The organism is Pseudomonas fluorescens (assembly GCF_902497745.1).
Classification (GTDB): domain Bacteria; phylum Pseudomonadota; class Gammaproteobacteria; order Pseudomonadales; family Pseudomonadaceae; genus Aquipseudomonas; species Aquipseudomonas fluorescens_BM.
This window is the reverse complement of sequence record NZ_CABVHJ010000001.1, coordinates 521854-578612: the sequence shown is the minus strand read 5'-3', so window position 1 is coordinate 578612 and position 56759 is coordinate 521854. Positions and strand designations below refer to the sequence as shown.

Here is a 56759-nt window from a genome sequence, read left to right as displayed (position 1 = left end):
AACTCCTGCGGATCGTGAATCAACACGTCCTGCCCGGCAAACTGCTCCGCCGCGATCAACCGCGACAGCCAGAACCGTACACAGGCCACGCGCAGCATGGTCGGCCACAATTCAGCCTCCGCCGCCGTGAACGGTCGCAACGCCGCATAGGCGCCGAGAAACGCGCGGGCACGCGGCCCGTCGATCAAACCGTCCTCGTCCGAACACCAGTCGTTCAAGGCAATCGCCACGTCATAGAGCATCGGCCCCGAGCAGGCGTTGTAGAAGTCGATCAGCCCGGTCAGGTGCGTGCCTTCGAACATCGCGTTGTCGCGAAACAGGTCGGCATGAATGTTCGCCCGCGGCAGCGCGAGAATCTTGTCTTTGCGCTCGGTGATTTCATCCAGCGCCTTTTGCAACAAGGCACGCGGTTCATCGCTCAGGTGCGAAAGAAACTCCTCGCCCTCCTCCAGCATCCAATCCAAACCACGATCGGTCTTGCGCTTGATCATGCGCTCGCCCTGGGTCGCCAGGTGCAGGTGCGCCTGCAACTCGCCGACCTGCGCGCAATGCTGGGCATTGGCGACCTTGATGTGCTTGCCGGACAGCCGCGGTTGCAGCAGCGCCGGTTTGCCTTTCAGCTCACGCAACGCCACGCCGTCGGTGGTGCGCAGTGCGTAAGGAACCGGCAGATCGGCTTCGTGGAGCACGTCGAGCAAGTCGATGAAGAACGGCATCTCCTGCACCGGGCCGCGCTCAACCAGGGTCAGGACAAACTCGCCCTGCTCCAGGCTGATAAAGAAGTTGGTGTTTTCGCTGCCGGCGGCGATCCCCTGGAAATCAAGCAGACGGCCAAGCCCGTAAGGGGCGAGAAAGGTTTCCAGCTCGGGCCGAGCCAGGGGAGTGAACACAGACATGTTTTAACTGCCAGTACGGGCGCCGCTAATTGCGGCGCCGGGTGAATTAAAAATCTACTTCCATTCGAAAATCTTCCACGACGGAATCAGCATATCCGGCTGGTCCGAGCGGATGAAGTTTGCATCCGTCCCGTCTGCACGCACCAGAAAGTACGGTGGCGCGCCCTTCGGCGTGACTTTGATCGCGTACAGGAACCCGTTTTGACGGTACTCCTGAATCGTCTTGTCGCCTTCCGTGCGAATGGTGACTTCAGGATCTCCCGACGGTGCATCATCCGCCGCCATCGCGGCCAACGGTGAGGCAGCAATCAGACCGACCAGCAGCAAGCGATTTAACGTACGCATGATAACCTTGTCCCTTTGTCGTCAACGGTCCCGCTATTCTAGCGCCGGACCCGCCGAAAAGGTTGATCCTGCTCATGAGCCAAGCCCCCCTCGTCCTGGTGGACGGTTCGTCTTACCTGTACCGCGCCTTTCACGCACTGCCACCACTGACCACTTCCAAAGGCCTGCCGACCGGTGCGGTCAAAGGCGTGCTGAACATGCTCAAGAGTCTGCGCAAGCAGTACCCGGACAGCCCGTTCGCCGTGGTGTTCGACGCCAAGGGCGGGACATTTCGCGATGAGATGTACGCCGAATACAAAGCCAATCGCCCGAGCATGCCCGACGACATGCGCGTGCAGATCGAGCCGCTGCATCAGAGCGTGATCGCCCTCGGTTTCCCGCTGCTGTGCGTGGAAGGCGTCGAGGCCGACGACGTCATCGGCACCCTTGCCCGCAGCAGCGCGGCGGCGGATCGCCCGGTGGTGATCTCCACCGGCGATAAAGACATGGCGCAATTGGTCGATGGCCACATTACCTTGGTCAACACCATGTCCGGTAGTTCGATGGACGTGGAAGGCGTGAAGGAGAAATTCGGCGTCGCACCGGAGCAGATCATCGATTATCTGGCGCTGATGGGCGATTCGTCCGACAACATTCCAGGCGTTCCGGGCATCGGCCCGAAAACTGCGTCCGGGCTGCTGGTCGGGGTCAACGGTGGCCTCACCGAGCTGTACGCCAATCTCGACATCGTCCCGACCCTGCCGATTCGCGGCGCAAAAACCCTGCCGGCCAAGCTTGAAGAGCACAAGGAGATGGCGTTCCTCTCCTATCAACTGGCGACCATCAAGGTCGACGTGCCGCTGGACATCGAACTCGATGACTTGCAGATGGGCGCGGAAGACCCGGCCAAACTCTACGAGCTGTACTCGCTGCTGGAATTCAAAAGCTGGATCAATGATCTGGATCGCGACGCCAAGCGTCTGGAACTGAGCGCGGCCAGCGAACCTGCGCCGGCCGGCGATCTGTTCAGCGCGCCTGATATCGAAACTCCGGCTGCTCCGACCGAAGCCGCGTATGAGACGATCCTCGATCAGGCGCGTTTTGATGTCTGGCTGGAAAAGTTGAACAACGCCAAGCTGTTCGCCTTCGACACCGAAACCACCGGCATTGACGCGCAGCAGGCGCAACTGGTCGGTCTGTCGTTCGCCGTGCAGGCCAACGAAGCCGCGTACATCCCGCTGACCCACTCTTACATCGGCGTACCGGAGCAACTGGATCGCGACACCGTTCTGCGCGCGCTGAAACCGATTCTCGAAGACCCGAGCAAGCTCAAGGTCGGCCAGCACGCCAAGTTCGACATGAATATTCTGGCCAACTGCGCCATCGGTGGCGATCAGAGTCAAGGCATCACCGTGCGCGGCATCGCCTTCGACACGATGCTTGAGTCCTACGTGCTCAACTCCACCGCCACCCGCCACGACATGGACAGCCTCGCGCAGAAGTACCTGGATCACACCACCGTGAGCTTCCAGGACATCGCCGGCAAAGGCGCCAAGCAGCTGACTTTCGACCAGATCGCTTTGGAGCAGGCCGGGCCGTATGCCGCCGAAGACGCCGACATTACCCTGCGTCTGCACCAGACCTTGTTCGAAAAACTCAGCGCCATCCCGAGCCTCGCCAGCGTACTGACCGACATCGAGATTCCGCTGGTGCCCGTCCTCGCCCGCATCGAACGCCAAGGCGCGTTCGTCGACGCAGAGCTGCTCGGCATCCAGAGCATCGAGCTGGGTAACAAAATGGTCGCGCTGGAGCGCGAAGCCTTCGAGATTGCCGGGGAAGAGTTCAACCTTGGCTCGCCGAAGCAACTGGGCGTGATTCTCTACGAGAAGCTCGGCCTGCCAGTGCTGAAGAAGACAGCCAAGGGTCAGCCGTCCACCGCCGAAGAAGTGTTGGCGAAACTCGCCGAAGACGATCACCGCTTGCCGAAGGTGCTGATGGAGCACCGTTCGATGAGCAAGCTGAAAAGCACCTACACCGATCGCCTGCCAGAGCAGATCAACCCGCGCACCGGGCGTATCCACACCTCGTATCATCAGGCTGTGGCGTCGACCGGTCGCTTGTCCTCCAGCGATCCAAACCTGCAGAACATCCCGGTGCGTACCGCTGAAGGCCGGCGCATCCGTCAGGCCTTCGTCGCGCCGAAAGGCTACAAACTGCTGGCGGCGGACTATTCGCAGATTGAGTTGCGGATCATGGCGCACCTGTCCAAGGACGAAGGACTGATGAACGCCTTCCGCAACAATCTCGACGTGCACACCGCGACCGCTGCCGAAGTGTTCAAGGTTGAGCTCAACGAAGTGACCTCTGACCAGCGCCGTGGCGCCAAGGCGATCAACTTCGGTCTGATCTACGGCATGGGCGCGCAGAAGCTCGGCAAGGACATCGGCGTCGATACCAAGACCGCCAAGGCTTACATCGACACTTACTTCGCCCGTTACCCAGGCGTTCGCGAGTACATGGATCGCACCCGCGCACAGGCGGCGGATCAGGGTTATGTCGAGACCTTCTTCGGTCGTCGCCTGTACCTGCCGGAGATCAACTCGAACAAGCCGCAGGAACGCGCCGCCGCCGAACGCACGGCAATCAACGCGCCGATGCAAGGCACGGCTGCCGACATCATCAAGAAAGCCATGGTCGCGGTGGATAACTGGCTGGCGACGTCCGGGCTGGACGCCAGAGTCATTCTGCAGGTGCACGATGAACTGGTGCTGGAGGTTCGTGAGGATCTGGTCGAGCAGGTCAGCGCCGAGATCCGCGTGCACATGAGCGAAGCGGCGAAGCTGGATGTGCCGCTGCTGGTCGAAGTGGGTGTGGGCAGCAATTGGGATGAGGCTCACTGAGCCTTTTGAACACGGTTTGCCGCGACCTGTTGTCGCGGCAAGCCGGGTAAAACCTGCTTATTTCGAAAAGCGCTTGAGATTATTCCAAAGCTTTTTGAAAAAAATCTGAACTAATCTGGAAGGACACTACTCAGAGATACTGAATGGCTGGTGAAGCCCTTCGATGCTCCTATGTTGTGTTAAGTGTTGGCAGATATCTGAACCCCGCCCTAGCGGTTCGGAACTTAAACCCCGGAACTTCTCCCTCCCCAATGAAGTCCGGGGCTTTTTTTGCCCCAAAACTGGCTGTGATGCCGTCATGCTGCGTTAAAAGCACCGCTAAAAATGCTCATTTAGGTACCCTAAACTCCGCTTTTTAGCGGTGCTTTCGCCTTGCCTGACAGCACCACAGACAGTTTTGAAATTGTCTTACTCGGCTGCCGCCTCGGCGCCTTTGTCTGCGAGTTCCATCCAGCCGGCCAGTACAGTGTAGGCCTCTTCCAGGCCCATGCGTTTTGGTGCCGAGAACAACTGGATGGTGACCAGATCGCCCCAGCCCTTGCGTATTTCCGACTGCACTTTGAGCAGGGTGTTCTTGGCTGCGCCGTAGGTGAGCTTGTCGGCCTTGGTCAGCAGGATGTGCATCGGCATGCCGGCGGCAACGGCCCAGTCGAGCATCAGCAGGTCGAAGTCGGTCATTGGATGACGGATGTCCATCATCAGAATCAAACCCTTCAAACTCTCGCGGCCACCGAGGTAAGCCTCAAGGTGACGCTGCCAGTGCATCTTCAGCGGGATCGGTACTTTTGCGTAACCGTAGCCCGGCAGGTCGACCAGACGGCGATCTTCGTCTAGCTTGAAGAAGTTCAACAGCTGTGTGCGACCCGGGGTTTTCGAGGTGCGCGCCAGGCTGGCGTGAGTCAAAGTGTTCAGTGCGCTGGATTTGCCGGCGTTGGAACGACCGGCGAACGCCACTTCGAAGCCTTCGTCGTCAGGGCATTGATCGACTTTGGCGGCACTGAGCATGAACGTGGACTGTTGGCACAGGCCGAGGATGGGATTCTTGAGTTGCATGGGATTTCCGATGTGGGCGGCGCCGGGATTGGGCGCGGAACGCGGTGTCGCTTCCGTTTCAGTGACGCCAGTATATAATGCCGCAGATTTTGTGTGTGCTTTGTCCCAGCGTAGGATGAAGTTCACGAGAGCGACAGACCTTGATTGCGCATTAGAACGCAGAACGCTCTCAACCCTGAAAAGGTCGTTTTATGACGAAATGGCTGCTGGCTGCCGGAGTCTTGATGCCGCTTTACAGCGCACAGGCTACACAGGATCCGGAAGCTGTGTACAACCGTGTTTGTGGTGCCTGTCATTCCGGCCAACTACCCATGGCGCCCGAAAGAGGCGATCAGGAAGCTTGGACGCCGAGGTTGGCGAAAGGTATGGGGACGCTGGTGCAACACGTGACCCAGGGTTTCAAGGCGATGCCGCCGCGTGGTTTGTGCATGGACTGCAGTGCCGAGGATTACCAAGCCATCATCCTTTGGATGAGCGAGTAAACCCGGTCCATAACTTAACCCTTAGCCGTAGTTGGATTAGCTGATGAACAAATTGATCGTGAGTCTGCTGTTGACCGTGGGAATCTCAGGCTTCGCCCATGCTGCCGGTGATGCCGCAGCGGGCCAGGCAAAAGCAGCCGTTTGCGGAGCCTGCCATGGCCCGGACGGCAACAGCATGGCGCCAAACTTTCCGAAACTGGCCGGTCAAGGTGAACGCTACCTGACCAAGCAGCTGCACGACATCAAGTCGGGCAAGCGCACCGTTCTGGAAATGACTGGCTTGCTGACCAACCTGAGCGATCAGGACCTGGCCGACATCGCCGCCTACTTCGCCAGCCAGAAAGGCAGCGTCGGCGCCGCCGATCCGAAGATCGTCGCTCGCGGTGAAGCGCTGTTCCGTGGCGGCAACCTGGCCAAGGGCTTGCCAGCCTGCACCGGCTGCCACTCGCCGAACGGTGCCGGCAACGCCGCTGCCGGTTTCCCGCATCTGGGTGGCCAACACGCTCAATACATCGCCAAGCAGCTGACTGATTTCCGCAAGGAAGAAGGCGGCCGTAACAACGACGGCGACACCATGACCATGCAAACCATCGCCAAACGCCTGAGCGACGAAGACATCGCTGCGGTCTCCAGCTACATTCAAGGTCTGCACTAAGGCTTACGGATCGAGCGCTGCAGGCGATGGACATCTCCTGCAACGTTAACGCTCGATTAATCCGCCGCAGCAAGTATAAAAAGGGTGGCTTTGGCCGCCCTTTTTTGTGGCCGCTGCCGTTACACTACAGAACTCATGCCCGCCAGGATCTGTCTGAAAACAGGTCGCGCGAGGCGACCCAAATTGTCCAGGAGTAAAGCATGCGTAATCTGATCATCAGCGCCGCTCTCGTCGCTGCCAGCCTGTTCGGCGTGACCGCTCAAGCCGCCGAAGCACCTGCCGCCCCTTACGTCGAGCTGGCCAACCCGGTTCCGGTTGCAGTGCCTGGCAAGATCGAAGTGGTCGAGCTGTTCTGGTACGGCTGCCCGCACTGCTACGCTTTTGAGCCCGTGATCAACCCTTGGGTCGAGAAACTGCCGTCCGACGTCAACTTCGTGCGTATCCCGGCCATGTTTGGCGGCCCATGGGACGCTCACGGCCAGATGTTCCTGACCCTGGAAGCGATGGGTGTCGAGCAAAAGGTTCACGCCGCGGTATTCAACGCGATCCAGAAAGAACACAAGAAGCTGACCGACAAGAACGACATGGCTGACTTCCTCGCCACCCAAGGCGTGGACAAGGACAAGTTCCTCGCCACCTTCGACTCCTTCGCCATCAAAGGTCAGATCGTAAAAGCTCGCGAACTGGCCAAGAAGTATGAAATCACTGGCGTGCCAACCATGATCGTCAACGGCAAGTACCGCTTCGACATCGGCTCTGCCGGTGGTGCCGAGCAGGCGCTTAAACTGGCAGACCAACTGGTCGCCAAAGAGCGAGCGGCAACCAAGGCTGCTGCCAATTAAGCGCGGCAACCGCCATGCGCCGCTGGAAGTCTGAACGCATCGTTGGCCTGCATGATCCGCAGGTCAACGAGCATCACCTGGAGTCCACGGGCCTGCCCGCAGACCAGCGTCTGCGCTTGCTCAGTTTCAATATCCAGGTCGGCATCAGCACCGAGCGCTATCGGCATTACCTGACCCGCAGCTGGCAGCATCTGCTGCCGCACAACGGGCGTTCAGGCAACCTGCAAAAGATCGGCGACCTGCTGGGCGACTTCGATCTGGTCGCCCTGCAGGAAGCCGATGGCGGCAGCCTGCGTTCGGGCTACGTCAATCAGGTGGAACATCTGGCGCAGCTCGGCGCCTTTCCCTACTGGTATCAACAACTCAATCGCAACCTCGGCCGACTCGCTCAGCACAGCAACGGCGTGCTCAGTCGTCTGAAACCGTCGGCGATCGAAGATCACCCGCTGCCCGGGCCGAAAGGTCGCGGGGCGATTCTGCTGCGTTTCGGCGAAGGCCCGGAAGCGCTGGTGGTGGTAATGATGCACCTGGCCCTTGGCGCGCGAACCCGCAGCCTGCAACTGGCCTATATTCGTGAGTTGATTGATGGCTATAAACACCAAGTGTTGATGGGTGACATGAACACCCATGCCAGCGATCTGCTACAACATTCTCCGTTACGCGATCTCGGCCTGCTGGCCCCGCAGGTGGAAGCGACATTCCCCAGCTGGCGTCCACAGCGTTGCCTTGATCATATTTTGCTCAGCCCGACCCTGACCCTGGAAAAGGTCGAAGTGCTGGCACAACCTATTTCCGATCACCTGCCGGTCGCGGTAGAGATTCGTCTGCCAGGTTCGCTCACGGCCGATGCATTGCCCGCGTTGAGTCCTGCCCCTCGCGGAACCCCTGAATGAGCGATGACGCCCAGCGCTGGAAAGAGAAGTACCTCAAAAGCATCGAACAACAGGACAAACTTGAACGCCGCTGGGCCGCCAGGCTCGATTTGCTGCGTCGCGGCCTGGTGCGCAGCACGCTGGCGGCCGAAGGCACCGATAAAGTCGTTGATCAGTGCATGAAAGAGATGCGCGACGTGGTGCGCACCGATGACATGGACGCCGGCCTCGCCGCCCTCCTGCCGCGTCTGGAAAAAGCCGTGCTCGATTCCGAGCAGCGCCGCGAAACCCGCATCGATCAGGTCAGCACCGCGCTGACATCACTGGTTACCCAGTTGCAGGCGTTGCCGCTGCCGCGTGAAGTCGCCCAGCCCTTGAAGAAGTTCGCCAAACAACTGGATAGCCGCGTCGGGTCGGCGCGGGAAATGCCACTGTTGCTGAGTGAACTCAGCGGCTTGCAGGGCAAGGCTTTGAGTCAGCTGGAAACGCCAGCCGAACCGGGACGCCCAGGATTGTTGCAGCGTTTGTTTGGTAGCCGTGACAGCGAAGAAGCGCCTGCGCCGGCTCCGGCACCACGTGATGCGCAAGCGCCTGCCGCATCAGAAGCCGAGCCAGAACCAGCGCCCTTGCAGACTGCCGCTGTGGCAGAGCCGGTCATCACCACTCCCGTGATCAAACAACCCGAGCCCGCGACTGAGATACCCTCACCGCTCTCGAAACCTCAGCCGGAACCTGACGTGGTTGCGTTTGAACAACCCCTCGCCAGCGAAGCGGCGCCCATTGCCGCTGAAGCAGCACAGGCCGAAGCTGAAGTTGCCATGGCGCCCAGTGTCACGCTGACACCAGTCACGGTCTCCAGCTTCAACCCCGACGAATTGATCCACCCCGGCGACCCGGCACCGCTGATCCTCGACAGCCTGCCACTGCCCGAACCGATCGCTCAGGCGCTAGCCGCCATCGACCCGGAACAGCCCGAGCACGACATCCTGTTCGCCCTGCCGGACACCCCGGAGCCGTCCTACAGTTCCGTGGCCAAGCACATCGAAGACACCCTGATCGGCCTCCTCGACGATCTGACCCTGCCGGAGCGCCACCGCCCGCAAGCCGAAGCCATGCGTGAAAGGCTGAAACATGGCTTGAACTGGTACGAACTGATCCCGATCCTCGACGATCTGGCGACGTTAATGCTGGCGATCACCGACAGCGGCCAGCACGAATTCGAAGCCTACCTGCAACAGCTCAACGAACGTCTCGAAGCGTTCCAGAGCAATCTGCAAGCCGCCAGCGAAGGGCATGCCGACAACAGCTCGGCGGCGCGGGCAATGGACACGCAGATCCGCGAGCAAGTCGACGGTTTGCAGACCAGCGTGCAGGAAGCGGCGGATCTGGAAGACCTCAAACACGTGCTTGAGAACCATCTCGAGGGCCTGCTCGGCACCATGGACCAGCACCAGAAGCAGCGCGATGCCCGCGAGCAAGAAGTCGCAACGCGGCTGAAAAGCCTGTCCGAGCGCGTGGCGCATATGGAGCAGGAAGCCCAGGGTTTCCGCGAACATCTTGAAGTACAAAGACAGAAAGCCCTGATCGATCCGCTCACCGGTCTGCCCAATCGCGCTGCGTGGAGCGAACGCCTCGAGCATGAAATCAAGCAGTGGCAACAGCACGGCAACACCCTGAGCCTGGCGATGCTCGATCTGGATCACTTCAAACGCATCAACGACAACTACGGCCATCTGGCCGGTGACAAGGTGCTGAAGATCATTGCCACGGTGCTGCGCAAACGCCTGCGCGGCTCCGACTTCATTGCGCGTTTTGGTGGTGAGGAATTCGTTCTGCTGCTACCAGCCACTCCGCCTGCAATCGGTGCGAGATTGCTGGAAACGTTGCGAGCGGCAATCGAAGCCTGCCCGTTTCACTTCAAGGGTGAGCGAGTGACGATCACCATCTCCATGGGACTGGCAACATTCCGCGCTGGAGAACACAGCGATCTGGTACTGAAAAGAGCCGATCAGGCGCTGTACCGCGCAAAAAATGCAGGACGCAATCGGGTCGAGCTGGGCTGAGCAAATTGTTCCATTTTGTTTAAATCCGCCCGCTGACCGTCGAGATGCAAGGCAGTACGTTACACTGTTGCATTACTGTCTTGCGTGTACTGCCTTCTGCCATGAAATTCTTTGCCCTCCTCGCTTCTTTGCTCGTTCTGGCCGGTTGTGCCAGCGGCCCGCGCTACAACACCAGCCATCCTTCGGCCAATTACGACAGCCGCATTCAGTTTGTGGTCGTGCATTACACGTCGGCCTCGCTGGAGCGCTCGCTGCAATTGCTGACCCACGGCGAAGTCAGCAGCCATTACCTGATCGGCGACGACAAGAGCGGCACCATCTACAAGCTGATGGACGAAAACCAGCGCGCTTGGCACGCCGGCGAAAGCCAATGGCAGGGCCGCACCTGGCTGAACTCCAGCTCCATCGGCATTGAAATCGTCAACCCGGGCTTCAAGGACACGCCGACCGGACGCCTGTGGTATCCGTACAGCGAAGCGCAGATTCAATCGTTGATCGTCCTGCTCAAGGACATCAGCAAACGCAACGGCATCAGCCCGCGTCACATCATTGGCCATAGCGACATCGCGCCGCTGCGCAAGCTTGATCCAGGACCGTTATTCCCGTGGAAACGCCTCGCCGCCGAGGGCTTGGGCCTGTGGCCAAACGAACAAGCCGTAGCGCGCCAGCAAGCGCTGTTCAACAACAATGAACTGCCAAGCATCAGCTGGTTCCAGGCACAACTGGCGCACCTGGGTTATGACACGCCGCAGACTGGCGAACTGGACGTTGCCACCCGCCACGTCCTGGCAGCCTTCCAGATGCACTTCCGCCCGACACGCTTCGACGGCACGCCGGACGCGCAAACGGCAGCACTCTTGCTCGTGCTCAATCAGACAAAATAATGACGCCCGCCCGACGGTCAGGGCGAAATCGCAATCAGCAGCTATAACTCATTGGTAATTCTTCGGATATTCCATGATGGTTGCTACCCGAGAGACGCTGCGTAGCTGGTTTTATCGCCCCTGGTTTTTGGCGATGATCGCGGCTGTCCTCAGTGCCAGCCTGCTGATCGCCGGCGGTATGTTCGTGGCGATGCGTCAGGTCGAGCAAAGCGAAAGCCAGGAAATGAACGCGCAAGGCGAGCGTTTCCTCGCCCGCCTCGAACAATTGTTCGGCCAGTTGCGCGAAAGTCTCGACGATCTCGAAGCGCAGCCGTTGCGCAGTTGTGACGATGAAATGATCGCCACCTTGCAGCAAGTCACCTTCAACTATCGCTTCGTCTACGAAGCGGCTTATATGGACGCCTCGCGGATCTGCTCCAACCGTCCGCGTCAGGAAGGCCTGTCGGTTGTCCGCGCGCCGGACATCAAAGGCCCGACTTACAGCTATTGGCTGAACACCACCACTGAACCGGATGAAAACCGCGCAGCCCTGATGCTCGGGCGCGGCAACTTCCGCGTGGCCACCTCGCGCGGGCACCTGACCGACATGGTTGATCTCTCTCCCGGGAGCAGCCTGCTGGTGGTACTCGATCACGGCACCCGCGCCATCCCGGTGCTCGGCATGGCGCAAGCCTGGCCGCCCACGGAACACTGGCCACCGAAAAGCCGCGATGCCTTGCAAGTCACGCAAACCCGGCTGATCTACCGCATGCCCACCGACAACCCGGAATATCAGCTGGTACTGATAACACCCAGAACCGGTATGCATATTCCTGCTATCTGGTGGTGGATGATCCCGGCGTGTGTGCTGCTCGGCGCATTTCTGGGGTTCTTCGTTTTCCTGCTGGTGCGCCAGCGCCAGTCGCTGGACGCGGAACTTCACGGCGCGATTCGTCGAGGCGAGTTGCAAGTGCTCTATCAGCCGATCTTCGATCTCGACAGTCGCAACTGCGTCGGCGCCGAAGCATTGCTGCGCTGGCGCCGCCCGGATGGCACGCTGACCAGCCCCGATCTGTTTATCCCCATGGCAGAAAACACTGGGCAAATCCGCCAGATGACCGACTTCGTTCTGCAGCGCCTGCTGGAGCAACTGGGCCAGTTACTGCGCGCCAATCCGCAGTTGTACATCTCGGTCAACCTTGCGGCCTGCGACGTGATGGTGCCGCGCATCGGCCAAGTCATGGCGCGGCTGCTTACACTGCACCGGGTGGCCGCACGGCAGATTGCCTTCGAAGTCACCGAGCGTGGCTTGATTGATGTGGTGGTGGCGCGGGAAAACCTGCAAGCGCTGCGCGATGTTGGCCATCAAGTGTTGATCGACGATTTCGGCACTGGCTATTGCAGCCTCGCCTACCTGCAAACTCTGCCGGTCGACTGCCTGAAAATCGACAAGGCCTTTATCGACGCCCTCGGCCATGACGCAGCGAGCAGCGGCGTCGCCCCGCACATCATTCACATGGCCCAGGCACTGGATCTGAAGGTGATTGCCGAAGGCATCGAACTGGAATCACAGGCCCAGTTGCTCAGCAGCGAAGGCGTCAAGTTCGGCCAGGGCTGGTTGTTCGCCCATGCCCTGAGCGCAGTGCAGTTCATTGAGCTGATTACGCGCGGGCGACGCCTTGCCGGGCGCCGTATGGATGATGAAGCCTAGACGGCGAGCGCCATATAGAACTGCGTGCCCTGCCCCGGCCTCGAATAGACTCCCATCCGCCCGCCATGCAGCTGGACGATTTCCTTGCACAGCGCCAGACCCAGTCCGGCGCCGCCCTTCTTGCGCCCGACCTGTACGAATGGCTCGAAGATCCGCCCCTGCTGGCCGTAAGCAATACCTTCGCCATTGTCTTCAACACTGATGATCACCCGCTCACCATGCCGACGCGCCTGCAAGCGGATCTGACCGTCACGGGCGGTATGGCGCAGGGCGTTGTCGATGAGGTTGTCGAGTACGCGATCGAGCTGCGCCTGATCGGCCTGCAAACGTGGCAGCGGCGCCTGTACTTCGACATTCAGGGCGATGCCCTTGGCTGCCGCCGAATCGGCAAAACGCAATTGCGCCTGCTCCAGCAAATCTTCGATGGAGCACGGCGCCAGCGTGAGTTTCTGCAGACCGTTCTGATAACGCGAAAAGTTAAGCAAGTCGTTGATCAACTGCATCAGGCGCTGCATTTCCTCGTTCACCGTGTCGAGCAGATCCGCCTCGCGCGACTCCGCCGGAAACTTCGCCCGCTCACGGAATAAACCGAACGCCATGTGCATGCCGGTGACCGGCGTGCGCAGCTCATGGGAGGCGCGCAAGACGAATTCACTGCGCACCCGCTCAAAGGCGCGCTGCTCGGTGACATCGTGCAAGACCATCACAGCGCCGAGGATATGACCTTGCGTGTGGCTGACGGGCGTCAGGCTGTAGGTCAGCAGGCGTGATTCGCCATCGACCTCGATGCTCAAGTCTTCCGGCGCCCGCTCCAGCGTGCCGCCGCGCAAGACCAGTTGCAGTTGCGCATCCAGCTCGGGCCGCCCAAGCGCCGTACCCAATCCCTGGCCGAGACGATCATCGTCCCAACCCAACTGCCGCTGGGCGACGGGATTGAGGTGCTCCAGATTCCCCTGACGATCGATCATCAGCAAGCCGTCATCGATGCTGTCGAGCACCGCCTGCAAGCGTTGCTGGCCCGCGAGCAATTCATCGACGTTGGTCGCCTGATGCTCACGCAGCGCTTCAGCCATCAGGCCGAAGCGCTTGGTCAGCAGATTCATCTCCATCGCCGAGGAAATCGGCAGGGTTACTTCAAAATTGCCTTGGCCGATATTGTCCGCCGCTTTCGCCAGAGCCTCGATCGGCGCGCCAAAACGCCGGGCAATGCCGTGGGCCGTGATGAAACCGATGATCAGCACCGCCAATCCGACAAATCCCAGCAGACCCGCGATCAACAAGGCACGGTCACGCGCCTCACGCTGTACCGCGTTGATGTTGTCCAGCGCATGCTTGTGTTCGGTGATCAGCCCGTTACGCAGCGTGTTGAAGCGCTCTCGAAAGTCGGCGCTGCTGCTCATCGAACTGGCCGGGTCACGGGACAAATCGAAAGCTTCCAGGAAGCTCAGATAATCCGCTCTTGCCCGACTGAAGCCGTATGGCCGGCCATCGCCCTCTCGCTCTTGGGCAATGCCTTGATCCAGCAACTCGAAGTAATGCTGTTTCGACGCTTCGAACGCCACGGGATCAGGCTTTTCCGCGAGCATGATGATCAGCTGATCACCCAGCGTCTGCCGCAACTTGAGCCCCAGATCCAGAGTGACGAAGTTGCTGCGCACCAAAGCTTCTTGAGTACCGGCCATCTGCATCACGCTGACCAGCCCGAGCAGCAGCCCGAGCAAGGCCACTGTGATCAGCGCGGAAATGCTCAGGAACAAGCGGGTCCGCAACTTCATCGCCAGTTTCATCGCCCGGCACTCACAGGTTGTACTGCTTGCGCTTGCGGTACAGGGTCGAAGCGTCGATGCCGAGGGTTTTCGCCGCCTGATCCAGCGTGCCGGCGGTGGCGAGAACCGCGCCGATGTGGGCTTTTTCCAACTCGTCGAGACTCAGCGCCGCGCCGACGCGAGGGGCGTTGTTGGCGGGTTGCTCGGCCATGCCGAGGTGGCTGATTTCCACGCGGTCCTGCGGGCAGATGATGCTCGCCCGCTCGACCACATTGCGCAGCTCGCGAATGTTGCCCGGCCAGCGGTAGCCGAGCAGTGCTTCACGTGCCTCGTCGCTGAAGCCCCTTGCCGGGCGTGCGTACTCTTTGACGAAGCGCGCGAGAAAACGGTCGGCCAGAGTCAGGATGTCCTCGGCACGTTCACGCAGTGGTGGCAGGTGCAGGGTGATAACGTTCAGACGATAGAGCAGATCTTCACGGAAACGACCGTCACGAACCATGTCTTCGAGATTGAGGTTGGTGGCCGCCAAAATGCGTACGTCGGCGCGACGGGTGACCGGATCGCCTACCCGCTCGTATTCCTTGTCCTGAATGAAACGCAGCAACTTGGGTTGCAAGGTCAGGGGAAAATCGCCGATCTCGTCGAGAAACAGCGTGCCGCCATCTGCTTGATTGACCCGACCCAACGTGCTTTCGCTGGCCCCGGTAAAGGCGCCACGGCTGTGACCGAACAGCTCGCTTTCCATCAATTCCGCCGTCAGCGACGGGCAGTTGATGGTTACGCAGGATTTCTTCTCGCGTTTGCTCCAGCCGTGAATCGCCCGCGCCAGCTCGCCTTTACCGGTGCCGGACTCGCCAAGGATAAGGATGTTGGCGTCGGTGCTGGCAACCTGGCGAGCCGTTTCCAGTACCACTTTCATCGCCGGGCTGTGGGAATCGAGGCCGTCCTTCGGTTTGCGGATCTCGCCTTCAAGCGCTTCGAGGCGCGCCGACAGTTGGCGCACTTCCAGTTGCTTGGCGGTGGCCAGACGCAACTGATCCGGGCTGCATGGCTTGACCAGATAATCAGCAGCGCCGGCCTGGATCGCATCCACGGCAGTATCGACGGCCGAATGCGCGGTCACAATCACCACGCGCATCCATGGCGCCTGAATACGCATTTGCGCCAGCACGTCGAGCCCGTTGTCTTCGCCCAGACGCAAATCAAGGAAGCACAGATCGAAAACCTGACGTTGCAACAGCGCCTCAGCCTGGGCCGCGCTGTTGGCGGTGGCCACCGTATAGCCCTCGTCTTCAAGGCAATAACGGAAAGTACGCAGGATGGCGGATTCGTCGTCCACCAGCAGAATGCGGCCTTGATGCTCAGTGGCAGATTCCATTTTTCCTACGCTCCATAGTGATTGGTCTTGGGTTAGTCCCGGAAAAATCGGGCAAGTTGCATGGTTGATTCTGAACGATGCCAGCCATAGGAGGGTAGCTCTTCCCTGCCTTTACGGCCAATACGTTGATTTTGTTGGTTTTTTAAACAAATTCCGATTTGCAGGGCATTCCCTGCGTACTTTTCTGACATCTGCGCCCTGCTCTCAATTCCATAAGAATGAAATCTCCTACGAAAAAATCGTGCATTGCGCACGATCCCAGATGACCCATCGTGCAGGATGCGTCGCTATCTCTTTTCGCCACTCTTATAACACGTTGATTTTATTGAATATTTTCCATTGAAAAAACTGGCATGCAGGCTGCAATACCTCATTCAGCCCGGGCAGATAAGAACTGCCCCAACCGAATAAGAGTGAGGAACCCAGGATGACTCGCCAACGTGCCGCCCAAGTGCGTATCTCGCCACTGCATATCCAGCAAGGCCTGTTTGGCGTACTTGCGCTGTTGATCACCCTGATCGTCTGCCAGCAATACCTGCGCTGGGAAAACAGCCAGCAGGTTGAGCCGCTGATCTCGATCCAGCACAGCACACAAACGCACTTCAGCGCCGTCAGCAGCAGCCAGGCCGAAAGCGCCTCGATGCGCATGATGGATGTCGATCAGGCACAGCCGCTCGATCAACTGCCACGTGAAGAGCGTTGGGTTTTCTGACTGATTGAATGAATTCGGGCGCGCAGCGCCGGGACACGCAACACCCCTAAATAGAGAAGTAAGGAGAATCACCATGTTGAGCTGGGCAATTACATTCTTGATCATTGCCATCATCGCTGCAGTACTGGGCTTCGGTGGTATCGCGGGCACCGCCACGGGTATCGCCAAGATTCTCTTTGTCGTGTTCCTGGTGATGTTCATCGCTTCCTTCTTCTTTGGCCGTCGCGGCCGAGGTTAACGATGAGTGCTTTGAAGACACTGGCAGCCGCCCTGCTTCTGGGCGGTAGTGCCATGGCGATGGCGGCCAATGACGGCCAGACGCGGGTCAACGAACTGTTGAGTTCCGACCCGCAATACCGGGAAACCTGGGAAGGCGTGGTGAAGAAGGAAGAGCGCCTGCCGGAATGGGTGATGAACCTGTCCGGCACGCCTGACCAACAAATGAATGCCGTGACTGAAGATGGCGACCAGTATCTGGTCGGCCCGCTCTGCGAATCCGCAGACAAGTGCCTTAACCACCGCTTGATCGTCGCGTTCAGTTTCGACAAGAAAGATGCTTACGCCATGCTCGTTGATGTGCCCGAGGGACTGCCAGCTGACAAGTCGCCAACGCGCCATGCCACCTACCGTTTCCTCGGCAAACCCGACCAGGGCATGCAGGATCTTTTGATGGAAACCCTGAAGAAAGATCCGAAGTGGTACTGATCTGAACATGAAGGCAGCAGCCCTGCTGCTTTCCATTGCGCCAACCTGAGGAAGGCCGGCGCATGACCAGGGGGCCGGGACGTTCTGACTGTTGCAGGGTCGGAGTGACCTACGGGTACAGGGAGTGCCTGCGCAAGGGCCGGGTCAGGGTAAAAGCTGCGCCGCAGGTTCGCCGACCCACAGCGGTTCGACGGACTTGCGCTGAGCTTTCAATCAGACAAAACATTGATCCAGAGCGTCCAGCTCGCTGTTTTTATCGCTGACACTGCGCGCGAAAACATTACGCGGTGTTTCCTGGCGACCGTATATCGACAAAAAAACCGCTTGAACAGTAGGACTTCTAGTCTTGCCACGTAGGCATTTTCCCAAAATTTTTGTCGATTTTTCTCGTTCAAAAAATAATCAACCTGCTCTGTGATGGCCGGTTCACGGCACTTATGCCGGCCGAAATGTCACAATCGAACCGGTTGGGACGCCAGTTTCAATAAAAAAAGCTCATGCCGATTCGGCATAGGGTAGGCGTTTACGGCATTAGACGGCGCAACCTTGCATCGGAATAGTTGCGCCTTTTTTCGCCTGCCGAAGAGCCGTAATCACGCGCTTCGGGGCACCTTATACGGAGGCAGATGCACAGACTTTTCCGCTAAAGAGCGTTCCAGTTCCTGCATGTGCCTGAGTCAAACGCAAGTAAGGGTAAAGATAATGAAGAAGGCAAAAATTAGCCTCGCCTGGCAGATCCTCATCGGTCTGGTTTTGGGTATTGCAATTGGTGCGTTGCTCAACCACTTCAGTGCCGAGAAAGCCTGGTGGATCAGCAACGTCCTGCAACCGGCAGGCGATATCTTTATCCGTCTGATCAAGATGATCGTGATCCCGATCGTCATTTCTTCCCTGATCGTCGGCATCGCCGGCGTGGGCGACGCCAAGAAGCTCGGCCGGATTGGCCTGAAGACGATCATCTATTTCGAGATCGTCACTACCATCGCCATCGTAGTCGGCCTCGTGCTAGCCAACGTGTTCCACCCCGGCACCGGCATCGACATGAGCACCCTGGGTACGGTCGACATCTCGAAGTACCAGGCAACCGCTGCCGAAGTACAACATGAACACGCGTTCATCGAGACCATCCTCAACCTGATCCCGTCGAATATCTTCGCGGCCATGGCCCGCGGCGAAATGCTGCCGATCATCTTCTTCTCCGTGCTGTTCGGTCTCGGTCTGTCGAGCCTGCAGTCGGACCTGCGCGAGCCGCTGGTGAAGATGTTCCAGGGCGTCTCGGAAAGCATGTTCAAAGTCACCCACATGATCATGAACTACGCGCCTATCGGCGTGTTCGCCCTGATCGCGGTGACCGTGGCCAACTTCGGCTTCGCCTCGCTGCTGCCGCTGGCCAAACTGGTAATCCTGGTTTATTTCGCCATCGCCTTCTTCGCCTTTGTGGTGCTGGGCCTGATCGCCAAGATGTTCGGTTTCTCGGTGTTCAAGCTGATGCGCATCTTCAAGGATGAGCTGGTACTGGCCTACTCCACTGCCTCGTCGGAAACCGTGCTGCCACGCGTGATCGAAAAGATGGAAGCCTACGGCGCGCCGAAAGCCATCTGCAGCTTCGTGGTGCCGACCGGTTACTCGTTCAACCTCGACGGTTCGACCCTGTACCAGTCCATCGCCGCGATCTTCATCGCTCAGCTGTACGGCATCGACCTGTCGATCAGCCAGCAGCTGCTGCTGGTCCTGACCCTGATGGTTACCTCCAAAGGCATCGCCGGTGTACCGGGCGTGTCCTTCGTGGTGCTGCTGGCGACCCTGGGCAGCGTCGGTATCCCGCTGGAAGGTCTGGCGTTCATCGCTGGTGTCGACCGCATTATGGACATGGCCCGTACTGCGCTGAACGTGATTGGTAATGCCTTGGCGGTATTGGTTATCGCACGTTGGGAAGGCATGTACGACGATGCCAAGGGCGAGCGCTACTGGAACTCCCTGCCGCACTGGCGCAGCAAGGAAAAACTGCCAGCAGGCGAAATTTCCAAGAACTGATTGCTGAACCCTGTGGAGATTGGCTTTTTTGTGGGAGCGAGCCTGCTCGCGAAGGCGGAGTGTCATTAAGCATTGAAGTGACTGGCAGGACGCTTTCGCGAGCAGGCTCGCTCCCACAGGGGATGTGAGCCAAGCCACAAATGAGGCACACACAAACCCCGGAGAAATCCGGGGTTTGTCGTTTCTGGCGACCCCGCTATCATTCGCCGCATTCTTCGGGGGATTTGACTGATGCTTAATGGCCTGTGGCTTGGCTTCTTCATCGTGGCAGCCGTATCGGCGCTGGCGCAGTGGCTGATCGGCGGCAACGCCGGGATCTTCGCGGCGATGGTGGAAAGCATTTTCGCCATGGCCAAGCTGTCGGTCGAGGTCATGGTGCTGCTGTTCGGCACTCTCACCTTGTGGCTGGGCTTCCTGCGCATTGCCGAAAAGGCCGGGATCGTCGAATGGCTGGCCAAGGTGCTCGGCCCGCTGTTTCTGCGGCTGATGCCGGAAGTCCCGGCCGGTCACCCTGCCCTCGGCCTGATCACGTTGAACTTCGCCGCCAACGGTCTGGGCCTCGACAACGCAGCCACGCCGATCGGCCTGAAAGCCATGAAGGCGCTGCAGGAGCTCAATCCCAGTGCCACCATCGCCAGTAACGCGCAAATCCTCTTCCTGGTGCTCAACGCCTCTTCCCTGACCCTGCTGCCGGTAACGATCTTCATGTACCGCGCCCAGCAAGGCGCGCCGGACCCAACACTGGTGTTTCTGCCGATCCTGCTGGCGACCAGTTGCTCGACAATTGTCGGCTTCCTTTCGGTGGCGTTCATGCAGCGTCTGCGGATCTGGGATCCGGTGGTGTTGGCCTATCTGATTCCCGGCGCGCTGATTCTCGGTGGCTTCATGGCGCTGCTGGGCACCCTGTCAGCAACCGCTTTGGCGGGATTGTCGTCGATCCTCGGCAATCTCACGCTGTTCGGATTGATCATGCTGTTTTTGCTGATCGGCGCGTTGAAAAAGGTCAAGGTTTACGAGGCGTTTGTTGAGGGCGCCAAAGAAGGCTTCGACGTCGCGAAGAATCTGCTGCCGTATCTGGTGGCGATGCTCTGCGCGGTGGGCGTGCTGCGTGCGTCCGGGGCGCTGGACTTTGGGCTGGACGGCATTCGCCATCTGGTCGAATGGGCTGGGTGGGACACGCGGTTTGTCGATGCACTGCCGACAGCGATGGTCAAACCGTTCTCCGGCAGCGCGGCGCGGGCGATGCTGATCGAAACGATGAAGACTTCAGGCGTCGACAGCTTCCCGGCGCTGGTCGCGGCGACGATTCAGGGCAGTACCGAGACGACGTTCTATGTGCTGGCGGTGTATTTCGGTGCGGTGGGGATTCAGCGGGCGCGGCATGCGGTGGGGTGTGCGTTGCTGGCGGAGTTTGCTGGTGTCGTGGGTGCGATCTTCGTCTGCTACTGGTTCTTCGGCTAACCACAGATCCACTGTGGGAGCGAGCTTGCTCGCGAATTCGGTTCGTCAGTCTGCATTGAGTCGACTGACCCGCCGCATTCGCGAGCAAGCTCGCTCCCACAGGGTCTTGTATGGGGTTCAGGTTTTTGGGGGGGCGAGCTTCTGGCCCTGGTCCACGGCCCAGGCGACGACTTTCGCGGTAAGGCGATCACTGGCCTGGCCAAACCCGGCGACCACCGCCGGCACCTGAACATCACTCAACGGCTGGCGCTCTTCAAAGCGGCGACTGGCCAGAATCCGCTGGTCATAGCCACGCACCAGCAACGCATCGACCCGCACCACAACGCTGGCCTGCGAGCCCTGATACTCGGTCTGAAACGCCTGCAAGCTCCCGCCCAATTCCAGATCTGCAGCAAAGTTGCTGTCATCGGTACTGAGCAACGTCACCCGACCATCACGCGCAAACCCGTCGAGCAAACGATTACGCACCAGCACCGGCGCCGGATCGCTCCAGCGCGAGCCCTTGTAGCTGCTGATCACATCGCCCTGCGGAATCACCGCAATCGTCGGCCGGTTCAATGCCTCACTGGCCTGCAACTTGTTCAGCCGCAGCGACCACGACTGAGCCGATGCCGAACTGGCCGAGGCGGGTGCCTGGGCGCTCGGTAGGCGATAGACATCCGACGGCTCGGACTGGGGCAGAATCGAACAGGCGCTGATCAAGGCAAAACCGGCAGCGAAGAGGGCAAGTCGAGTCAGCTTCATGGCGTGAATTCCTTGTTCTTGTCACGGCCCAGCAGGTAACCGCTGGGATTGGCCTCAAGGCGTTGCGAGATGGCGCGCAACGAGGTCAGCGTCTCACGCAGTTCGCGGATCGCCGGGGCCAGGCCATTGAGGCCCTGCATGCCGTTGTCGAGGGAGTTTTCGTTTTTGCTCAGCAAGGTGCTGATGGTGGTCGTGCTTTGTTCCAGCGACTTCATCGCTTGCTCGGCGCTGCCCAGTGCCTGTTTGCCCTGGTCGTTGATCAAACCGTTGGCGTTGCGCATCAGCAGCGACGTCTGTTCGAGCATGCTGCCGGCCTGTTTGCCGACGGTCGCCAGTTGCTGCATGGCCTGTTTGATGTCACCGCGCTGATCGTTGATCGTCCCGGTGGTCTGCTCCAGATGGGCGAGGGTTTTGCTCACGCGCTCGACGTTTTCGGCAGAGAACATCTGATTGGCGTTCTGCAGCAGCGCGGTGATGCCGGTCATCAAGTCGTTGGAGTCATTGAGCAGTCGCGAGATAGGCGAGGGCGAGGCGACGATGGTTGGCAGATTGCCGTCGTGGCCACGAAGCTGCGGACTCTCGGGCGTGCCACCGCTGAGCTGGATGAGCGATGTGCCAGTGATCCCGGCCAGTGCCAGTTTGGCCTGCGTGTCTTCTTTGACTGGCGTGTCACCGGCCAAACGAATCCGCGCCAGCACGCGCCGTGGATCTTTCGGATCAAGGCGCAGGTTGATCACGTCGCCGACCTTGATCCCGCTGTACTGCACCGGGCTGCCCTTGGACAAACCGCTGACCGCCTCGCTGAAGACAATTTCGTAATCCTTGAACTCAGTGTCGACGCTCGACTTGGCCAGCCACAGGCCGAAGAGCAGGGCGCCTGTCACGACAATCACTGAGAACAGGCCGATCAACACATGATGGGCTCGGGTTTCCATGTCAGACCTCGTTGAGCAATTTGGCGGCGTCCAGCGCCGAGCGGCCGCGCGGGCCGTGGAAGTATTCGTGAATCCATGCGTCGTTGGTTTCCGAGACGACGTCGATGGGACCTGCGACCAGCACTTTTTTCTGCGCCAGCACCGCCACGCGGTCGGTGATGGTGTAGAGCGTGTCGAGGTCGTGAGTCACCAGAAATACGCTGAGGCCGAGTGCATCGCGCAGGGTCAGAATCAGTTGGTCGAACTGCGCAGCGCCTATCGGATCTAGGCCGGCAGTCGGTTCGTCGAGAAACAGAATATCCGGATCCAGCGCCAAGGCCCGCGCCAGCGCTGCACGCTTGATCATGCCGCCGGACAGCGATGCCGGGTATTTGTCCGCCGCCGACAGCGGCAACCCGGCCAGCGCCAGTTTCACCGCCGCCAGGTGCTCGGCGTCGTTGCGGCTGAGGCCAGCATGCTCGATGAGGGGCAGGGCGACGTTCTCGGTGACCGTCAGCGAGGAGAACAGCGCGCCTTTCTGGAACAGCACGCCGAAGCGTCGCTCGACCAGCGAACGCTCATGCTCGGACAGGCTCGGCAGGTTCTTGCCGAACACTTTGACCATGCCTTCGCTGGGCCGGCGCAAGCCGACGATGCTGCGCAACAGCACCGATTTGCCGCTGCCGGAACCGCCAACCACGGCGAGAATCTCGCCTTTGTACAAATCCAGATCGAGATTCTCGTGCACGCTCTGGCTGCCGAAGCGATTGCACAGACCACGGACTTCGATCACCGCCTCCGAGGGCGCGCGGGGTAGACGACTCACCAGCCCATCTCCATGAAGAACAGCGCGGCCACCGCGTCGAGCACGATCACCACGAAAATCGATTGCACCACGGCAGACGTGGTGTGTGCGCCGACCGACTCGGCACTGCCGCTGACCTTGAAGCCTTCCAGGCAGCCAATCGCAGCGATCAGGAAAGCGAAGATCGGCGCTTTCACCAACCCCACCAGAAAATGCTGGATGCCGATGTCCGATTGCAACAGTGTCAGGAACATCGCTGGCGAAATATCCAGCGACACCGCGCAGACCACACCGCCGCCAATAATCCCGCAGAGCATCGCAAGAAACGTCAGCATCGGCAGCGCCACCAGCATCGCCAGCACACGCGGCACCACCAGCAGCTCCATCGGGTCGAGGCCGAGGGTGCGGATCGCGTCGATTTCTTCGTTGGCCTTCATCGAGCCGATTTGCGCGGTGAAGGCACTGGCGGTGCGCCCGGCCATGAGGATCGCCGTGAGCAGCACGCCGAATTCACGCAAAAAGGAGAAGCCCACCAGGTCCACGGTAAAAATCGTCGCGCCAAAACTGGCCAGCACCGTAGCCCCGAGAAACGCCACCACCGCACCCACCAGAAAGGTCAGCAACGCCACGATCGGCGCGGCGTCGAGGCCGGTCTGTTCGATGTGCGCGATCATCGGCGTGATGCGCCAGCGTTTGGGCCGGAACAGGCCACGGGCGATGGTTTCCAGGATCAGGCCGATGAAACCCAGCACCTGCAGGGTGTCTTGCCAGACCGTTTCCACGGCGCGACCGATCCGGGTCAGCAGTTGCACGCTGACGCTGACTTCCGCCTCCTTGATCGGCACGCAGAAATCAGTCATCGATTGATAAACGGTTTGCAGCAGCGCGCGGTCGGCGGAGGAGAGCGTGCAATCGGGGTGTTCGGCGGATTTGCCGAGACGCTCGGAGCCGAGCAGTTCGACCAGCAACGAAGCGCCAGCCGTGTCGAGGGCGCCGAGGCTATTCAGATCAATCGGCGTGTTGGCGTCGTACTGGCCGTGGAGCTTTTCGCTCAGGTGCTTGAGCTCGGCGTAATGGACAAGCGTCCAGTCCCCCGTGACCCGCAGGCGGGCAGGGCTGATCGACGTGTCCAGATGGGCATTGCCGCTGATCGAGCTGCTGGTCATAAGCTCCGTGCTTGTTCGGCTATTAGGCGAACTAACGTAATAGCACGAACCGGGTTACTTTTCTTTGATCGCTGTGCTGTCCGTGACTTCGAAGCGCAGCACGCCGATCACCTGGCCATCCTCGGTCAGCACCCGCACCTGCCACTTGCCCGCCGGGTTACCGGGGAAGTTCTGCTTGTGCGTCCACGCCCGGTAGCCTTCCTTGCGCCCGCCATGGATGTCGAGGGCAATGCGGTCGACCTCTTTGCCGTTGAATTGCCAGACGTGATAAATCCGCTCATCGAGCCCGCGCGGCGCATTGATCGCGGTGTAGGCGTAGAGGCCATCACCACGAATCTGTTCGGCGCTGACCGTGTCGAGGCTGGCACCGGGGGTGCGATCCTGCATTTGCGTGCTGATCGCCACGTCGGTCATCCACAGCGTCGCCGGCGGCACCCACGAACGCAGCGCCCAACCGACACCGCCAATGCCGACGGTGATGCACAGGATCGCCAAGGCATTGCGCACAGTGCGGATCGGGAAGATCGACGCCAGGCTCGGGAACGACAACAGCACGGCAATGCCCAGCGCCCACTTGAAACTCTGCGCCGTGGTCAGGTGCATGATTACCGGCAACGCGGTAAGCAGGGCGGCGAACAGGGTCAGGGTGTGCAGCGCGAGAAACGCCCAGCGCCGTGGCGCCAGCCATTTGTAGTAGAGCGGATCGACGATGGAAATCAGTGCCGCGACGCTGAGCAGGCCGGTGAAGAACAACTGGCCACTGTTCCAGGTCGTGGTGATGAAAAAGAACGGCAGGACGAAAAACAGGCTTTCCTGATGGATCATCTGCGTCGCGTAACGCAGCAGCGGCTGGGGAATCTCGCGTTTGAACACGCGGGTGAAGAGACCGGTGAGGGTGTTTTCCAGCATCAGCCAGATCCAGCTGAGCAGCATGATCACGGTGATCCAGCTCGCCAGGCCTTGCTGACGATCGACCATGATGAAACTGCCGACCCCAGAGATAAAACCACCAAGCGCAATGACCCCGGGATAGCGCTTCATCAGTTCGAGAAGGCGCTGGATCAGGAGCTGTATTTTTGGCATTTGGGCGGTTCACGACTGGATAGGAAAAAACCTCGACAGAGTAGCGCCCGCCGGGCGCTGTGGCGAGGCTGCCGGTCAGTAAATTCACCACTCACCCTGTGGGAGCGAGCCTGCTCGCGAATGCGGTGGGTCAGTCACCACATTTGTTGTATGACCCACCGCTTTCGCGAGCCGGCTCGCTCCCACAGGGGTCAGTGTTCGGCGGGTTTTCGGCGGTGGTGCAAACGCCAGCCAATCAGGATCAACAACACCAGGCCCAACCCACCCGCACTCAACCACAACACCTGATCATCACTGATCAACGGCTTCTCGATCCGCAGATATCCCGGTTGCAACAGCAACTCACGCATGGCCTTGTTCGCCGCCGCCAACGTCACCCCTTGCAGCTCCCGCGCCGGGTTGGCGAAGCGGCCATCCTCGTAATCACTCAGTGCACTCCAGTAGTAATCCGCCATCGCGCTATTACCCTGCACCGCCCACGCCTGATGGGCGATCGAGGCCTGTTTGATCCGCGCAAAGGTGTCCGGGTCAAGGCCGTTTTTCAGCAAATCGGCCTTGAGGTCTTCCAGCACCTGGATGGCTTCGTCGACATCGTCGCGATCCAGATCGGCATTCAGACTCATGAAACCGACGCCACCGAACACCTCACGCTCAGCCCACGGCCCGTAGGACAAACCGTGGTTGAGGCGGATCTGTCGATACAACGCCCAGTCGAGGTAATCCTTGAGAATGTCGAAGGTCTGGTCGTACTGATCATCGATCACCGGCTCCGGCACCAGCCAGTGCAGCTTGGCGCTGTCGCCGATAAAGCCACGGGTGAGGGTGCGCTCATGGGCGGCGCTGGTGCGGATATCCGGCAGCGGCCGATGCTCGCTCGGATCGACCGCTTCGAGTGCGCCCCAAGTGCGTTCCAGATAGGCCGGCAGCAGTTTGTCGAGTTCGCCGACGACGATCAGGGTCATGTTGTTCGGCGCGTACCAAGCCTTGCGCACCTTCTCCAATTGCTCCTGAGTCAGGTGGCCGACCTCGGCGCGTTGCGGGCATTTCAGGCCCAGTTCGACGGCGAGCTGATTGCTCGCGGTGTGGCCGAGATCCTGACGATCGAGAAAGCGTTGCAGGCGTGTGTAATGGCCGCCGTCCTCGCGTTCGACCACGCGTTTGGCCGCATTGATGGCGTTGTCGTCAATACGCGTTTGCGTGAGCAGAGCGAGCAGCAGGTCGAGCACTTTACGCTGGTTTTTCGCCGGGGCTTCGATGACGAAGGTGGTATCGGCGTTGCTGGTGAACGCATTCCAGTCACCGCCCAGCGCTTGCATGCGTTCTTCCAGACCCCCTTCGCCAGTGGCGTCGATGCCGCTGAACAACAAGTGCTCAAGCAGGTGCGGCAGCTCCTTGTCATCGCAATCGAAATCATCGAGACCGACGCCGACCACCAGCCGGATCGCCACATGTCCGCGCTCGGTGCCGGGCTTGAGCATCAGCTGCAGACCGTTGGGCAGCGCATAGCCTTCGACCTGAAAGCGATCCAGGGCAAAGGCGGGCAGGGAACCGAGCAACAGACAGGCGAACAACAGGCAACGCATAACAGGCTTCCGTACGGCTGATTTGGAGATCCGTGTCGTCAGTCAGGGCCCCATCGCGAGCAGGCTCACTCCTGCATTTGGAATGCGTCTCCCTGTAGGAGTGAGCCTGCTCGCGATAGCGGCCTGAAGGCTGAATCAATGTAACTGACTAAACCGAGCCCCAGACGTTCAAGGCGAATGCGTAATGTCGGCAATATCATCCGCCGCCAGCGCCCCGGTATCCGCCGTTTCCAGCACCACGTACGCACTGCCGCAAAACAGTGAATTCAAGCGTTTCATGTCGGCAATCAACTCCAGGTGCAACGAACTGGTTTCCAGACTCTGGACGATCTTGCGTTGCAAACGGCTGACATGCGCATGCGCCAGACGGCGCTCCTGTGCGCGAAAGCGGCGTTTTTCACGCAGCAACTGCCGGGCACTTTCGCGGTCACCGCTGAGGAATACCGAGAGCCCCAGACGCAGGTTAGCAATCAATTGCTGCTGCAATCCGGCGAGATCTTCCAGACCTTCTTCAGAAAACGAGCGGCGCTGCGAGGTCTTCTGCTGCTGGATCTTGCGCAGCATGCGTTCGATCAGGTCGCTGGCCAGTTTCAGGTTGATCGACAGTTCGATGATCTCGGCCCAGCGTCGACTGTCCTGCTCGCCGAGGTCTTCGCGGGGCATCTGCGCCAGGTAGAGCTTGATCGCGCTGTACAAGGATTCGATGTCATCGGTCAGCCGACGTATTTCCTGGGTGACAGCGGTCTGCTTGCCGCGCAGTACATCAAGGGTGGCGTCGAGCATGTTCTCCAGCAGATCACCCATGCGCAGGGTTTCCCGTGCGGCGTTGGCCAGCGCCAGACTCGGCGTTACCAGTGCGGTGGCGTCGAGGTGACGCGGTTTGGCGGTGCCGTTGACCTCCGGCCGCTCCGGCAGCAACCACGCACACAGGCGCGCCATCGGCCCGACGCTTGGCAGCAGAATCAGGCAGCGCACGGTGTTGTAGAGCAGGTGAAAACCGATGACCATTTCCTGCGGGCTGAAATCGAGGCTGTCGATCCAGTGCACCAGCGGGTCGAGCACCGGGATGATCAGCAGCAGGCCAATGAGTTTGTACAACAGACTGCCCAACGCCACTTGCCGGCCGGCGGCGTTCTGCATGCTGGTGCTCATGAAAGCGAGAATGCCGCTGCCGATGTTAGCGCCAATCACTAGACCGATCGCCACCGGCAGGCTGATCACACTGGCGCCGGCCAGGGTCGCGGTGAGCAGCACGGCCGCGAGGCTCGAGTAGGAAATCATCGCGAACAACGCGCCGACCAAGGCATCGAGGAGGATATCGCCAGTCAGCGAGGCGAAAATCACCTTCACCCCTTGAGCGTGGGTGATCGGCGCGGCGGCCTCAACGATCAATTGCAGCGCGAGAATGATCAGCCCCAGCCCGATCGACACCCGCCCCATCTGCCCGAGCCGCGTTTGTTTGCGCGACAGAAAGAAAATCACCCCGAGGAAAATCAGCAGCGGCGACAGCCACGACAGGTCGAACGTCAGCACCCGCGCCATCAGCGCGGTACCGACGTCGGCGCCGAGCATGGTCGCCAGCGCCGGGGTCAGCGCCATCAGGCCCTGGCCGACGAAGGAAGTGACGAGCATGGCGGTGGCGTTGCTGCTCTGCACCATCGCAGTGACGACGATGCCAGCAACAAAGGCGAGCCAGCGCCTGGACATGTTCTGGCCAATCACATGGCGCAGGTTGGTGCCGTACACCCGCAGGATGCCGGTTCGGACGATGTGCGTGCCCCAGATCAGCAGGGCGACGGCGGAAAGCAGATTGAGCAGGGTGAGCATGCAGACCCCCTGTATTAGCAGTGCCTCAGAGAGGCAAGTTGACGGTACCGCGCGGTTTCTACGTTTTTGATACTTAAGCTGTAGTTGGCTAACGGTCTGGGCGCCAGCATTGCACAGCTAAAGTGCCGATTGAAACAAAAGTGTCATGAAAACAGGTTCATTCACCCATTCGAATCCGACACGTTCCTCCTGTGTTACCGAAAATAAATGTGGGAGCGAGCTTGCTCGCGAAAGCGGTGGGCCAGCCTACATTTCTGTCGACTGACACTCCGTCTTCGCGAGCAAGCTCGCTCCCACAGGGGTATTGCGTGCGTCTGGATTACCGGGTTACTGACCCGGGATGTCCTTGCGCAGTTTCACCGGGTCTTGCTGCTGTCTCTTCTTTGCCATTGCGCCGCGCAGCTTGATGTTGATCGCTTCCACCGCCAGCGAGAACGCCATGGCGAAGTAGACGTAGCCTTTCGGTACATGCACGTCGAACGACTCGGCAATCAGTACGGTACCGACCACCAGCAGGAACGACAGCGCCAGCATCTTCAACGACGGGTGCTTGTCGATGAATTCGCTGATCTTGCCCGAGGCCAGCATCATCACCAGTACCGCCACGACGATCGCCGCCACCATGACCGGCACGTGGGAAACCATGCCCACGGCAGTGATCACCGAATCCAGCGAGAAGACGATGTCGATGATCGCGATCTGGATGATGGTGTAGAGGAAGTTGCCGCCCTTGCCACCAGGCGTGTCGTCGCTTTCGTCTTCGCCTTCCAGCGCGTGGTACATCTCTTGCGAGCTCTTCCACAGCAGGAACAGACCACCGAAGAACAGGATCAGGTCGCGGCCGGAAATGCCTTGGCCGAACACTTCGAACAGGTCGGCGGTGAGGCGCATGACCCAGGTGATCGACAGCAGCAACAGGATGCGCGTGATCATGGCCAGGCCAAGACCGAAGATCCGGGTGCGCTGCTGCATGTGTTTGGGCATGCGGCTGACCAGGATCGAAATCATGATGATGTTATCGATGCCGAGGACGATTTCCAGGGCGGTCAGGGTGAAGAAGGCAACCCAGATTTCGGGGTTGGTCAGCCATTCCATGTGTATTCCTTTGAGCGATTGTTAAACCGAAAAAGGTCCGGGCTTCAAACCGCGAAGCCAGGACCCGAAACGGTGAGTCTTGGGCTTATAGAGTGCTGAACACCGGGAAAGTCCCCAACAGCAGTGCAGCAATCAGAATGCAGATACAAACCAGGATCGCCCATTTCAGGGTGAAACGCTGGTGGTCACCGAAATCAATACCGGCCAGGGCCACCAACAGATAGGTCGATGGCACCAACGGGCTCAGCAAGTGGACGGGCTGACCGACGATCGAGGCACGGGCCATTTCCACTGCAGTGATCCCATAGTGGCTGGCAGCTTCGGCCAACACCGGCAACACGCCATAATAGAACGCATCGTTGGACATGAAGAAGGTGAACGGCATGCTCACCAGCGCCGTGATCACGGCCAAGTACGGGCCGAGGAAATCCGGAATCACCGCCAACAGGCTCTTCGACATCGCATCGACCATGCCGGTGCCGCTCAGGATACCGGTGAAGATACCCGCCGCAAAGATCAGCCCGACCACTGCCAGCACGCTACCGGCGTGAGCCGCGACGCGATCCTTCTGCATCTGCAGGCAAGGGTAGTTGACGATCATGGCAATACTGAACGCGACCATGAACAGCACCGGCAGCGGCAGCAGGCCAGCGATCAGGGTGCACATCAGGCCGAAGGTCAGGGCGCCGTTGAACCAGATCAGTTTTGGACGGCGGGCATCCGGGAACTGCGACACGCTGATTTCGCTGTGATCGATATCATCGCCAACCAGATGCAGCTCACCGAGACGCGCACGCTCACGTTTACCGTAGAAGTAGGCAATCAGCAGAATCGCCACGACACCGGCAGCCATCGCCGGGATCATCGGCACGAAAATGTCCGATGGATCGACATGCAGCGCACTCGCGGCACGGGCAGTCGGGCCGCCCCACGGGGTCATGTTCATCACGCCGCCGGCGAGAATGATCAGACCGGCCATGATCCGCGGGCTCATGCCAATGCGGCTGTACAGCGGCAGCATGGCGGCCACGCAGATCATGTAAGTGGTCGCGCCGTCACCATCGAGGGAAACGACGAGCGCCAGTACGGCGGTGCCGACCGAAACCTTCAGCGGGTCACCCTTGACCAGTTTGAGGATCTTGCGCACGGCCGGGTCGAACAGGCCGGAGTCGATCATCAGGGCGAAATAGAGAATGGCGAACATCAGCATCACGCCGGTCGGCGCCAGCTTGGTGATGCCTTCGAGCATCATCGGACCGATCTTCGGTGCAAAACCACCGAACAGGGCGAAGACGATCGGGATGATGATCAGAGCGATCAGCGCGGACAGGCGCTTGGTCATGATCAGGAACATGAACGTGATGACCATGGCGAAGCCAAGGAAAGTCAGCATGGGAATACTCCAGGCGTAGCGCGGCTAGTTAAATGAGCAGATCGGGCGGGATCAGCGCAGAACGGGAAGCACGAAACGTACGGGCGGAGTGACAGCGAAGAGGCGGGTTACAGAGGACATCAGAATCACCATTGTTGTTGTTAATTGGGCCGTTCGTGCGAGGTATCACACGCATTGGCCAACCGGTCTGTTGCCGGAAGTGGAGGCGATCCTAATCGCGGAAGCTTTCAGCTACCTTTCGCTTGAGAAAGCTTTGAATGAACGGTCAACCGGCCGTCGGATGCGAACCAGAGTCAATAAACACGGGAAGGGGAGCTTTGAAATGCGCGAATTGCACAGCGGCGGCTGCCATTGCGGACACATTCGTTATCAGTTCAGCGGGGCGTTGCAGGACATCGCCCATTGCCATTGTTCGATTTGTCGCCGAGTCAGCGGCGGCATCGTCACCACATGGATCACCGTGCCGGCGGCAAATTTCCAGTGGCTGGCCGGGGCGCCATCGCGGTACGACTCGTCGGCCAGTTGTGCGCGGTTCTTCTGTCCGAACTGCGGTGCGCAACTGGCGTTGGTGACATTGCTCAGCCCCGAGAGCATCGACGTGACCATCGCCACGCTGGATCAGCCGCAACTGGCACCGGCCGAGCGACATATCTGGACGGACAGCCAATTGCCCTGGCTGCATCTGGACGAGCATCTGCCGGGCGAAGCCGAAGAAACGATCTAATCAAAAAACCGACAGATTCAGCGGCCGGATCGCCCCCATCCAGATCGCGTGCTCGGTGTGGTCGAGCAAATCATCCCCGGTGTCCGGGTGCAGAAACACCACCAGGCCTTTACGGTTCAGCGCCAGCCACGGCAGCACATCGCCGATCAGCTCGGGGCCGAAGGCCAATTGGCAACTCCAGTCCGGATGCGGCCCGACCGGGCGCTCGTGGACGCGGCCCATCTTCAACGGAAACAGCTTCGCAGCCTGCTCACACAAGGCCCGCGCCTGCTCAATGGTATTGGCGTCGAAATAGACGTGGGCGTGGTAGCCCTTGATTGCTTGCATCACAAACCCTCGGAAATCGGTTCGAACCCTCGGCGTTGCTCGTATGTCACACGCCATACAAGGGATAAGAAAAGGGATCAGCCATGAAAAATGCCGAAACCCCGGCGGTAAAAGTGGTGCTCTATGGTGCCATGAGTAGCCTGGGCAGCGCGTTGATGGCTGAATTGCTGCGGCGTCAGCACGAAGTCATTGCCATCCTCGACGATTTGACCGCACTCGCGCCGCGGCCGGGGTTGCGAACCAAAACGGGTGATTTGTTCGACTCGGAGCGTATCAATCAGAGCGTGGCCGGTAGTTCGGCGGTCATCTGTTTACTGGATGCGCCGGGGTTGCCGTTCAGTAGCGATCAGGTGGAACGCGCTGTCGTGCTCGGGCCGGTCGAGCAGGTGCTGGCCGTCGATGCGTTGGTCGATGGGCTGCAAGCGGCCAACGTTTCGCGGCTGTTTCTGGTGGGGGATTTTGCCGTGCTCGATGAGCCGGATGTCGATGATCGCCTGCAACGTCACGCCGCCGAGGAAATACGTGAAGCCGTGCAAAGCAGTCCGCTGCACTGGACGCTGGTCAATGCGCCCCATGGCGTCGCAGGCCTGACGATCGAGCATTTCAGTCAGGTCGGCGGCAATCTGGAACCGGGTCTGGCCGAGCCGCTGGAGCGGCTGAACCGCGTAGCAGTGGGGATTGCCGATGAGCTGCGGCTGAATTTGCATGTGGGGCAGCATGTGAATTTTGTGGCGGCTTCAGATTCGTAAATCCTTCAAACCGCAATCGAAGGCAGCGCCAGCCCACTCAAGGACTCCGCGCTGCTCGCCTGTTCTGCCATCAACCAGTCGACAAACTGTTGAATCAACGCACCCCGGCGTTTGCGTTGCGGCAGCACTACGTAATAACCGAGGCGCGACAGGGTCGTTTCGGCTATGGGTCGGCACAGCAAACCCTGACCCAGCAAGTTATCCACAAGGTGCCGCCAACCGATCGCCACGCCTTGGCCGCCAATCGCCGCTTGAATCAGCAGTGTGTAGTTGTCGAAGCGCAATTGCCCCGGCGCCGGAGGAGTGGTGATACCGAGTTGGCGAAACAGGCCGCTCCAGTCAAACCAGTTGCTGCTGTTTTCCCCGCGCAGGTGCAACAACGGAAACTCCAGCAACGCCGGAGCGGGCAAGGGCAGGGCGTGATCCTTGAGCAACTGCGGACTGCACACCGGAAAGACTTCTTCGCTGAACAGCCAATGACTTTCACCCTGTTTAAAACGCCCGTCGCCAAACAGGATCGCCACGTCGATGTCAGTGCGCAGCATGTTGTGGTTGCGTTCGCTGGTTACGAGGCTGACGTCGACGTGCGGATTCGCTTCGTGAAAGCGATGCAGGCGGGGCATCAGCCAATACGCGGCGAAGGCGAAATCGGTAGCGACCTGCAGCACCTCATGTTGCTGTTGTGCGCTGATCGCACTCAATCCTGCGTCGATATTCTGCAAACCCAAGGCAACTTGCTCGAACAGGATCACGCCGACTTCCGTCAGTTCGATACCTCGATAGATTCGGTCAAACAAACGCGTGCCGAGCTGTTCTTCCAGCCGTTTGATCTGCTGACTGATTGCCGGTTGCGTCGTGCCCAGCTCTACCGAAGCGGCGGTAAAGCTGCGATGGCGCGCCGCCGCTTCGAAGGCGCGGAGCAGGTCGAGGGACAAATCACCCAAGGCTTCATACATAAGCTGTGCTTATCCTAGTCATTGTCCGGCGCGGGCTTTACCGGATACAGCATGGACTCCATGCTCGATCGCAGCAATGTCGCATAAATATTCACTATGGAATGCCGCGATCACATGAAGCGCAAGAATATTCTTTTCATCATGGCCGATCAGATGGCCGCGCCAATGTTGCCGTTTTACGGCCCTTCGCCGATCAAACTGCCGAATCTTTCCCGCCTCGCCGCCCAAGGCGTGGTGTTCGACGCCGCTTACTGCAACAGCCCGTTGTGCGCGCCGTCGCGGTTCACCCTGGTCAGCGGCCAGTTGCCGAGCAAGATCGGCGCCTACGACAACGCCGCCGATTTCCCTGCCGATGTGCCGACTTACGCCCATTACTTGCGCCGCCTCGGCTACCGCACCGCGCTATCCGGCAAGATGCACTTCTGCGGTCCGGACCAGTTGCACGGTTATGAAGAACGCCTGACCAGTGATATCTACCCGGCCGATTACGGTTGGGCCGTGAACTGGGATGAGCCGGATGTGCGCCCGAGCTGGTATCACAACATGTCTTCGGTGCTACAGGCCGGGCCGTGCGTGCGCACCAACCAACTCGATTTCGACGAAGAAGTGGTGTTCAAGGCGCAACAATATCTGTTCGATCATATTCGCGAGGACGGCGACCAGCCGTTCTGCCTGACCGTGTCGATGACCCACCCACACGATCCGTACACAATTCCCAAGGCTTTTTGGGACTTGTACGACGATGCCGATATCCCGTTGCCTACAACCCCGGATCAACACGAACTCGATCCACACTCGCAGCGCCTGCTCAAGGTTTACGACCTGTGGGATAAACCACTGCCTGTGGATAAGATTCGCGATGCGCGCCGGGCGTACTTTGGTGCGTGCAGCTATATTGACGCCAATGTCGGCAAACTTCTGCAAACCCTCGAAGAAACCGGGCTTATCGATGACACTATTATCGTGTTCTCCGGTGATCACGGCGACATGCTCGGCGAGAAGGGTCTCTGGTACAAAATGCACTGGTTCGAAATGGCCGCCCGCGTACCGCTGTTGATCAGTGCTCCAGGCCAATTCGATTCCGGGCGCGTCAGCGCTGCTGTATCGACCGCTGACCTTTTGCCCACCTTTGTTGAACTGGCCGGTGGCACGCTGGAACCTGGCCTGCCACTGGATGGCCGGTCGCTGGTGCCGCATCTGCAAGGGCAGGGCGGCCATGACGAAGTGTTCGGCGAATATATGGCCGAAGGCACCGTCAGCCCGCTGATGATGATCCGTCGCGGCGCCTATAAATTTATCTACAGTGAAAGCGACCCTTGCCTACTCTTCGACGTAGACAACGACCCCCATGAACTGGAAGAACTCAGCCAATCGCCGCAACATCGCCAGCTGTTCGACGATTTTCTCGCCGAAGCGCGGGCCAAGTGGGACATTCCGGCGATTCACCGGGAGGTCCTTGCCAGCCAGCGCCGTCGGCGTTTTGTTGCCGACGCGTTAACCATCGGCAAGCTGAAGAGCTGGGATCACCAGCCGCTGGTGGACGCCAGTCAGCAGTACATGCGCAACCACATCGACCTCGATGATCTGGAACGCAAAGCACGTTATCCACAACCCTGCCAAAACCAATAATGTTAAGGGGAAGTTCATGCGTAAGTTATCCACAGTAGTGACAGTCGGCCTGATCGCACTAAGCAGCGCCTCAGCCTTCGCCGAGCAGAGTTGCGACACGGTGAAGATGGCCGACCCGGGCTGGAGCGACATTGCCGCGACCAACGCCATCACCGGGTTTCTGCTGGACGGCATGGGCTACAAGGCCAAGGTCGACACCCTCGCGGTGCCGATCACCTTTGGCGGTTTGAAAGACGGCCAGGTGGATGTGTTTCTCGGCAACTGGATGCCGGCGCAGCAGGGCTTCTACGACAAGTTCGTCGCCACCGGCGATGTTACGCAACTGGCGAAAAACCTCGACGGCACCGAATTCACCCTCGCCGTGCCGGATTACGTGTGGGACGCGGGTGTGCATAACTTTGCCGACATGAACAAATACGCGGACAAATTTGATCGCAAGATCTACGGCATCGGCTCCGGTGCGCCGGCCAACATCTCGTTGCAGGAAATCATCAAGAAGAATGACTTCGACATGGGTCAGTGGAAGCTCATCGAATCCAGTGAACAGGCGATGCTGGCTGAAGTGTCGCGAGCGGTGAAGAAGCAGAAATTCGTCACCTTCCTCGGCTGGACCCCGCACCCGATGAACGTGCAGTTGAAGATGCATTATCTGAAAGGTGGCGAGAAGTACTTTGGCGACACCGGCAGCGTGTTTACGTTGACGCGTAAGGGCTACGCCGAGGCGTGTCCGAATGTGGGTAAGTTGCTGACCAATCTGTCGTTCACTCAGGAAATGGAGAACAGCATCATGGCTGAGGTGGTGAACAAGAAGGTCACCAATGCCGAGGCGGCGAAGGCGTGGATCAAGGCGAATCCGGCGGTGCTGGACAAGTGGCTGGATGGGGTGAAGACCGTCGATGGCAAGGATGCGTTGGTGGCGGTGAAGGCGAAGCTTTGATTGTAGGGTAGCTGGAATCGGTTTTTGGCTTGAGATTTTTGCCCCCTCACCCCAGCCCTCTCCCCCAGGGGGGCGAGGGGGAAGGGAGCCGATCGTTGTTGAATTCGAACTCGCGTTCAACTCTGAAATTGCAGGTCGGTGAATCTCTAACAATCACTTCGTCAGTTCCCTCTCCCTCTGGGAGAGGGCTAGGGTGAGGGGCTTTTTCCCCTGACACCCTGATAACCTTGAACAAAACCCCAACCGCGAGGACCCATGGCCTTCCCCAGCCGCCACTCTCTCTTGCCCTTCCTCACCTGGCTACCGCGGCAAACCCGCGCCAGCGTCGGACGGGACCTGATCGTCGGCCTCAGCGGTGCGATTCTCGCGTTACCCCAGTCGATTGCCTACGCGCTGATCGCCGGGCTCCCACCTGAATACGGCCTCTACGCGGCAATCATCCCGGTATTGATCGCCTGCCTGTGGGGCTCATCGTGGCATCTGATCTGCGGCCCGACGGCGGCCATTTCGATCGTGCTGTACGCCAGTGTCAGCCCGTTGGCCGTACCGGCATCGCAGGACTACATCACGCTGATCCTGCTGCTGACCTTCCTCGCCGGGATTTTCCAATGGCTGCTCGGTTTGCTGCGCTTCGGCGCTTTGGTGAATTTCGTCTCGCACTCGGTGGTGCTGGGGTTCACCCTCGGCGCGGCGGTGGTGATTGCCATTGGGCAATTGCCGAATCTGCTGGGGCTGGACCTGCCGGCCAAGGCGACGGCGCTGGCGAGTCTGGTGGATCTGCTGCAACACTTCCGGGCTGTGGATAAACCTTCGCTGGTGCTCGGTGTGGCAACGGTGGTCGTCGGTGTGGTGTTGAAACAATTGCTGCCACGCTGGCCGACGCTGTTGATAACCCTCGCATTGGCCAGTCTGCTGGTGTGGCTGTGGCCGGCGATGTTCGGCCATGTGCATCTGGTCAGCGCATTCGTCGGGCGTTTGCCGCCGTTCAGTGCGTTGCCGCTGGACCTGGATTTGATTCTGCGCCTGCTGCCGAGTGCCGTGGCGGTGGGCATGCTCGGGCTGGTCACCAGTCTGTCGATTGCGCGCTCGATTTCGGCGAGGTCGCAACAATTGCTCGATGCCAATCAGGAAGTCCGCGCGCAGGGTTTATCGAATATTGTCGGGGCGTTCTTTTCCGGATCATTGTCGGCAGGCTCGTTTACCCGTTCGGGCCTCAGTTACGAGGCGGGCGCATGCTCGCCGCTGGCCGGGGTGTTTTCAGCGATTTGGGTGGCATTGTTTGCGATTTTTGGCGCCGGGCTGATTGCGCACATTCCGATCCCGGCGATGGCCGGGAGCATTCTGTTGATCGCCTGGGGGCTGGTCGACCACCGCGGTATTCGTGCCCTGTTGCGGGTCAGCCGCGCCGAGTTCGTGGTCATGGCCCTGACTTGCCTGGCCACGTTGCTGCTGGAATTGCAGACGGCGATTTATGCCGGTGTACTGGCCTCGCTGTTCTTCTATCTCAAGCGCACCTCGCAACCGCGAGTGCAACATTGGCGCGATGGCGAGGACGATGTGTTGCGCGTCGGTGGGTCGATCTTTTTTGGCGCCAGCCATTACCTGCAGGTTCGCCTGCAGCGCGTACATGGCGCACGGGTGGTGATCGAGGCGCAGCAGATCAACTTCATCGACTATTCAGGGGTGGAGATGTTGCATCAGGAGGCGCGACGCTTGTTGAGCCAGAATCGCAGTTTGACCCTGCGCCGAGCGCGGCCGCAGGTGGTGGAGGAGTTGAGGAAGCTCGAAGGGCCGGAGAAATGCCCGATCCGCTTTGAGGATTGATCAAAGACCGGCGGTGCGGCCATTCGCGAGCAAGCTCACTCCCACAGTGGAGTGCGATCAAATGTGGGAGCGAGCTTGCTCGCGAAGCTTTTAAAGAGCTAGTTGTCGACGCAACTCGGCGAGTACTGGCGCGGTGTCTGGGCGCACACCGCGCCACAAAAAGAACGCCTCAGCCGCTTGCTCAGCCAACATCCCCAAACCATCCATCGCCACCGCCGCACCCTGCTCACTGGCCCAACGGCAGAACGCCGTCGGCTCTTTGCCATACATCATGTCGTAGCACAGGGTCTTGCCCGGCTCGATCAGGCTCGGCGCAATCGGCGGTACGTCGCCGGTAAGGCTGGCGGACGTGGCGTTGATGATCACGTCGACCGGCTCACGCAACCAATCAAAACCACTGGCCGACACCGGACCAAGGTCGCAGAACAACTCCGCCAGCAACTCAGCCTTGTCCACCGTGCGATTGGCGATGATCACCGATGCGGGTTTCTCGGCCAGCAACGGTTCGAGAGCCCCACGCACTGCACCGCCAGCACCCAGCAACAGAATGCGTTTGCCAGTCAGGCTGAAGCCGGCATTCACCGTCAGGTCACGCACCAGCCCGGCGCCATCAGTGTTGTCACCGAGCAGCGAGCCGTCGCCCAGTTTGCTCAGTGTATTCACCGCACCGGCACGCTGCGCGCGCGCGGTCAGGCTGTTGGCCAGGCGAAAGGCGTCTTCCTTGAACGGCACGGTGACGTTGGCGCCGCGACCTTCCCGGAAAAACGCCGTGGCGCAGCCAGCGAAATCATCAAGCGGCGCCAGCAGGGTGCTGTAATCGAGGTGCTGGCCGGTCTGTTCGGCAAACAGCTTGTGAATCATCGGCGATTTGCTGTGACCGATCGGGTTACCGAAAACGACGTAACGATCCATCAGAAATCCTCAGTCCTGGGCCAGCCAGTCGCGATCTTGCAGGAAGTACTCGGTCAGGCGCGCTTCTTCGCTGCCAGGCTCGGCCTTCCAGTCGTAACCCCAGCGCACTTGCGGCGGCAGCGACATCAGGATCGACTCCGTACGCCCGCCCGACTGCAGACCGAACAGCGTGCCACGGTCGTAAACCAGGTTGAATTCGACGTAGCGGCCACGGCGGAATTCCTGGAACTCACGCTGTTGAGCCGTGAAGGCATCGTGTTTGCGGCGCTGCACGATTGGCAGATACGCATCAATGTAGGCATCGCCGATGGCCCGCATGAAGGCGAAGCTGGTATCGAAGTCCCACTCGTTCAGGTCGTCGAAGAACAAACCGCCAATGCCGCGCGGCTCGTGACGATGCTTGATATGGAAGTAGGTGTCGCACCAGGCCTTGTAACGCGGGTAGACGTCCGGGCCGAACGGCGCGCAAGCCTGCTCGGCAACGCGGTGCCAATGAATGCAGTCCTCTTCGTTGCCGTAATACGGGGTCAGGTCGAAGCCGCCACCAAACCACCAGACCGGCTCTTCACCTTCTTTCTCGGCGATGAAAAAGCGCACATTGGCATGGGAAGTCGGCACATGCGGGTTGTGTGGGTGAATCACCAGCGACACGCCGAGGGCTTCAAAACCGCGACCGGCCAGTTCAGGACGGTGGGCGCTGGCTGAAGGCGGCAGACCGCTGCCAAAGACGTGGGAAAAGTTGACGCCGCCCTTTTCGATCAGCGTGCCGTTCTCGATCACGCGGGTGCGACCGCCACCGCCAGCGGGCCGGGTCCAGGCGTCTTCGACGAAGCGCGTGCCGCCGTCTTCGGTTTCGAGGGCGGCGCAGATACGATCTTGCAGGTCGAGCAGATAGGCCTTTACGGCGTCGGTGCGGGTCGTCATGGCTTCACCTTGAATCGGGCGGCGCCCCGCAGGCGGGCGACGCAAATGGGCGCGTAGCATACCACCGCACAACAGCGCGCCGCAGTTGACGAAGATCAAGCATGAGAGTTGGATAGGGGGCTTACGAAAGACCCAAGGAGAGCAGGCAGATGGCAAAGCGTATCCAGTTCCGCGCCCACGGCGGCCCCGAAGTGCTCGAGTATGTTGACTACGAACCCGCCGCGCCCGGCCCGAATCAGGTGCGCGTGGCCAACAAGGCGATCGGCCTGAACTTCATCGACACCTATTTCCGTAGCGGGCTGTATGCGCCACCCGCCTTGCCATCCGGCCTGGGAGCTGAGGGTGCAGGCATCGTCGATGCAGTGGGCAGCGACGTCACCCGCTTCAAGGTTGGTGATCGCGTGGCGTATGGCAGCGGCCCATTGGGGGCTTACAGCGAATTGCATGTGCTGCCCCAGGACAATCTGGTGCACCTGCCGGACGAAATCAGTTTCGAAACGGCAGCGGGGGTCATGCTCAAGGGCCTGACCGTGCAATACCTGTTGCGCCAGACCTACGAACTCAAGGGTGGCGAAACCATTCTGTTCCACGCAGCGGCCGGTGGCGTCGGGTCGCTGGCCTGTCAGTGGGCCAAGGCGTTGGGCGTAAAGCTGATCGGCACCGTCAGTTCCAAGGAAAAAGCCGAACTGGCCAAGGCCAATGGCGCTTGGGCAACCATTGATTACAGCCACGAAAACGTTGCACAACGCGTACTGGAGTTGACCGACGGTAAAAAAGTCCCGGTGGTCTACGACGGCGTCGGCAAGGACACTTGGCTGACCTCGCTCGACAGCGTATCGCCCCGCGGTCTGGTGGTGAGCTTCGGCAATGCTTCCGGTGCGGTGGACGGGGTCAATCTGGGCATTCTGGCCGCTAAAGGTTCGCTTTACGTGACCCGGCCCACGCTGGCGACTTATGCCAACAATGCCGAGAATCTGCAGCGGATGGCCGATGAATTGTTCGAGATGATCATCAGCGGCAAATTGAAAGTGGACGTCAGCCAGCGTTATCCACTGGCCGACGCAGCGAAGGCGCAAACCGAGCTGTCGGCGCGGCGCACTACCGGCTCCACCGTTCTGCAACCCTGAAACGCTGCCATCAAACGAAGCACCCGGGCGAGCCTCACGAGGCTCGCCCGGGACGTCTCACCTCTCGACAAAGAACGGCGTCTTGCCTGCCAGGGTGGTTGCGAAATCACCACGGGGCAGACGCTGTACCTGCATGCCCAACACTCCGGGCAATCTGAGCAATGCGCTCGCTTGCGCCTCGTTGTGCAAAGCCTGTTCGATGACACGTTCAGCAGCGGCCGGTAATCGATCCTGAGCTATGAGCAGCCGCAGGTGCGCACCGTCGGCCTGTCGATCAATCTGCACCTGCACATCCGAAGCGTGCAGCTCGGGCAACGTTTCTGCGAGCACACTCAGGACCTGTCGCTGAGTGATGATCGCACCGCCCAGCTTGATCGAAGCTTCGATTCGACCCTGCAGTTCCAGTATTGGCAAAGCGCTGCCACAGGCACAACCGGATTGCCTGTCCAAAATTCGCCCACGATCACCAATGCGATACCGTAGTAGAGGCACCTGATCGGGCAGCAGAGGGGTCAACAGAAACTCGCCGGGTTCACCGTCCACCACCGCTTGCAGGCTGAAGGGATCGACTACCTCAAGCAACATGGCGTCTGCATGCAAATGGTAGAAACCATGCTCGAGGTGCGCGCACTGGAAACCGATCGGGCCGGTCTCCGTCGAGCTATAACCCAATGATCGAATGCTCAGGGCCGGCCAGTCTCGGGCCAGTTGCTCGCGTAGCGGCTGACGGCAAGGTTCGCCGATGTAGTAGAGCCATTTCAAACTGCGCAGTTGCACCCCATCGACATCGGCATGATTGAACAACGCCTCGGCGAAAGAGGGCGTGCAGATCAGTGCATCAGCCGCTTGTGAATGAATCAACCCGGCTATGCGCTGCATGCCCATCAGCGCGCCTGCAGGCAGCAGGCGTGCGCCAATGTGCTGGACGATGGCCGCCGCGTATTGAAAGGCTCCCTGCATTTCACCAGGCGTCAGGCAATTGATGACAACACGGGGCAGTTCATCGGTTGTAGCGAACATTCGCGCCCCCAAGGGCACGATGCTTTCGTTGAATGCCCAGGAATGGGTGATGTGCTTGCGATTGCCGGTGCTGCCACCTGAAGTCAGGGTCAGCCCACCGCCCGGTGCGCGATGTGACGCTTCGCTGAGGTGGGTAAACAGCAACCCGCCCTGATCGTCCTCCACGGCGAGGATTGGTAGCCGATGCAGATCCTCTGCGCTCTGTATGTGTTGAATCTGCGGACATAGCGTGCAGAACCACGGCAGCGACCGCGCATAGTCCAATTTACGCACGAAGGCCTTTGCGGCTGCCGCCTGAACGGTCTCTGCACAGCTCCGTTGCATCAGGTCACTGCACATGATGTGGATCTCCCTGACGAATGCCCAACTCAGCGAATCCTTCGTTGATGGCACTGGCCAGATGCTCCAACTGAACCTCGCTGTGATTGGCGCTGATGGCCAGTCGCAGGATTGCTTCACCTTTGGCCACCACCGGAAACAAGGCCGTGGTGACCGCGATGGCGTGCCGACGCAGGTGCAACGCCAGGCTGATGGCGTCTCGTTCGGCACCGACCCGGACGAAACGTATGGGTGAAGCAATCTGATGGTTGCCCAGTACCGGCCCGAGCAGACCATCTATAGCTTCGACATTTCTCCATAACGACGCCTGCAACTCCCCCAACTGTGCAGAAAGGTGAATGCTTGCCGAGGCGACTGCCGCACCGACACCGCCCATGGACAGTGGCCCCCCGAACGTATACGTCGACGCATGGCGCCGAATCAGCTCGGCATCGGCCGACGTCAGCACCGTAATTGCACCGCCGGTAGCACCGAAGGCTTTGGACAATGACGACAGCAGGATCAAACGATCGCGCAACGGCTCAGCAGCGACATCAAGCGCATAACCGCCCCCGACCTGGCCATGGATCGAAGTGCCGTGAGCGTCATCCGCATACAGATAACCCTCAAAGCGCTCAGCCAGTTGCAGCAGCCTGTTAACGGGATAAAGCCCGCGCATCGAACCGATGCTGTCGGTCAGCATAATGGGTGTGTTGCCGGCAGCGACGGCCGTGGAGCAGGCGTCCTCGACTTGCTGAAGATCACTGCAATCGCAGCGCTGGACGGGGCCGAACTGCCACAGAATGCCTTGCAGTACCTGCATCGAAGCATGGGCCGCGCGGTCAACGATCCAGCCTGGGCCACGGCGCAAGGGATACGACGGCAATTCACCGGAGCCCAGCAGCGGCAGACATCCCAGATGGGCGCTGCCCACCGAGTTGAATGTCACCGTATGTCCCTGGAATAGGCGCTTCAACTGCTCATCGAGTTCGCGCATCGGCGGTAGCAGCGCTCGGGTGCGGGCGGCAGCAAACTGCACACCGAAAGACTCGACGGCTTGTACTGCGCCTTGAACCAGACGGGGATCGCTCTCGAGTCCCAGATAGGAGCACGAGAGAAACTCGGTCAACTGCTCGCCACTGCTCAACTCTATGACCTTGCCATCGCGCTGCACCAGGTTCAGCCCATTGAGCCCGGCGTCGAACAGTTGCTGCTGATCGTCACGCGCCTGACGGACACGGTTCTTGACCCAATTGACGGTCGGATGAGGTGTATTCATCGAGATACCTGTACAGATGATGTCTGGCGGTAGACCTGTACTCGCCAGAGTTGGGTTTTTTCTCGTGCGATCGCGTCCTGAAACTGCGCGGTAACGTCGCAGAAGCCTTCGCAATCGGGCCTGACCACATGCAAATGGCCACGAATAACCGTGAGTGCATCCTCGCTCAGAGCGGGTCGGAGCCGCTGCAGAACATCGATGCCAACCTCCGCCGGCAGGAATGAAGGCACGTCGGAAAACGAGACAAAGTCGACATCCGTGCACCTGGAAGCACAGTCGAAAATATCGCCCTGCACCACGGTCAGCTGACATTGCTGCAGCGCCTTGCGTGCCTGTTGAAAAACCTGCGGATCGCACTCCAGCGGAAAGCCCTGCGGATAGCGCAGTTCACCGAAAAACAGCATCTGCAGGAAAAAGCTTTCGCGCACGACCTGGGTGGTAAACAAGGTATGGAAAATATCCAGATACACCTCGCGGGAACTGATACCCAGGTTGTTGCGGGGAAACGCCCCTTTGTACAACAGCGAATTGAGCACCGCCGCGTTGCCCAACAAGGCGATCACAGCCTTCCAGCGCTTGAGGGGAAACCGGCTTTGGTAATAAGCCGATTGCTCTCCCAGATCACGGAACTGGAAAATCGCTCGCCCCGCCTTGCCGGTGAACAATCCATTGACCTTCGCCAACCGCTGCAGAGTCTGCTCGAAGGCCCCTTGGTAAATCGGGGCCTGCCAATGACGGGAATGAAGCAAATCCGCCAGCCAGCGGCGATCAAGCGGAGGCAGATCCAGAAGGCGAAATATGGATTTGCGCCGTGTCACCGACGTTTCCGGCCGGTAGCCCATGAAATCCATGAACGACTGGCGATCGGTCTGCTCAAGCAAAGCTAAACGCAAGCGGGTAAAGGCCAGCTGCGGCCCACTGATATCTGCGCAAGTCATGCGGGCCGGGTGGCGTGCCAGCAACGGTAGAAGCCGACCGCCGCAGCCGGCAACGCCCAACACGTGCCAGGCATGCTCGGGCAGAATGGCGTACTCGAGCGCCGTGTCTTCATCCCCCAACGCGTAGTTCAGCCGTTCGAAATAATCAGCCATCCTGACCTCCGCCTGAGCTACGTGAAAATAAACGTGAAGGCGTCATGATTTATCCAGGGCATGGAGGAATTCGTAACGGGGCGCGAGGCCGTTTTGCCAGGCTTCATACTGCTCATAAACGGCTTCGAGCATGTTGCCGGTCAGGCGCAGACTGGTTTCCATCACGGTGGCAATGGCATCCCAGTCAGCCTGACGCTTGCAGGTTCGCTGCAGGATGAGTTTGATCTCAATGAAGTGCTCGACATCGATATCCGAATGAGCAATGAAGAACGTCAGTTGAGCGGGTTTCAGCGCCAGCGTTTCACTCAGCTTGTCGATCAGCGGAGTAATAAAGTGATAAGCGTTTTCCGCCCAGTAACTGTATCCCAGCCGTTGTAACGGATTACCGGTAAAAGAAATCCAGTACAAATAAGCGATCAATACTTCCGTCGCTGGAAGTGCCGGCGGTATATCAAATACCTCATTCTTCAATCCCAGACTCATGACATCGTGCAGTGCCATTTTTTCATGACCGACCTCTTGCGCAGCGTGTTCAAAACAGAACTTCGCATAAACAGGATTATCGGCATGTCGCACACCGACCAAACCCTGATTGCGGGCATTGTGTGCGGTGTAATGAAAGGTTTCGATCATGTAAATCGCATATAACGCTCTGGAAACACTGCCCTCGCGGATAGCCTTGACCAGCCGGGAGTTATCCAGAATATCGGCCCACGCTTTTTCGATGCGTTGATCGAGCAGAATCAACTGTTGTTCAAAACTGACGGGCGCATTCATCGCGATTCTCCGGGGAATTGGCATTTATGGGAAAGGGTTGTTGGAGCGCCGTGAGGATTTGCCGCCACTCGGCAGACAACAGCCAGTAATCACCACGAGCGCGTTGTTCGATATGCAGTGAATTGGAGGTGATCGGAGTCAGGCCGAAACGCTGGAACAGACGCCGTTGTGGCGATCTGCACAACGCGGTAACGCCTTGGTAGCCACGATCGATCGCCCATTCGGTGGCGGCGGCAAGCAGCGCATTTATCGGTACTGGCCGGTGTTGCTGTGAATGAGTGATCAGGCGGCTGAACTCGACATGCCGCGCCAGCGCCACGGTCGGAGAAACATACTGGTGCGCCAGCGAAGCCCATTCGAACGGCGAAGGGGTCACTCGCAAAACCGCCGTCAGTTGATCGCGCTGGTACAACAGGAAATGCGTACTGCGCGATGAAATCGCCAGCCTTGTTTCAAGTGCCCGGGCTCTGGACGTCAGCATGTAGTGCTTTAATCGCAGACGAAACTGCCGGCCGAGGAATCGTTCAAACTCGCTGGCATCTGCCCCCGCATCGAGAATAACAATCCGATGATCGGCATGTTGCCTGGTTAATGTCTCTTGAAGCCCCTGCAGAAAATCCTTGAGTTGTAAGTTCGTAGTATCCATTCCTTCTCCGCAGACGTTAACTTATCGAAGTTTCTGAGCGCATTGAAATAATGGATGCTTTTAGAAATATCGCCACTGCGCGACTTCTGATAATGACGTGGGAAAAGTTACTGAAACTTCTAACTTATCGACTTATCTGACACGCAGCAGCACAACATAAACAACAGATTGTTTAAGTTATGAAGACTGACCAAGGATAAATCGCAGACAGAAAAAAACTCCTCGCCTAAACAGTCGAGGAGTTCAAGAGCAGAAGGCAGAAAAACAGGTCAGTCGGGACGAATGACCTTACCCGTCGCCAGATCGCGAATGACGCTAGGGTTTTTCCGCCCGCCGAGACTGCCACCCAGCACCAGATCGATCTGGCCACGGAAATATTGCTCAACCCGTAAACGCGTGCGCGCTGCCGGGCGACCCTGCGGGTTGGCAGAGGTCGAAATCAATGGCCCGACCATCGAGCACAGATCGCGCACTTGCGGGTGATCGCTGACCCGCAGTGCCACGGTGTCGTGCACGCCGGTGACCCATTCCGGCAACAAGCCCTGATGCGGCACCAGCCAGGTGTTCGGCCCTGGCCAGGTGCTGGCCATGCGGTCGATCCATTCTTGCGGGAAGTCTTCGAACAGGAAATCGAACTGGCGAATGTTGTCGGCGACCAGGATCAGTCCTTTGACCACCGAACGATTCTTGATCGCCAGCAAACGATCCACTGCCTCTTCGTTCCACGGGTCGCAACCCAGCCCCCAGACGGCTTCGGTTGGATAGGCAATCACCGCCCCGGCGCGAATCTCTCGTGCGGCTTGTTGCACACGCCAACTGTTGACCATGAAAAAACTCTCCGCAAACAGGTTTCGCGCAGTTTACCGATCTTCCTTGTAAAACCTAGCGCGTCCTGGCCAACCAGCGACCGTTTTCGCACACCGCACGGCCATCCATTTCCAGTTCGGTCAGAGCGGCCAGGACTTTGGGTAAAGCCCAGCCGCAGCTGTCAGCCAAGCCCTCGCTGGTATGCGGCGCGGCATGGAGCAAGGCGAGCAACGGATGATCGACATTCGGAGAGTCTGTGGACAACGGCAAATGCTGCCAGCCGCGCAGCGCTTCGAGGATGTGTTCGATGGTTTCCACCAATACCGCGCCATCGCGAATCAACTGATGACAACCCCGCGCGCCGGGGTGATGGATCGAGCCGGGAATTGCGTAAACCTCGCGCCCCTGTTCCGCCGCCAGCCTTGCCGTTATCAATGATCCGCTGGCAACGCTGGCCTCGACCACCAGCACGCCGAGAGACAAACCGCTAATGATGCGATTGCGGCGCGGGAAGTTGCTCGCGGTCGGCCCGGCGTCCAGTGGAAACTCCGAAAGCACCGCGCTGCCGGAGGCAATCATCGCATCAGCCAATCGTCGATTGCGCTGTGGATAAAAGTTTTCCAGCCCCGTGCCGAGTACGCCCACGGTCAGCCCGCCAACATCCAGAGCGGCCTGATGCGCAGCGGCATCGATACCCAACGCCAACCCGCTGGTGATGACAAAACCGGCCCCGGCGAGGCTGCGAGAAAACGCTGCGGCGGTGTCCATTCCCGGACGCGACGCGCGACGGCTACCCACCATCGCCAGTTGCGGTTTCTCAAGAATCAGCGGATCACCGGCAACGAACAACAGTGGCGGCGGATCAGGAATCTGCGCCAGCAGCGCCGGGTAATCGGCTTGATCCCACATCAGCAAATGATGCTCTGGCCGCTCTAGCCAGCGCATTGCATGGCTGGCACCGTCGCGAACGTCTGGACAGCGCCGCGCTTCGGCGCACGTCGCCGGCAAACCCAACGAACGCCACGCACTGGCCGGAGCGCTGATGGCTTGGGAGGCCGAGCCGAAAGCTTCAAGCAATTTGGCAAAGCGCTTCGGGCCGACATCCGGCAAGCGGTGCAGGCGCAGGCGCGCTTCCAGTTCCGCCGGGGAAACCGGCGTGGAGGCAGACATCATCATGGATCATCCTTGATCGTTATAAGCCCCGAACCATTCGGAACAAGCTGTGGATAACTCTGTTGGTAACTTGTGAAGCTTGCTTACGGATTTCGTACCTTGTCGAGCACCGCCAGCGAGCGCGATGCGTTGAGAATGAGGCCGTAGCTGAGTTTGTCGTAGGTGCGAAACACCATCAGCAACCCGGCGCGTTCGTCGGGGATCTTTAGCGGTTGACCGGTGACACGGTCGCGCACGGTTTCCCCGGTCTTCATCACCACCAGCACATTGCCTTCGGCCAGACCGTCGCGCTTGCCCTTGTTCAGGGTGACCACGTCCATCACGCCGATCTGGGTGACGCCGCGCGGCACGTCGATGATCACGCCGTTGATGCTGCTAGTGGGCGCGCTGGGCATGAAGGTCGAATTGATCGAGCGTTCTTCGCCACTGAACAAACGATCGCCGAGGCGCACTTCCTGGGTGGTGCGTTGCAGGGCGAGGGTGGCGACGTCGCCTTCGGTGGCGACGATTTCACCGCCGCCAATGTCATCGGCGTTGATCCCGAGAAACTCCTTGGTCTCAGGATCGGTGTAGACCTTGCCCTGACGGAAGATCCCGTAAACCGGCTGATTCGGGTCGAAATGGCCACGTGCGAAGATCCGGTCACCGGTGCCGCTGAGCACGCGTTCGGCATCGCCGGCGACAATGTACGGCGCCTTGTCGAAATCTTCGACCTTGTCGACGATGCGGTTACTCAGCAGAAAGCTGTTGATGGACTTGAGTGGAATACTTGGAATCGCTTCGGCCACCGGACTGGTGCGGATCCGTGGCGACAGTTTGATGGTGCCGCGCGACTCGCCGCGATTGACGGTCAGACGTGGCTGGCCATCGATATAACTGAGGGTCAGCGTGTCACCGGGATAGATCAGGTTGGGGTTTTCGATTTGCGGATTGGCCCGCCACAATTGTGGCCACTGCCAGGGCTCGCGCAGGTATTTGCCGGAAATGTCCCAGAGCGTATCCCCCGAAACCACCGTGTATTGCTGTGGAAAACCATCCCTGAGTTGCACTTGCCCTTGCGCCACGCCGGCCGAAGCCAACAGCAGCAGGGCGAGTAGTGTTTTCCTCATGCAGTGAATCCCTTTATCATGTGCATTCGCGTGAACCGTCAGAGCCCCCGTGGCTCGCTTGTGCAAAATGCACAAGCTACGCTTCACAACGGTAGCCTGCATCTTCGGACCTGCCAGGCCATCGCCCGACTTTACTCAACGTGTGCAGCAATCAAAGCCTATGGCCATTTTAAACATCCTCGAATTCCCGGACCCGCGTCTGCGCACTATTGCCAAGCCTGTGGCTGTAGTGGACGACGAAGTGCGTCAGTTGGTCGATGACATGTTTGAAACAATGTATGAAGCGCCGGGCATCGGCCTTGCCGCGACCCAGGTCAACGTGCACAAACGTATCGTCGTGATGGACCTTTCCGAAGACCGCACCGAACCGCGGGTGTTCATCAACCCCGAGTTCGAATCGCTGACCGAGGAAATGGAGCAATACCAGGAAGGCTGCCTCTCGGTACCGGGTTTCTACGAAAACGTCGATCGCCCGCAAAAGGTCAGGATCAAGGCGCTGGACCGCGACGGCAAGCCCTATGAGCTGATCGCCGAAGGCCTGCTCGCGGTGTGCATCCAGCACGAATGCGACCACCTCAACGGCAAATTGTTCGTCGATTACCTGTCCACGCTCAAACGCGACCGGATCAAGAAGAAACTGGAAAAGCAGCACCGCCAGAACGCTTGATGCCCCTCCTTCAAAGGCTTGCTGCGGCAAGCCTTTTTCTTTTCAAGAGACGCCCTTCATGACTGAGCCACTGCGCATCGTTTTTGCCGGCACCCCGGAATTCGCCGCCGAACACCTCAAGGCCCTGCTGAACAGCCCTTACGAGATCGTTGCGGTCTACACCCAACCGGATCGTCCGGCCGGTCGCGGGCAAAAACTGATGCCGAGCCCGGTCAAACAGCTCGCCCTGGAAAATAATATCCAGGTGTTGCAGCCGCCGACGTTGCGTAACGCTGACGCTCAGGCAGAACTGGCCGCACTGAAGCCGGACTTGCTGGTGGTGGTCGCCTACGGCCTGATCCTGCCGCAAGTGGTGCTGGATATCCCGCGTCTGGGCTGCATCAACAGTCACGCCTCGTTGCTGCCACGCTGGCGCGGTGCGGCGCCGATTCAACGTGCCGTGGAACATGGTGATGCCGAGAGCGGCGTCACGGTGATGCGTATGGAGGCCGGCCTCGATACCGGGCCGATGCTGCTCAAGGTCGTCACGCCGATCAGCGCTGAAGACACTGGCGGCAGCCTGCATGACCGCCTCGCCGAAATGGGCCCGCCGGCCGTGGTGCAAGCGATTGCCGGTCTGGCCGCAGGCACGCTGGAAGGCGAAGTGCAGAACGACGAACTCGCCACCTACGCGCACAAGCTGAACAAAGACGAAGCACGCATCGACTGGAGCCGTCCGGCGGTTGAGTTGGAGCGACTGGTGCGCGCCTTCAATCCATGGCCGATCACCCACAGCACCCTTAACGGTGAAGCGCTGAAAGTGCTGGCGGCGACGCTCGCCGACGGCAAAGGCGCCCCCGGTGAAATCCTCAGCGCCAGCAAGGACGGTCTGGTCGTCGCCTGCGGCGAACAAGCCCTGTGCCTGACTCGTCTGCAATTGCCCGGCGGCAAAGCGCTGAACTTCAGCGATCTGTTCAACAGCCGCCGTGAGAAATTCGCTGTCGGCACCGTGCTCGGCGCAGCGGTGGAGGCGCAATGAATCCGCGTCTGGCCGCCGCCAAGGCACTCGCCGCCGTCCTCAGCGGCAAGGCCTCGCTGAACAGCTCCCTGCCGACGCAACTAGACAAGGTCGAGGATCGCGATCGCGGTTTCACTCAGGATCTGGCCTTCGGCACCGCGCGCTGGCAGCCACGCCTGTCGGCGCTGGCCGAGAAATTGCTGCAGAAACCGTTCAAGGCTGCTGACGCCGATGTTGAAGCGCTGCTGCTGGTCGGTCTCTACCAATTGCTCTACACCCGCGTGCCGGCTCACGCCGCCATCGGCGAAACCGTCGGTTGCGCCGACAAGCTGAAAAAGCCTTGGGCCAAAGGTTTGCTCAACGCCGTGCTGCGTAATGCTCAGCGCGAGAGCGAAACGATTTTCGCCGAACTGGAACGCGATCCGGTGGTGCGCACCGCCCATCCGCGCTGGCTGCAAAAATCCCTGAAAGCGTTCTGGCCGGAACAGTGGGAAGCCATCTGCGAAGCGAACAACGCGCATCCGCCGATGATCCTCCGAGTCAACCGTCGCCATCACAGCCGCGACGCCTACCTCGGCTTGCTGACCGAGGCCGGCATTGCCGCGACGCCATGCATCTATAGCCGCGACGGCATCATTCTCGAAGCCGCCGCCGATGTGCGCAGCCTGCCGGGTTTCACTGAAGGCTGGATCAGCGTGCAGGACGAAGCGGCGCAACTGGCCGCCGACCTGCTCGATCTGGCGCCGGGCCAACGCGTGCTCGACGCCTGCTGCGCGCCCGGTGGCAAGACCTGCCACATCCTCGAAGCCGAACCGGCGCTGGCCGGCGTAGTCGCGGTGGATCTGGAAGCCAAGCGTCTGGTGCGCGTTAAGGAAAACCTTGAGCGCCTCGGCTTGAACGCTGAACTGATCGCCGCCGACGGTCGCGACACCGAAAAATGGTGGGACGGTAAACCGTTCCAGCGCATCCTGCTTGACGCGCCATGCTCGGCCACCGGCGTGATCCGTCGCCATCCAGACATCAAGCTGACCCGTCAGCCGGATGACATCGTCGCCCTCGCGCAACTGCAAGGCGAACTGCTCGACGCGATGTGGAAAACCCTCGAAGTCGGCGGCATTCTGCTGTACGCCACCTGTTCGACACTGCCCACCGAGAACACCGAAGTCATCGCCGCGTTCCTCGAGCGCACCCCGGGTGCCCGCGAACTGGATCTGGCCACCAGCGCCGGGATCAAGCAGCCCCATGGTCGCCAATTGCTGGCCCAGCAGGGCGGGCATGACGGGTTCTACTACGCCAAGCTGATCAAGATCGCTGCCGCGCGCGGCTAAACGGATTCAACGGAGTGACTGGATGAAAATCATCATCCTCGGTGCGGGACAGGTCGGCGGTTCGCTGGCCGAGCATTTGGCCAGCGAGGCCAACGACATTACGGTGGTCGACACCGACGGCGAGCGCCTGCGCGATCTCGGTGATCGTCTCGACATCCGCACCATTCAGGGCCGTGGCTCGCTGCCGTCGGTGCTGCGTCAGGCCGGCGCCGACGACGCCGACATGCTGGTGGCGGTAACCAACAGCGACGAGACCAATATGGTCGCCTGTCAGGTTGCCCACACGTTGTTTCACACCCCGACCAAGATCGCCCGGGTGCGCGAAGCGTCTTATCTGAATCGCGAGGAACAGTTGTTCCAGAACGAAGCGATTCCGGTCGACGTGCTGATCAGCCCCGAGCAAGTGGTGACCAACTACATCAAGCGCCTGATCCAGCATCCGGGCGCCTTGCAGGTGATCGACTTCGCCGAAGGCGCGGCGCAACTGGTGGCGGTGCGCGCCTATTACGGCGGGCCGCTGGTCGGTCAGCAACTGCGCCAGTTGCGTGAACACATGCCGAATGTCGAAACCCGCGTCGCGGCGATTTTCCGCCGTGACCGGCCAATCCTGCCCCAGGGCGATACGGTGATCGAGGCCGACGACGAAGTCTTTTTCATCGCTGCCCGTGAGAATATTCGCGCAGTGATGAGCGAAATGCGCCGCCTCGACGAAACCTACAAACGCATCGTCATTGCGGGCGGCGGGCAAATTGGCGAGCGTTTGGCCGAGGCCATCGAAAGCCGTTATCAGGTGAAAATCATCGAGATGAGCCCGGCGCGCTGCCGCTATCTCTCCGACACCCTCGACAGCACCGTGGTGTTGCAGGGCAGCGCCTCCGACCGTGATTTGCTGCTGGAAGAGAACATCGCTGACGCTGACATCTTCCTCGCCCTGACCAACGATGACGAAGCCAACATCATGTCGTCGCTGCTGGCCAAAAGGCTGGGGGCGAAGAAGGTGATGACGATCATCAACAATCCGGCCTATGTCGACCTGATCCAGGGCGGCGATATCGACATCGCCATCAGCCCGCAACTGGCAACCATCGGCACCTTGCTGGCCCACGTACGGCGTGGCGATATCGTCAGCGTGCACTCATTGCGTCGCGGTGCCGCCGAAGCGATCGAGGCGATTGCCCACGGTGATGCGAAGTCGAGCAAGGTGATTGGCAAGCCGATCGAGAAGATCGGCCTACCGCCGGGCACCACGATTGGTGCGGTGATCCGCAATGAACAAGTGATCATTGCCCACGACGACACGGTGATCGAAGCGGGCGACCACGTAATTTTGTTCCTTGTGGATAAAAAGCATATTCGCGATGTGGAGAAGCTGTTTCATGTGGGGTTGAGCTTCTTCTGAGGTTTGCGCTGACGGCACTGGCCCCTTCGCGAGCAGGCTCGCTCCCACCTTTGGAATGCGTTTCTCCTGTGGGAGCGAGCCTGCTCGCGAAGGCGGCCTCAATAAACCCCTTCAACACCTGACACGCCCAAGAAAGGAATCCACCGATGCTCGAATCCCTGGAAAAAATGCTCGCCAAGGGTGTGGATAACTCCCTGCTGCGCTTCGGCCTGGGCAAGGGTTATCTGGATTTGGGCGAAAACGCCAAAGCGGCCGAGCATTTCCAGCGCTGTGTCGGCTTCGATCCGAAATATTCGGCAGCATGGAAACTGCTGGGCAAGGCGCAATTGGCGCTGGGCGATATCGCCGCTGCGCGTCAGGCATGGGAACGAGGTCTGGAAGCCGCCCGCGCCCATGGCGACAAGCAGGCCGAGAAGGAAATGACAGTGTTTCTGAAGAAACTCGATCGTCAGGCGCAATGAGTCAAAGGTAGCGAAGACCGATACCGTCGGCATCTACCGTCACCACTTCCATCCGCACCCGCGGCGCGCCTGTGGGTAAATCCTGCACCTGGCCGTAAACCACCGCGCCTTTGGGCAAAGAAGCCAAAACCGGATGCTGCACAAACACCCCGGTAGGCGACAGGTTGCGCGTCTGCCCGAGGCATTCGCCAAAGCTGTGGTGGGTGATCTTGATGCGAAACGATTTGCGGTGTTCGGACATCTGCTGCGCCCTTGAATGAACGGTTGTGGATAACCTCCCCAGAGAGGTTATCCACAGATCATGCCAATCAGCTCAATACCAACGCTCTTCGCCCGGCGGACGCTTCTTGAAGCGTTTCATGCTCCACATGTACTGGCTCGGATACGCCGCGACATAACGCTCGACCACTTTGCTCATGGCTGCGCAGGACTCGGCAGTATCGGTGCTGTACATGGCTTCTGGCGCGGCTTCGAGGATCACTTTGTAACCAGAACCGTCTGGCAGCCGCAGCGCATGCAGGAACACGCCGACGGCTTTGCCACCGGCGAGCATGTTCGGCACGAATTTGCTGGTCAGCGCCTGCGTGGCGAAGAACGGTACGAAGATCCCGGCGGATTCGGCCGGTTCCGGGTCAGCGGGAATGCCCACTGCACCACCTTTGCGCACTTCCTTGATGACGCTGAGGATGCCTTCCTTGGTGGAAGCAGCGACCTTGTTGCCCAATTGCACGCGTTGTTTGCGCAGCAATTCATCCACAGCCTTGAGCTTTGGCGGACGATAGAAAATGATCGGTTTGCACTGGCTGCAATAGAAGTGGTTGAGCACTTCCCAGTTACCGAGGTGGCTGGTGATGCCGACCACGCCCTTGCCCGAGGCCAGCGCGTCCTTGAGCACGTCGAGGCCTTCGACTTCGCGCACCAGATCGATCGAACGCTGCGCTGGCCAGATCCACGCGCAGGCGCTTTCGGTCAGCGACTTGCCTATGTCTTTCAGGCTCTGCCCGACCAGACGCTCACGCTCGGCCGGATCCATCTGCGGAAAACATTTGGCGAGGTTGATCCGCACCACGTCGCGGGAGCGGTTAGGGGTTTTCCACATGATCCAGCCGATCGCCGAACCCACGGCCTGCACGGCCCGCCATGGCAGCAGGGCAAACAGCCGCAGAGCGCCTACCAGCAAGGCGCCTTTAAACTTTTCCACAGGTCACTCCTGATCTTGTGCGGTGCGCGAGGCGGCCATTCTAACCGCCGTTGACGAGCTGCGCGTAGCGGTCGCAGTCCCGGGTGTGGTCCATGACCATGCCCGAGGCCTGCATCAGTGCGTAGCAAATGGTCGGGCCGACGAACGTGAACCCGGCCTGTTTCAGGGCTTTGCTCATCGCCAGCGCTTCGGGGGTGATCGCCGGGACTTCGCTGCGATCCTTGAAATGATTGATGATCGGTTGGTCGTTAACAAACGACCAGAGGAACCCCACCGGATCCTCCAGCGCAGCCAGGCCTGGGCATTACGGCGGGCGGCATTGAGTTTGAGGCGGTTGCGGATGATCCCCGGATCGAGCATCAACTCGTCGATTTCAGCGTCGCTCATCTGCGCCACACGCTGCACGTCGAAGCCGAACAACACCTCGCGATAACGCTCACGTTTGCGCAGCACGGTGATCCAGGACAGCCCGGCCTGGAACCCTTCGAGCAAAAGCAACTCGAACAAACCCTGCGCATCGCGTAGCGGCGTGCCCCACTCCTGGTCGTGATAAGCCATGTACAGCGGATCTTCGGTACACCAAAAGCAGCGTGGCATAAGGCTCCAGGGGGCGTGCGCAGCAATGAATCGGGTATACTCCCGCTCTTTAAATCGCAGCCCAAGAAACAGGTGAATTTCGTGAGCCAGCCTACGCCAGCCGTGCGTACCTTCCAAGACTTGATCCTCGCGCTCCAGCAATACTGGGCCGAGCAAGGTTGCGTGGTACTTCAGCCCTACGATATGGAAGTAGGCGCCGGCACTTTCCACACCGCGACCTTCCTCCGCGCCATCGGCCCGGAAACCTGGAACGCCGCTTACGTGCAGCCAAGCCGCCGTCCGACTGACGGCCGTTACGGTGAAAACCCGAACCGTCTGCAGCATTACTATCAGTTCCAGGTCGTCCTGAAGCCGAACCCGGACAACTTCCAGGAACTGTACCTGGGCTCGCTCAAGCATGTCGGTCTGGACCCATTGGTTCACGACATTCGCTTCGTCGAAGACAACTGGGAA

At 59.7% G+C, this 56759-nt stretch carries 53 protein-coding genes and 1 pseudogene (1 of these 54 running past the window's edge); 25 read left to right on the top strand and 29 right to left on the bottom strand.

The features are described from left to right. Window positions 1-896 carry the 5' portion of a homoserine kinase gene (locus F8N44_RS02715; RefSeq protein ID WP_150649197.1) on the bottom strand. 58 nt of this gene lie to the left of the window's left edge, so 896 of the gene's 954 nt are visible here — the first part of the coding sequence; the start codon lies at window positions 894-896; the stop codon falls past the left edge of the window. 54 nt (window positions 897-950) lie between these two features. Further along, window positions 951-1241, bottom strand: coding sequence for a DUF2782 domain-containing protein (locus tag F8N44_RS02710; protein ID WP_064389732.1), 291 nt, complete (start codon window positions 1239-1241; stop codon window positions 951-953). Between the two features lie 74 nt (window positions 1242-1315). Between F8N44_RS02710 and polA the strand changes: the two genes are divergently transcribed. After that, window positions 1316-4120, top strand: coding sequence for a DNA polymerase I (gene polA / locus F8N44_RS02705; RefSeq protein WP_150649196.1), 2805 nt, complete (start codon window positions 1316-1318; stop codon window positions 4118-4120). Between the two features lie 408 nt (window positions 4121-4528). Here the strand turns inward: polA and yihA are convergent, their stop codons facing one another. After that, window positions 4529-5173: a ribosome biogenesis GTP-binding protein YihA/YsxC gene (yihA, locus tag F8N44_RS02700; protein ID WP_008081236.1), complete on the bottom strand. Its 645-nt coding sequence runs from the start codon at window positions 5171-5173 to the stop codon at window positions 4529-4531. 191 nt (window positions 5174-5364) lie between these two features. Here yihA and F8N44_RS02695 point away from each other — a divergent pair, with 191 nt between their 5' ends. The 7 genes from F8N44_RS02695 to F8N44_RS02665 all read left to right on the top strand — a co-directional run bounded on the left by F8N44_RS02695 (window position 5365) and on the right by F8N44_RS02665 (window position 12661). Beyond that, on the top strand, window positions 5365-5655 hold the full coding sequence (locus tag F8N44_RS02695; RefSeq protein ID WP_016986444.1) for a c-type cytochrome: 291 nt from the start codon (window positions 5365-5367) through the stop codon (window positions 5653-5655). Between the two features lie 43 nt (window positions 5656-5698). Then, window positions 5699-6310: a c-type cytochrome gene (locus F8N44_RS02690; RefSeq protein WP_016986443.1), complete on the top strand. Its 612-nt coding sequence runs from the start codon at window positions 5699-5701 to the stop codon at window positions 6308-6310. Between the two features lie 200 nt (window positions 6311-6510). Then, the gene (locus F8N44_RS02685; RefSeq protein WP_150649195.1) at window positions 6511-7152 is read left to right on the top strand and encodes a thiol:disulfide interchange protein DsbA/DsbL; all 642 of its coding nucleotides are present in this window, start codon (window positions 6511-6513) and stop codon (window positions 7150-7152) included. A gap of 14 nt (window positions 7153-7166) precedes the next feature. Next, complete coding sequence (locus tag F8N44_RS02680; RefSeq protein WP_150649194.1) at window positions 7167-8045, top strand: endonuclease/exonuclease/phosphatase family protein; 879 nt, start codon at window positions 7167-7169, stop codon at window positions 8043-8045. Continuing rightward, window positions 8042-10087, top strand: coding sequence for a GGDEF domain-containing protein (locus tag F8N44_RS02675; RefSeq protein WP_150649193.1), 2046 nt, complete (start codon window positions 8042-8044; stop codon window positions 10085-10087). The genes F8N44_RS02680 and F8N44_RS02675 overlap by 4 nt, the downstream gene beginning before the upstream one ends. A gap of 101 nt (window positions 10088-10188) precedes the next feature. Further along, entirely contained in the window at window positions 10189-10971 is a 783-nt protein-coding gene (locus F8N44_RS02670; RefSeq protein WP_150649192.1) for an N-acetylmuramoyl-L-alanine amidase, read from the top strand. A 76-nt stretch (window positions 10972-11047) separates the two neighbouring features. Next, window positions 11048-12661 carry an EAL domain-containing protein gene (locus F8N44_RS02665; protein ID WP_191630846.1) on the top strand — a complete coding sequence of 538 codons (1614 nt, stop codon included), beginning with the start codon at window positions 11048-11050 and terminating at the stop codon, window positions 12659-12661. On the opposite strand, the gene F8N44_RS02660 is transcribed toward F8N44_RS02665, so the two are convergent. Both F8N44_RS02660 and algB read right to left on the bottom strand, forming a co-directional pair. Further along, on the bottom strand, window positions 12658-14448 hold the full coding sequence (locus tag F8N44_RS02660) for an ATP-binding protein (RefSeq protein ID WP_150649190.1): 1791 nt from the start codon (window positions 14446-14448) through the stop codon (window positions 12658-12660). The two genes, F8N44_RS02665 and F8N44_RS02660, sit on opposite strands and share 4 nt — an antisense overlap. A gap of 10 nt (window positions 14449-14458) precedes the next feature. Then, window positions 14459-15805 (bottom strand): sigma-54-dependent response regulator transcription factor AlgB, encoded by a 1347-nt coding sequence (gene algB / locus F8N44_RS02655; RefSeq protein WP_150649189.1) that lies wholly within the window; start codon window positions 15803-15805, stop codon window positions 14459-14461. 427 nt (window positions 15806-16232) lie between these two features. Between algB and F8N44_RS02650 the strand changes: the two genes are divergently transcribed. The 5 genes from F8N44_RS02650 to F8N44_RS02630 all read left to right on the top strand — a co-directional run bounded on the left by F8N44_RS02650 (window position 16233) and on the right by F8N44_RS02630 (window position 20717). Next, window positions 16233-16517 (top strand): hypothetical protein, encoded by a 285-nt coding sequence (locus F8N44_RS02650; RefSeq protein WP_150649188.1) that lies wholly within the window; start codon window positions 16233-16235, stop codon window positions 16515-16517. A 73-nt stretch (window positions 16518-16590) separates the two neighbouring features. Beyond that, window positions 16591-16755, top strand: a complete 165-nt coding sequence (locus tag F8N44_RS02645) for a DUF1328 domain-containing protein (protein ID WP_003177151.1) — start codon at window positions 16591-16593, stop codon at window positions 16753-16755. 2 nt (window positions 16756-16757) lie between these two features. Continuing rightward, window positions 16758-17222: an inhibitor of vertebrate lysozyme family protein gene (locus F8N44_RS02640; RefSeq protein ID WP_016986435.1), complete on the top strand. Its 465-nt coding sequence runs from the start codon at window positions 16758-16760 to the stop codon at window positions 17220-17222. A gap of 702 nt (window positions 17223-17924) precedes the next feature. Beyond that, window positions 17925-19256: a glutamate/aspartate:proton symporter GltP gene (gene gltP / locus F8N44_RS02635; RefSeq protein ID WP_150649187.1), complete on the top strand. Its 1332-nt coding sequence runs from the start codon at window positions 17925-17927 to the stop codon at window positions 19254-19256. A 231-nt stretch (window positions 19257-19487) separates the two neighbouring features. Then, window positions 19488-20717, top strand: a complete 1230-nt coding sequence (locus F8N44_RS02630; protein ID WP_007911793.1) for a nucleoside recognition domain-containing protein — start codon at window positions 19488-19490, stop codon at window positions 20715-20717. Between the two features lie 117 nt (window positions 20718-20834). Here F8N44_RS02630 and F8N44_RS02625 read toward each other — a convergent pair whose 3' ends face one another. The 9 genes from F8N44_RS02625 to F8N44_RS02580 form a co-directional block, all read right to left on the bottom strand. Then, window positions 20835-21461, bottom strand: coding sequence for an ABC-type transport auxiliary lipoprotein family protein (locus tag F8N44_RS02625; RefSeq protein ID WP_150649186.1), 627 nt, complete (start codon window positions 21459-21461; stop codon window positions 20835-20837). After that, entirely contained in the window at window positions 21458-22396 is a 939-nt protein-coding gene (locus F8N44_RS02620) for an MlaD family protein (protein ID WP_150649185.1), read from the bottom strand. The genes F8N44_RS02625 and F8N44_RS02620 overlap by 4 nt, the downstream gene beginning before the upstream one ends. Window position 22397: 1 nt before the next feature. After that, window positions 22398-23201 (bottom strand): ABC transporter ATP-binding protein, encoded by an 804-nt coding sequence (locus F8N44_RS02615; RefSeq protein ID WP_150649184.1) that lies wholly within the window; start codon window positions 23199-23201, stop codon window positions 22398-22400. Beyond that, window positions 23198-24346, bottom strand: coding sequence for an MlaE family ABC transporter permease (locus F8N44_RS02610; RefSeq protein WP_150649183.1), 1149 nt, complete (start codon window positions 24344-24346; stop codon window positions 23198-23200). Before F8N44_RS02610 ends, F8N44_RS02615 begins: the two co-directional genes overlap by 4 nt. 54 nt (window positions 24347-24400) lie before the next feature. Next, a complete protein-coding gene (locus tag F8N44_RS02605) occupies window positions 24401-25429 on the bottom strand; it encodes a DUF5924 family protein (RefSeq protein ID WP_150649182.1) in 1029 nt (342 codons plus the stop codon). Between the two features lie 191 nt (window positions 25430-25620). Further along, window positions 25621-27012 carry a M16 family metallopeptidase gene (locus F8N44_RS02600; RefSeq protein ID WP_150649181.1) on the bottom strand — a complete coding sequence of 464 codons (1392 nt, stop codon included), beginning with the start codon at window positions 27010-27012 and terminating at the stop codon, window positions 25621-25623. Window positions 27013-27180: 168 nt separating this feature from the next. Then, complete coding sequence (locus tag F8N44_RS02595) at window positions 27181-28839, bottom strand: Na/Pi cotransporter family protein (RefSeq protein WP_150649180.1); 1659 nt, start codon at window positions 28837-28839, stop codon at window positions 27181-27183. A 327-nt stretch (window positions 28840-29166) separates the two neighbouring features. Further along, on the bottom strand, window positions 29167-29934 hold the full coding sequence (locus F8N44_RS02585; protein ID WP_095119663.1) for a TerC family protein: 768 nt from the start codon (window positions 29932-29934) through the stop codon (window positions 29167-29169). A gap of 85 nt (window positions 29935-30019) precedes the next feature. Then, window positions 30020-31327: a CitMHS family transporter gene (locus tag F8N44_RS02580; protein WP_064389709.1), complete on the bottom strand. Its 1308-nt coding sequence runs from the start codon at window positions 31325-31327 to the stop codon at window positions 30020-30022. 322 nt (window positions 31328-31649) lie between these two features. On the opposite strand from F8N44_RS02580, the gene F8N44_RS02575 reads away from it, so the two are divergent. Continuing rightward, window positions 31650-32051: a GFA family protein gene (locus F8N44_RS02575; RefSeq protein ID WP_150649179.1), complete on the top strand. Its 402-nt coding sequence runs from the start codon at window positions 31650-31652 to the stop codon at window positions 32049-32051. Here F8N44_RS02575 and F8N44_RS02570 read toward each other — a convergent pair whose 3' ends face one another. Continuing rightward, complete coding sequence (locus F8N44_RS02570; RefSeq protein WP_150649178.1) at window positions 32052-32378, bottom strand: DOPA 4,5-dioxygenase family protein; 327 nt, start codon at window positions 32376-32378, stop codon at window positions 32052-32054. A gap of 83 nt (window positions 32379-32461) precedes the next feature. Between F8N44_RS02570 and F8N44_RS02565 the strand changes: the two genes are divergently transcribed. Continuing rightward, the gene (locus tag F8N44_RS02565) at window positions 32462-33127 is read left to right on the top strand and encodes an NAD(P)-dependent oxidoreductase (protein WP_077575182.1); all 666 of its coding nucleotides are present in this window, start codon (window positions 32462-32464) and stop codon (window positions 33125-33127) included. Between the two features lie 5 nt (window positions 33128-33132). Here F8N44_RS02565 and F8N44_RS02560 read toward each other — a convergent pair whose 3' ends face one another. After that, window positions 33133-34083: a choline sulfate utilization transcriptional regulator gene (locus F8N44_RS02560; RefSeq protein ID WP_150649177.1), complete on the bottom strand. Its 951-nt coding sequence runs from the start codon at window positions 34081-34083 to the stop codon at window positions 33133-33135. Window positions 34084-34197: 114 nt separating this feature from the next. On the opposite strand from F8N44_RS02560, the gene betC reads away from it, so the two are divergent. From betC to F8N44_RS02545, 3 genes are all read left to right on the top strand, one after another. Beyond that, window positions 34198-35712, top strand: coding sequence for a choline-sulfatase (betC, locus tag F8N44_RS02555; protein WP_150649176.1), 1515 nt, complete (start codon window positions 34198-34200; stop codon window positions 35710-35712). A gap of 16 nt (window positions 35713-35728) precedes the next feature. Then, entirely contained in the window at window positions 35729-36649 is a 921-nt protein-coding gene (gene choX / locus F8N44_RS02550; RefSeq protein ID WP_150649175.1) for a choline ABC transporter substrate-binding protein, read from the top strand. 255 nt (window positions 36650-36904) lie between these two features. Next, window positions 36905-38473, top strand: a complete 1569-nt coding sequence (locus tag F8N44_RS02545) for a SulP family inorganic anion transporter (RefSeq protein WP_150649174.1) — start codon at window positions 36905-36907, stop codon at window positions 38471-38473. 90 nt (window positions 38474-38563) lie between these two features. Here the strand turns inward: F8N44_RS02545 and aroE are convergent, their stop codons facing one another. Together aroE and hemF are read right to left on the bottom strand one after the other, a co-directional pair. Beyond that, window positions 38564-39385, bottom strand: a complete 822-nt coding sequence (aroE, locus tag F8N44_RS02540; RefSeq protein ID WP_150649173.1) for a shikimate dehydrogenase — start codon at window positions 39383-39385, stop codon at window positions 38564-38566. 9 nt (window positions 39386-39394) lie between these two features. Beyond that, window positions 39395-40309 (bottom strand): oxygen-dependent coproporphyrinogen oxidase, encoded by a 915-nt coding sequence (hemF, locus tag F8N44_RS02535; RefSeq protein ID WP_150649172.1) that lies wholly within the window; start codon window positions 40307-40309, stop codon window positions 39395-39397. A gap of 149 nt (window positions 40310-40458) precedes the next feature. On the opposite strand from hemF, the gene F8N44_RS02530 reads away from it, so the two are divergent. Beyond that, complete coding sequence (locus tag F8N44_RS02530; protein ID WP_150649171.1) at window positions 40459-41436, top strand: NADPH:quinone reductase; 978 nt, start codon at window positions 40459-40461, stop codon at window positions 41434-41436. Window positions 41437-41493: 57 nt separating this feature from the next. Here F8N44_RS02530 and F8N44_RS02525 read toward each other — a convergent pair whose 3' ends face one another. The 8 genes from F8N44_RS02525 to F8N44_RS02490 form a co-directional block, all read right to left on the bottom strand. After that, window positions 41494-42729 carry a phenylacetate--CoA ligase family protein gene (locus F8N44_RS02525; protein ID WP_224794721.1) on the bottom strand — a complete coding sequence of 412 codons (1236 nt, stop codon included), beginning with the start codon at window positions 42727-42729 and terminating at the stop codon, window positions 41494-41496. Between the two features lie 55 nt (window positions 42730-42784). Then, window positions 42785-44053, bottom strand: coding sequence for an aminotransferase class I/II-fold pyridoxal phosphate-dependent enzyme (locus F8N44_RS02520; RefSeq protein WP_150649170.1), 1269 nt, complete (start codon window positions 44051-44053; stop codon window positions 42785-42787). Next, on the bottom strand, window positions 44050-45144 hold the full coding sequence (locus tag F8N44_RS02515) for a DUF3419 family protein (protein ID WP_150649169.1): 1095 nt from the start codon (window positions 45142-45144) through the stop codon (window positions 44050-44052). Before F8N44_RS02515 ends, F8N44_RS02520 begins: the two co-directional genes overlap by 4 nt. A 42-nt stretch (window positions 45145-45186) precedes the next feature. Continuing rightward, the gene (locus F8N44_RS02510; protein ID WP_150649168.1) at window positions 45187-45921 is read right to left on the bottom strand and encodes an iron-containing redox enzyme family protein; all 735 of its coding nucleotides are present in this window, start codon (window positions 45919-45921) and stop codon (window positions 45187-45189) included. Then, window positions 45899-46567 (bottom strand): hypothetical protein, encoded by a 669-nt coding sequence (locus tag F8N44_RS02505; RefSeq protein WP_150649167.1) that lies wholly within the window; start codon window positions 46565-46567, stop codon window positions 45899-45901. Before F8N44_RS02505 ends, F8N44_RS02510 begins: the two co-directional genes overlap by 23 nt. Before the next feature lie 269 nt (window positions 46568-46836). After that, window positions 46837-47394 carry an L-threonylcarbamoyladenylate synthase gene (locus F8N44_RS02500; RefSeq protein ID WP_150649166.1) on the bottom strand — a complete coding sequence of 186 codons (558 nt, stop codon included), beginning with the start codon at window positions 47392-47394 and terminating at the stop codon, window positions 46837-46839. 55 nt (window positions 47395-47449) lie between these two features. Then, complete coding sequence (gene dprA, locus F8N44_RS02495; protein ID WP_150649165.1) at window positions 47450-48550, bottom strand: DNA-processing protein DprA; 1101 nt, start codon at window positions 48548-48550, stop codon at window positions 47450-47452. An 80-nt stretch (window positions 48551-48630) separates the two neighbouring features. Beyond that, entirely contained in the window at window positions 48631-49656 is a 1026-nt protein-coding gene (locus F8N44_RS02490; protein WP_150649164.1) for a LysM peptidoglycan-binding domain-containing protein, read from the bottom strand. A 160-nt stretch (window positions 49657-49816) separates the two neighbouring features. On the opposite strand from F8N44_RS02490, the gene def reads away from it, so the two are divergent. The 5 genes from def (at window position 49817) to F8N44_RS02465 (ending at window position 54508) form a co-directional block, all read left to right on the top strand. After that, window positions 49817-50323, top strand: a complete 507-nt coding sequence (gene def / locus F8N44_RS02485; protein ID WP_122855361.1) for a peptide deformylase — start codon at window positions 49817-49819, stop codon at window positions 50321-50323. Window positions 50324-50381: 58 nt separating this feature from the next. Next, complete coding sequence (gene fmt, locus F8N44_RS02480) at window positions 50382-51341, top strand: methionyl-tRNA formyltransferase (protein WP_150649163.1); 960 nt, start codon at window positions 50382-50384, stop codon at window positions 51339-51341. Then, complete coding sequence (gene rsmB, locus F8N44_RS02475; protein WP_150649162.1) at window positions 51338-52648, top strand: 16S rRNA (cytosine(967)-C(5))-methyltransferase RsmB; 1311 nt, start codon at window positions 51338-51340, stop codon at window positions 52646-52648. Before fmt ends, rsmB begins: the two co-directional genes overlap by 4 nt. 22 nt (window positions 52649-52670) lie before the next feature. Further along, on the top strand, window positions 52671-54047 hold the full coding sequence (gene trkA / locus F8N44_RS02470) for a Trk system potassium transporter TrkA (RefSeq protein ID WP_034152201.1): 1377 nt from the start codon (window positions 52671-52673) through the stop codon (window positions 54045-54047). Window positions 54048-54193: 146 nt separating this feature from the next. Further along, window positions 54194-54508: a tetratricopeptide repeat protein gene (locus F8N44_RS02465; protein ID WP_150649161.1), complete on the top strand. Its 315-nt coding sequence runs from the start codon at window positions 54194-54196 to the stop codon at window positions 54506-54508. Window position 54509: 1 nt separating this feature from the next. Here F8N44_RS02465 and F8N44_RS02460 read toward each other — a convergent pair whose 3' ends face one another. From F8N44_RS02460 to tag, 3 genes and pseudogenes are all read right to left on the bottom strand, one after another. Continuing rightward, the gene (locus F8N44_RS02460; protein WP_150649160.1) at window positions 54510-54749 is read right to left on the bottom strand and encodes a PilZ domain-containing protein; all 240 of its coding nucleotides are present in this window, start codon (window positions 54747-54749) and stop codon (window positions 54510-54512) included. A 72-nt stretch (window positions 54750-54821) separates the two neighbouring features. Continuing rightward, the gene (locus tag F8N44_RS02455) at window positions 54822-55709 is read right to left on the bottom strand and encodes a lysophospholipid acyltransferase (RefSeq protein WP_008084359.1); all 888 of its coding nucleotides are present in this window, start codon (window positions 55707-55709) and stop codon (window positions 54822-54824) included. Window positions 55710-55749: 40 nt separating this feature from the next. Further along, window positions 55750-56306: pseudogene (gene tag, locus F8N44_RS02450) on the bottom strand (DNA-3-methyladenine glycosylase I). An 81-nt stretch (window positions 56307-56387) separates the two neighbouring features. Here tag and F8N44_RS31570 point away from each other — a divergent pair. Further along, a partial coding sequence (locus F8N44_RS31570; protein ID WP_224794720.1) for a glycine--tRNA ligase subunit alpha occupies window positions 56388-56759 on the top strand: 372 nt, incomplete at its 3' end.

Bases quoted from the DNA above. Each gene is read 5' to 3' on its own strand.
- betC (WP_150649176.1), top strand. From the start codon at position 34,198: ATGAAGCGCAAGAATATTCTTTTCATCATGGCCGATCAGATGGCCGCG.
- F8N44_RS02620 (WP_150649185.1), bottom strand. From the start codon at position 22,396: ATGGAAACCCGAGCCCATCATGTGTTGATCGGCCTGTTCTCAGTGATT.
- F8N44_RS02515 (WP_150649169.1), bottom strand. From the start codon at position 45,144: ATGGCTGATTATTTCGAACGGCTGAACTACGCGTTGGGGGATGAAGAC.
- F8N44_RS02500 (WP_150649166.1), bottom strand. From the start codon at position 47,394: ATGGTCAACAGTTGGCGTGTGCAACAAGCCGCACGAGAGATTCGCGCC.
- choX (WP_150649175.1), top strand. From the start codon at position 35,729: ATGCGTAAGTTATCCACAGTAGTGACAGTCGGCCTGATCGCACTAAGC.
- F8N44_RS02675 (WP_150649193.1), top strand. From the start codon at position 8,042: ATGAGCGATGACGCCCAGCGCTGGAAAGAGAAGTACCTCAAAAGCATC.
- fmt (WP_150649163.1), top strand. From the start codon at position 50,382: ATGACTGAGCCACTGCGCATCGTTTTTGCCGGCACCCCGGAATTCGCC.
- F8N44_RS02585 (WP_095119663.1), bottom strand. From the start codon at position 29,934: ATGGAATGGCTGACCAACCCCGAAATCTGGGTTGCCTTCTTCACCCTG.
- F8N44_RS02650 (WP_150649188.1), top strand. From the start codon at position 16,233: ATGACTCGCCAACGTGCCGCCCAAGTGCGTATCTCGCCACTGCATATC.
- F8N44_RS02610 (WP_150649183.1), bottom strand. From the start codon at position 24,346: ATGACCAGCAGCTCGATCAGCGGCAATGCCCATCTGGACACGTCGATC.
- hemF (WP_150649172.1), bottom strand. From the start codon at position 40,309: ATGACGACCCGCACCGACGCCGTAAAGGCCTATCTGCTCGACCTGCAA.
- polA (WP_150649196.1), top strand. From the start codon at position 1,316: ATGAGCCAAGCCCCCCTCGTCCTGGTGGACGGTTCGTCTTACCTGTAC.
- F8N44_RS02710 (WP_064389732.1), bottom strand. From the start codon at position 1,241: ATGCGTACGTTAAATCGCTTGCTGCTGGTCGGTCTGATTGCTGCCTCA.
- F8N44_RS02490 (WP_150649164.1), bottom strand. From the start codon at position 49,656: ATGAGGAAAACACTACTCGCCCTGCTGCTGTTGGCTTCGGCCGGCGTG.
- yihA (WP_008081236.1), bottom strand. From the start codon at position 5,173: ATGCAACTCAAGAATCCCATCCTCGGCCTGTGCCAACAGTCCACGTTC.
- F8N44_RS02575 (WP_150649179.1), top strand. From the start codon at position 31,650: ATGCGCGAATTGCACAGCGGCGGCTGCCATTGCGGACACATTCGTTAT.
- F8N44_RS02560 (WP_150649177.1), bottom strand. From the start codon at position 34,083: ATGTATGAAGCCTTGGGTGATTTGTCCCTCGACCTGCTCCGCGCCTTC.
- aroE (WP_150649173.1), bottom strand. From the start codon at position 39,385: ATGGATCGTTACGTCGTTTTCGGTAACCCGATCGGTCACAGCAAATCG.
- def (WP_122855361.1), top strand. From the start codon at position 49,817: ATGGCCATTTTAAACATCCTCGAATTCCCGGACCCGCGTCTGCGCACT.
- rsmB (WP_150649162.1), top strand. From the start codon at position 51,338: ATGAATCCGCGTCTGGCCGCCGCCAAGGCACTCGCCGCCGTCCTCAGC.
- F8N44_RS02695 (WP_016986444.1), top strand. From the start codon at position 5,365: ATGACGAAATGGCTGCTGGCTGCCGGAGTCTTGATGCCGCTTTACAGC.
- F8N44_RS02460 (WP_150649160.1), bottom strand. From the start codon at position 54,749: ATGTCCGAACACCGCAAATCGTTTCGCATCAAGATCACCCACCACAGC.
- F8N44_RS02645 (WP_003177151.1), top strand. From the start codon at position 16,591: ATGTTGAGCTGGGCAATTACATTCTTGATCATTGCCATCATCGCTGCA.
- F8N44_RS02605 (WP_150649182.1), bottom strand. From the start codon at position 25,429: ATGCCAAAAATACAGCTCCTGATCCAGCGCCTTCTCGAACTGATGAAG.
- algB (WP_150649189.1), bottom strand. From the start codon at position 15,805: ATGGAATCTGCCACTGAGCATCAAGGCCGCATTCTGCTGGTGGACGAC.
- F8N44_RS02520 (WP_150649170.1), bottom strand. From the start codon at position 44,053: ATGAATACACCTCATCCGACCGTCAATTGGGTCAAGAACCGTGTCCGT.
- F8N44_RS02570 (WP_150649178.1), bottom strand. From the start codon at position 32,378: ATGCAAGCAATCAAGGGCTACCACGCCCACGTCTATTTCGACGCCAAT.
- gltP (WP_150649187.1), top strand. From the start codon at position 17,925: ATGAAGAAGGCAAAAATTAGCCTCGCCTGGCAGATCCTCATCGGTCTG.
- F8N44_RS02580 (WP_064389709.1), bottom strand. From the start codon at position 31,327: ATGCTGACTTTCCTTGGCTTCGCCATGGTCATCACGTTCATGTTCCTG.
- F8N44_RS02510 (WP_150649168.1), bottom strand. From the start codon at position 45,921: ATGAATGCGCCCGTCAGTTTTGAACAACAGTTGATTCTGCTCGATCAA.
- F8N44_RS02600 (WP_150649181.1), bottom strand. From the start codon at position 27,012: ATGCGTTGCCTGTTGTTCGCCTGTCTGTTGCTCGGTTCCCTGCCCGCC.
- F8N44_RS02530 (WP_150649171.1), top strand. From the start codon at position 40,459: ATGGCAAAGCGTATCCAGTTCCGCGCCCACGGCGGCCCCGAAGTGCTC.
- F8N44_RS02545 (WP_150649174.1), top strand. From the start codon at position 36,905: ATGGCCTTCCCCAGCCGCCACTCTCTCTTGCCCTTCCTCACCTGGCTA.
- F8N44_RS02465 (WP_150649161.1), top strand. From the start codon at position 54,194: ATGCTCGAATCCCTGGAAAAAATGCTCGCCAAGGGTGTGGATAACTCC.
- F8N44_RS02625 (WP_150649186.1), bottom strand. From the start codon at position 21,461: ATGAAGCTGACTCGACTTGCCCTCTTCGCTGCCGGTTTTGCCTTGATC.
- F8N44_RS02685 (WP_150649195.1), top strand. From the start codon at position 6,511: ATGCGTAATCTGATCATCAGCGCCGCTCTCGTCGCTGCCAGCCTGTTC.
- F8N44_RS02595 (WP_150649180.1), bottom strand. From the start codon at position 28,839: ATGCTCACCCTGCTCAATCTGCTTTCCGCCGTCGCCCTGCTGATCTGG.
- F8N44_RS02665 (WP_191630846.1), top strand. From the start codon at position 11,048: ATGGTTGCTACCCGAGAGACGCTGCGTAGCTGGTTTTATCGCCCCTGG.
- F8N44_RS02630 (WP_007911793.1), top strand. From the start codon at position 19,488: ATGCTTAATGGCCTGTGGCTTGGCTTCTTCATCGTGGCAGCCGTATCG.
- F8N44_RS02670 (WP_150649192.1), top strand. From the start codon at position 10,189: ATGAAATTCTTTGCCCTCCTCGCTTCTTTGCTCGTTCTGGCCGGTTGT.
- F8N44_RS02690 (WP_016986443.1), top strand. From the start codon at position 5,699: ATGAACAAATTGATCGTGAGTCTGCTGTTGACCGTGGGAATCTCAGGC.
- F8N44_RS02680 (WP_150649194.1), top strand. From the start codon at position 7,167: ATGCGCCGCTGGAAGTCTGAACGCATCGTTGGCCTGCATGATCCGCAG.
- F8N44_RS02565 (WP_077575182.1), top strand. From the start codon at position 32,462: ATGAAAAATGCCGAAACCCCGGCGGTAAAAGTGGTGCTCTATGGTGCC.
- dprA (WP_150649165.1), bottom strand. From the start codon at position 48,550: ATGATGATGTCTGCCTCCACGCCGGTTTCCCCGGCGGAACTGGAAGCG.
- F8N44_RS02660 (WP_150649190.1), bottom strand. From the start codon at position 14,448: ATGAAACTGGCGATGAAGTTGCGGACCCGCTTGTTCCTGAGCATTTCC.
- F8N44_RS02505 (WP_150649167.1), bottom strand. From the start codon at position 46,567: ATGGATACTACGAACTTACAACTCAAGGATTTTCTGCAGGGGCTTCAA.
- trkA (WP_034152201.1), top strand. From the start codon at position 52,671: ATGAAAATCATCATCCTCGGTGCGGGACAGGTCGGCGGTTCGCTGGCC.
- F8N44_RS02640 (WP_016986435.1), top strand. From the start codon at position 16,758: ATGAGTGCTTTGAAGACACTGGCAGCCGCCCTGCTTCTGGGCGGTAGT.